Consider the following 57671-nt stretch of genomic DNA (forward strand, 5'->3'; position numbering starts at 1 on the left):
AAAAGCACTCGGCCTGTTCGGAAACTCTCACGTGGATTATGTGCTGGACCGCACGAATACCGTGCCTAATCTCGCGGAAATGACCGGCAAAGCGATCGACATTCTTTCCGCCAATCCGAAAGGATTTACGATGATGGTGGAAGGCGGACGCATCGACCATGCGGGTCATGCGAACGATCTGCCGTCCGTCGTGCAGGAAATGCTTGATTTCGACGCAGCGGTTAAAGTCGCCATGGAATTTGCGAAAAAAGACGGCAACACGTCCGTCGTCGTAACGGCGGATCACGAAACAGGCGGTCTCTCGCTTTCCCGTGACAACATTTACGAGATCAACGTGGATGCGTGGGACGACCAGCAAAAATCGTCCGAACTGATCGGCGGAGAGCTCAAAGACGCCAAAACCGTCGAAAACGTGAAAGCGCTCGTAGCCAAATATACCGGCCATACGGATCTGACCGACGACGAAGCGAAATTCATTCTCGCCGGAGACGGCTCTTCGTACAAACAAGAAGGCGCATTTAACGCCGTAATGTCCAAGCGCTACCTTGTAGGCTGGTCCGGACACGGTCATTCCGCCGTCGACGTGGGCGTATGGGCTTACGGTCCTATCGCCGAGAAGGTCAAGGGCCAGATCGACAACACCGAGATCGCGCGCGCCGTGGCTTCCGTGGCGGGTATCGATCTGAAAGCGGCGACAGACAAGCTGCAAAGCGAATATGCATACCCGAAATTCAAAGTGACCCGCGAAGGCGCGGTACTTTATCCGGCCAGAGCGCTGGCTGAAACGCTGGGCGCCGAAGTGAAATGGAACGGGGATGCACGCGAAGTCGTTCTGAGCGCGGGCGGCAGCAACCTTTCCGTAAACATCGATACGCAGGTAGCGGCCTTGAACGGCCAGCCAAGCGGCTTCAAAGCGAACATCGATAACAATGTCCTCTACCTCCCGCTGGAAGCATTCAACAAGCTTACGGGCAAAAACTTGACATGGGACGCGCTCTCCGAGCGGATCAAGCTGAAATAATCGGCCGGGCGGAGCAGTACCGGCATCATCCGACGGACAGGGGCATGAAGCTCCTGTCCGTTTTCAATGGAGGCTGATACATGATGATTAAGCTTACAGGCGTTAAAAAACAATTCCGGCTGCCCGGCGAAGGGAAACTCCCCATTTTATCCGTTCCGGAATGGGAAGTGGAGGAAGGCGCGCAGCTTGCGTTAACCGGCCCCAGCGGAAGCGGCAAAAGCACGCTGCTCCATCTGCTCTGCGGCGTACTCGCCCCGGACGAAGGGCAGATAATTGTCGACGAAGTGCCTCTTCATGCCCAATCTCAGGCTCAGCGCGACCGCTTCCGTTCCGAGAAGGTCGGAATCATCTTTCAGGATTTTCACCTGATGGCCTCGCTGACGGCCAGGCAGAACGCGGAGCTGGCCCTGCCCGTGAAAATGCCTAAACCACGCAAGCGGGAACTCACAGCGGAATGGTTCGAACGCGTCGGGCTGGCCGACCGGATGAATCATCTGCCCGGTCAGCTGTCCCGCGGACAGCAGCAGAGGGTGGCGATGATCCGGGCCCTGATCCGCAGTCCGAAAATCGTGCTGGCCGATGAGCCGACGGGAAGCCTGGACCGGGAAACGGCCGAGGACGTGATGCGGCTTCTCCTCGAGCTAACCGCATCCGCGAATGCGACGCTGCTGGTCGTGACTCATGATCTGGAGCTGGCGGCCGGGTTTCGGACAAGGACGCATATCGGGGAGCTTAACGAGTGGTACACGCCGAAGGATGCGATCCGTCCGGCAGGCGGGCCTGGTCGTGACCGTATTTTGCCGGGAGATATGGCTGAACCCTCGGGGACGTCCGGCTGGAAAGGGGAAAAGCTGGGATGAGTGTTTTCCGGGTTATCTGGCGCAATGCGCTTCATCGTAAGACGTTATCGGTCTTAACGATGCTTTCGGTCGCCTTGACGGCCGCTTTGCTGCTCTTCGTGCTGATGTGGAACGAAGGCGTGGAGAAAGGCGCCGAGAAAGGATACGGTCCTTTTGAGATTACGATGGGCGCGGAGGGGAGCAAGACGCAGCTTGCGATGAGCACCTACTATCACATCGGGGCGCCGACCGGGAATATTCCGAACGCCTTATACGAGCAGGTGAGGAATGAACCCGAGGCGGAGGAAGTTTTCGCCATAACGACGGGAGATAATCTGAACGGTTATCCCATAGTCGGCGTAGACGCCCGGTATTTCGCCGTCCGGTACGGAGATAAACAGCTCGCGTCAGGAAGTTTGTACGGCGGTCTCGGCGAAGCGGTTATCGGCTCGCATGCCGCCCGTACGCTCGGCTTGAAAGTGGGGGATACGTTCAAGGGCGGGCACGGTCTTGTCCATTCCGCCGAAGCGGCGGGAGAGCATGCGGAGGAGCACCATGAGGAAGAGAGCGGCTCAGGCTCACATGCGGACGCAAGCCTTGAGGGCGCACACGGCGATCCTAACGGGCATGACGAGCATGACGAGCATGAAACATTCTCGTACAAAGTCGTCGGCATCCTGCCGCCTCTGCACTCTCCCGACGATCGTGCCGTGTTCACGACACTGGACTACGCCTGGGCGGTCCACGGGGAAGCGGCGCAGCACGACCGCGAAGTGACGGCGCTTATGGTGAAGCCGAAATCGCTTCTCGGCGCCCAGGCGCTCAAAAACAAATACGACGCAATGACGGGCCTTCAGGCCATTTATACCGGCAAGGCCGTAGCGGATGTCGTCAATGTGGTGGACAAAGGCACCCAGGTCGTGCAGATCGTTACGTACCTTTGCGTCCTTCTGGCCGCTTTGACCCTGCTGCTGTCTTTGCTGGCGGCGGCAAGCGAACGCCGCAAAGATGTCGCGCTGCTGCGCCTGATCGGCAAACCGGGACGCTATGTGTGGACGGCGCTTGTCGGCGAAGGGGTTTTTCTGACCGCGGGAGGTCTGCTTGTCGGCCTTCTGCTCGGCCATAGCGCCGGAGCGGCCGGAAGCTCTCTGCTGTTTGACTTTGCGGGAATCCAGATCGATCCATGGTCGCTTGCCCCCGGCGAGCTGCTGCTTGCGGGAGGAGCCGTCCTGCTCGGCATAGCCGCTTCGGCGATTCCGGCCTGGCAGGTTTACCGGGTGGACCCCCTGTATCTGTTCCGTTCCTGACCGGCTGCGGCAGCGCCGCCGCGCTGTCCGAAAGACCGGACAGCTATTCCATTCCCTTATGTAGGAGGAGATCCATAATGAATTATACCCGCACGGTTTTGACGATTGTCGCCGCCGCGCTCCTGACATCCGCCTGCGGCAAAGAAGAAGCGCCGAACCCTGCCGCGCAGTCGTTCGGCTCCGCATCGGCCGCGCAGACGCCGGCTGACGCCGCCGCGTCCCCGTCCGCGGGAGCGACTCCCGCGGGAAGCGCCGCGCCGGAGGGGACGCCCGCCCCGGCCGGCACAGGCGTCCCGGGCGGCCTACCGCCGGCTGCCGGCGATGCGGGCGGAGCGTCCGCCCCGACCGCATCGCCCGGAACGGCCCCGCGGCAGAGCCCTGCGGCGCCGGACGCGGCAGCCGCTGGCGGCTCCGTGCAGCCGTCGGCGGCTCCTTCCGGCGGCACGGCCGCCGGGACCGCTCCTGCGGCAAGCGCGCCGCCGCAGAAGAATGCGTCCGCCGGGACCGGTCCCGCGGACAAGACTCCGGCCGCCGCGAAGCCGGCGGCGGCCCCGGCCAAATCTTCGTCCAACGTGCTGAAGTGGACGGAGTTCTTCGACGACGAGAAGCAGGCGACGCCGTCGAATAAATTCTGGGATCTCAACGGCAAAAGCGTAGAGATCCGGGGATTTATGGGCGAAGTCCTGTCCTTCGACAAGCACTGGTTTCTGCTCATTCCCGCGCCCGGGGCGGAATGCCCTTTTGACAACGGGGACGAGACTTACTGGAACAAGATTATGATCGTATTCGTGCCGAAGGAGACGAAGCTGCGCTACACGTCGGGTCCCCTTAAAATCAAGGGCAGACTCGACGTGGGCATTAAAATCGACGAGTCCGGCTACAAAACGATGTTCCGGCTCTACGACGCCTCTTTTGAATCGTTAAAAGAATAGCTTATCCGCAATTCCGCCCGAGGATTGGCTCTAGCCAGCATTTCCCGTTTGCGATAAACTGGAAATAAAAAGCGTGTCGATACCGGGCGGAATTGCCCGCGGACGCGGAGGGGCGGACCGGAGGGCTTCCAAGATGCGGAAACGGCGATAAGGAACCCTCGCCGCAAATCCGGCAATCCGCAGATCCGCAGATCCGCTATCCGTCAAGGTGTCGTCCGAATACAGGGGGATCGCAGATGTCGAACAAACCGTTATCTATGGGAATCATTCTTGTCGGGGTGGCTCTAGTTCTGCTGCTCGGAAAAATCGGCGTTTTCACGTTCATCGGAGCGCTTTTGTGGCCGCTTGTGCTGCTCGTGCTGCCCGGCCTTGTTCTGCACGCCCTCGTCTTCAACCGGACGTTGCCGTCCGCGGCGGTTTTTCCGGGCGGTGTTCTCGTTACGTACGGCATCCTCTTTTTCCTGTGCAGCCTGTTCGGCTGGGGGCTCATGTCCATTCTGTGGCCGGGATTCATTTTCGGGATCGCGGTCGGGCTCTATGAACTCGTATATTTCGAAAAAGGCCGGGATAACGGGCTGCGGATGATTGCCATCGGACTCGCGCTCGTCTCCGTAGTGCTGCTGCTCTTCAACCTGGTGTTTACGGTGAGCATCTACGTGTTTATCGTGCTTCTGCTGGTGGCCGGAGCCGTACTGATCGTATCGGGCAAAAGAATTTGGTAGCGTGTAAAAAGAGCGGAAATCGGAGGAGAAAACCTCTTTTATTGCCGAAAAATCTTGCTTTTAGAAGTTCTATCGCGTATAATCGGAACGTTGTAGCGTCGGAATGCATCCGGCGCTTATTTTGAAACAAAGCCCGGTCGGGTGCTTTACGGTTCTCGCAGCCGTCCCGGCAGACCGCCCGGTTTACAAAGCTGTCACAGCTGTCCCAGACAGGCATGTTCCCCGGAACGGCCGAAGCTCAGGCTTACGGCTTTCCGCGTCACATACGGTACCACAACGTTTTTGCCAGGCATCATGGCTTTGCCCATTCAATAAAAGCGCGCTGCGCCCAAGGAGAGAGGACCTACCTTTATGTTTCCCAGAGAGAAAATCCGCAACATCGCGATCATTGCCCACGTTGACCACGGTAAAACCACGCTAGTCGATAAGCTGCTCCAGCAATCCGGTACATTCCGCGAGAACGAAGCCGTTCAGGAACGCGCCATGGATTCCGGCGATTTGGAACGGGAACGCGGCATCACCATTCTTGCCAAAAATACGGCCATTAACTATAAAGACCACTTGATCAACATCATGGATACTCCCGGACACGCCGATTTCGGTGGCGAAGTGGAACGGATTATGAAAATGGTTGACGGTGTACTTCTGGTCGTCGACGCTTTCGAAGGAACGATGCCTCAGACGAAGTTCGTGCTCCGCAAAGCACTGGAGCAGAACCTGACTCCGGTTGTCGTCGTGAACAAAATCGACCGTCCGAACGCTCGCCCGCTCGAAGTTATCGACGAAGTGCTGGACCTGTTCATCGAACTCGGCGCCAATGACGACCAACTGGAATTCCCGGTCGTTTACGCATCTGCCCTGCAGGGCACGTCCAGCCTCGATCCGGAGAAGCAAGGCGAGAACATGCTGGATCTGTACGAGACGATCGTCAGCCATATCCCGCATCCGACCGAAAGCGTGGACGAGCCTCTTCAATTCCTCGTTACCCTGATGGACTTCAACGAATATCTCGGAAGAATCGGGATCGGCCGTGTGAACCGCGGTATTATCAAGCAGGGACAATCCGTAGCGGTTATGACCCGCGAAGGCGGCATGAAGCAGGCGCGCATCGAGAAGCTGTTCGGTTTCCAAGGCTTGAAGCGCGTGGAAATCGAGGAGGCCGGCGCCGGCGACATTATCGCGATCTCCGGTATCAAGGACATCAACATCGGCGAGACGATTGCCGATCCGGCTAACCCCGAAGCACTGCCGGTTCTGAAAATCGACGAGCCTACTCTGCAAATGACGTTCATCGTCAACAACAGTCCTTTCGCGGGCCGCGAAGGCAAATGGGTGACATCCCGCAAGCTTCGCGAACGTCTGTTCAACGAGCTGGAAACGGACGTTTCCCTGCGCGTGGAAGAAACCGACAGCCCGGATATGTTTATCGTATCGGGACGCGGCGAGCTTCACCTCGGTATTCTTATCGAGAATATGCGCCGTGAAGGCTTCGAGCTTCAAGTTTCCAAGCCGGAAGTCATTATCCGTCAAATCGACGGCCAGAAAATGGAGCCGATCGAACGTCTTCTGATCGACGTACCGGAAGACAGCATGGGCGCCGTAATGGAAAGCCTCGGAACGCGCAAAGCCGAAATGGTGAACATGGTGAACCACGGCAACGGCAACGTTCGCCTGGAATTCCTGATCCCGGCCCGCGGCCTGATCGGTTACCGGACGAACTTCCTGACGCTGACACGCGGTTACGGCATCATGAACCATGCTTTCGACAGCTACGGCCCTTATGCCGGCGCGGGTGTCGGCGGCCGTCACGAAGGCGTGCTCGTTTCCATGGAGAACGGTGTGGCCACCACTTACGGCCTGATGTCGATCGAAGACCGCGGTACGCTCTTCGTAACGCCGGCTACCGAAGTGTACGAAGGCATGATCGTTGGCGAGCATACGCGCGATAACGATATCGTCGTTAATATTTGTAAAGAAAAGCAGCTTAACAACATCCGTTCCGCAGGGAAAGACGATACCGTTAAGCTGAAAGTTCCGAGAATCTACTCTCTGGAGCAGGCACTTGAATATTTGAACGACGACGAGTATTGCGAAATCACTCCGAAGTCGATCCGTCTTCGCAAGAAGATTTTGAACAAGAACGAGCGTGAGCGCGCGGAGAAGCAGCGCAAAACCGCTGACGCCAACGCGTAAGCTTAACTGAATCCATCTTTTCACCTACGAAGGGAAATAAGCGGGAATTTGTGTTCCTTCGCCTTATTTCCCTTCTTTTTAACTATACAAAGGGGGTTGCAGCGTAATGTACCAATGGTTCGCCGAAAATTTTTGGCTGACATGCCTCATTATCTTCATCATGATGTCCTTCGTGTATAACAAGGTGTTCCGTACACGCAGACTGCCGGTTTTGAAAGCGCTGATCGTTTACGTCCTGCTTGCGCTGGGTTCGTTTATGCTTACGTTTTTCCAGGTGCTCGGACCGCAAATTCCGATTGTCCCTTCTCTCGCCGTAGCGATTTTACTTATGCTGATTCTGCGGATCCGTTATTTTGTCGAGGGAAGACGCAAGAAGAAGGACTCCGGACAAACGGGTCAGTAACGACGACAAGGTTGTACCAAATTTGATTTCAAACCGGGGGGCCGAATTCTATGACGCTTCAGGATGCTTTGTTCAACTGGCTGCAGATCCGCATTGTGGCCGATGCAAGACCTCTTGACGAGGCGGCAGGGAAAACGGCCGACTTCTTCGAAGAGATTTTGCGGGAAGATCATGGTGTAAGCGAATTTGAAAAGACAGAGGCGGATGAGTACCGGCTCCGGATCGACTATGTGCGGCAGGGGGAGAAGCATTCCGTCTTTTTCGACCGTGAACATGCCGGGCGCCTGCTTGCCGATATCGGTTCCAACCCCAAATATAACGAATAACTAGCGCACTTTTTCACGCCCGGATAGACAAGGCTGACATATCTTCCTTGTGGAGACGAATACAATGGTTGTATCTGTCGCTAAAGGAGTGTGAATCCGTGTCTGACCGCTGCTGTACATAGCGTGAAGCTTTTTCCGTATGATATAATGAAATCAGGCGGGCCTTGGTTCGCTAACAGCACTTATTTAAAATGATGCAGGAGGCGCTGCAGGCATGGCGGAAGAAATTACAGCTCTCACGGAACAATTGATTGCGGAATTTCACAAGGAAAAGCTCGTCCTGCTGCATACGATCGACTCGGAAACGGGAGCGCCTACGGCCAATGCCATTTCGTGGGTATATGCACCGGACCCGGGAAGAATACGCTTTGCTGTTGACAAGCGCTCTCGTCTGATTGCTAACCTGGAGAAAAACCCGTCGGCTACCGTGACGATGATTGCCGCGGGGACTGTACACGCTATTTACGCGGAAGCCGCGCCGGCGGCCGAAGTTCTTGAAGGGGTTCCCTTCAAGCTGGCCTGCTATGATCTGAATATCCGTGTCGTTCGCGACGCGATGTTCTACGGCGCCCGTATTTCCGTAGACCCTGAATTCGAGAAAACTTATGACAAACGTGCAGCCGACAAGCTGGACGGACAAGTATTTGAAGCGATGAAAAAAGCCTAGGCACCTTTGTGCCCGGGCTTTTTGTCACTTTGGCGCTTTGTCTGAAAATGCCGTTTTCTGCGGAATCGGGGTATGCGGGCGAACGACGGAGAAGGAACGAGAACTGGCGTAACCGCCGTAACCGCGTACCCATCCGCGAAAAGGATGTAAACCTGTAGCTTTTCCCCAGGGGCCGTATCGTGGTAACCCCGTTAACATTACAGATTCGGGAGGGAATTTCGGGAATGAAAAAAATTTTCGTGCTCGATACCAACGTACTGCTGCAGGATCCGAACGCGATGTTTTCTTTTGAAGATAACGAGGTCATCATCCCGGCCGTCGTGCTGGAAGAGATCGATTCCAAGAAGCGCAACGCCGACGAAATCGGACGCAATGCCCGGATGGTTTCCAGATTGCTGGACGCGATGCGCGTACGGGGGCGGCTGCATGACGGAATTACGCTCGACGGCGGAGGCAGCTTGAAAGTAGAGCTGAATCACAAGAGCTTCAATAAAATGCAGGAAGTCTTCGCCGAGGTGACGAACGATAACCGGATTATAGCGGTGGCGCTTAATTACCGGACGGAGGAACAGACGAAATCCGAGCCGCGGCCCGTCATCCTGGTCAGTAAGGATACGCTCGTCCGTATCAAGGCGGATGTGCTCGGTCTGACCGCACAGGACTACTTGAGCGACCGTGTCGTATCCGATCACGAAATGTATGCGGGCTGCACGACGCTTCATGTCCATCCGTCCGTCATCGACGAGTTTTACTCGTTCCGGTTTCTGAGCGTGCCTACGCTGAATCTGGGCTATAGGCTCAATCCGCATGAATTCGTCATTCTCCGGGATGAGCTGGGCACCTCGAAATCGGCGCTGCTCAAAACTTCGTCCGACGGCAAAAAGCTGGAACCGCTCTTCTTGTCGAATGACCCGGTGTGGGGAATAGCCGCACGCAACGCTCAGCAGCGGATGGCATTGGAGCTGCTTCTGAACGACGACATTTCCTTCGTTACCCTTTCGGGCAAGGCAGGCACCGGCAAAACGCTGCTGACGCTGGCGGCGGGACTGCTCAAAGTGGAAGACGAGCGTAAATACAAAAAATTGACGATCGCGCGTCCTGTCGTTCCGATGGGGAAAGATATCGGCTACCTGCCGGGTGAGAAGGACGAGAAGCTCCGGCCTTGGATGCAGCCGATCTACGATAACCTGGAATTTCTCTTCGATACGAAAAAAGCGGGCGATATCGAGAAAATACTCGCCGGTCTCGGCAGTATTCAGGTCGAAGCTCTGACTTATATCCGCGGACGCTCGATTCCGGGACAGTTCATTATTATCGATGAAGCGCAGAATCTTTCGAAGCACGAAGTGAAAACGATCGTATCCCGGGTAGGCGAAGGCAGCAAAATCGTTCTGCTGGGTGATCCCGGTCAGATCGATCATCCTTACCTGGACGCGGCCAGCAACGGTTTGACCTATGCGGTCGAGAGGTTCAAGCAGGAAGAAATCAGCGGACACGTCACGCTGGAAAAAGGCGAGCGCTCCCACCTCGCCCAACTGGCGGCCGATTTGCTGTAGCGCACGAAAAAGCGGCGGGCATATAGCCCCGCTGCTTTTTGTTATGCCTGCCGGAGGTTTCCGGTCCAGCATTCATTAGTTACGAGATGATAAAATGCACCGTGCAGCCGTAAGCGCGGGCGGTCCGGTCCATCAATTCGTCATGCTGCCGGTCAACCACGAAGTGAAGTCCGTCCGCTTCGTGAAACCGGGCGATCACGTATTCGTCCATCTGCCGCCGGGCCAGCTCCGGTTCCGCTTCGGATGCGGTTTTCATGGGCGAATCGGGATCTTCTACGGCACCCGTTTGGAGACGGAAGACGGCGATGCCGGGTTCGTACAAGTACACGTGTCCGGCGCCGCTTTCAAACCCATAGTCCGAAAAATAACCGGTCCGTTCCGCATGGGGAGGAAGCAACACGAGATTCATCGGCTCGGCTTCATAACCGTGCCGGCTGACCAGCTCCTTCGCTTGGTGGAGCTCTTCTTCGCGGTTAAAAACAAATACTTCCTGATCCTGATCGAACAGCTCGACCGTCTCTTTGAGTTCCAGGTCAAACGGGGCGGAGTCTGCCGACGGTCCGTCTTGGCGGAAATCCACGATAAGGGCAGGCTTAAGCTGCATAATCCATTCCTCGCTTTCGTATCCGGCGCATTCACGTGAACCCGAAGAAGACCCTTTTTCCCGCGCACCTCATCATCCTTACGGACCCTAAACCATTGACCTTTCAAAAGCGACAGATCACGCCAGACGGAATCGGTCTACCAGTTTAGTCCCAGTTTGATGGCCAAAAGTCCGTCTTCCAGGGTAATCTGTTCCACGGAAACGAAGGAGAAGAGCTTCTTCGGATAAATGCGCAGATTAAATTCCTTTTCCAGTGACTTACCCGTTGTATCCGGCAATTTAAACCCGTTAAACACTAATTCCTGCACACGGAAGGCGATGACCGGCTGGTCTCCGTCTTTTTCCATTTCGTAGGTGCCCTTTATGGAGACGTCCATATCGTCCTTGGTGCCGAAGGCCATGACGCCGTCCGGCTTGAACTGAAACGTTAGATCGTCGAACTTGCTGTCTTTGCTGCGAAGAAACGCGTTAAGCTGATGGTCGGTCATTTGAAATTTGCCGCCGCCCGTTTCCAGGGTCAAATGACTGTCTTTGCCCCCGGGTGTCAGCAGTTCCGGAAAATAATCCATCACACCGGCCAGCGACCGGAAGTATGTACGGAACAATGGCAGTCCTTCCTGTTCCCAGCGTCCGTTGAGTTCCTGGATTAGAGCGAGAATAAGTTCGCTCCTACCGCTTGCGTCCAGTTCCCGGTTCAGCTCGGACTGAAGAGCGAGAATCCGCTCCTTTTGCTTAAGATAGTTTTCTTTGGTTTTCTGCAAATCGGTTCGCTGATTCGCCAATTTCGTTTTCATGGCGCCCAGCTCGCGGTAGGCGTCCTGATGAGCCGTCAGCGAACGATGATCATGATCGAGAATGATGTCCAGATACTCGTATGTTTTGAGGAGATCCGGGAGCGAACGGACCGACAGCAGGACGGACCAGAGCGATTCTCGCTCGCCGGCATAATAGGAGCGGATGACCTTGCCCGCTCGTTTTTTCGCATCTTTAACGACGATTTCCTGGGCGGCGATCTTTTTCTCTGTATCGGTCAGCTGACCGCCGAGCTTCATGTCCTCCTCCGCGAGGCGGGCGATTTCACGGTCGATTTCATGGACCGTCAGCCCTTTCTGCAGAAGAGCTTCGGTTTCTTTCTTTTCCGCTTCCGTTCTGATTTCCGCATGAACCGGAACAAAAAGGAGGCTTGTCCCGAACAGAAGGGTGCAGAAGGTGAGGGTGAATTTTTTCAAAATCATGTGGTGACCCCTTTAATTCCGAAATTATCCCATTCTATGAGAACGGGTTCAAAAAAATACTTACCTCCCGCAGGCGGAAAGTAAGCAGCATGCTCTATTGTTTGCCGGCGCTGCCAAGACGCTTGAGAACTTCATCGATAGACTTGGTTTGCCGGGGCAGCGGCTTCCGGAATTCCGGTGCTTGGTTAACGGCATCGAAAGACTGCTGGAAGGAGAAGGTCTGGGCGGATGCGGACGATTTATTCCCTCCGGGGCCGGTAAATTTAAATTCCATGTCGATCTTTCGTAAAAAACCTTCCTTGTCGACAAGGACCGTCCATTTACCCGGGGCGGACAATTTAAACGAACTTGCCGAACGCCCGAATTCGGCGGCCTGCGCATCGGAAATAAGCCCGTTTGATTTCAGCGCTTCCAGGAAACGGGGGAGCTTCTCCTGCACCTTCTTATTCCAGGCGCCGGCGTTCATGCGGGTTACGGAGGCTGTATACGACCGGGCGGCCGAACCGTCTGTCAGCTTGACTTCCCCGTCATGCTCAAACCAGGCTTCGTCGGCCCCTTCCTGCAGAAGCTTGGACAAATCGGAAGAAAGCCGGGAGAGATGCTCCAGCGCGGGAGAAGCCCCGGTTTTCGGTACCGTGCCCGTCTTATCCCCTGCGGAAGCCGGAGAGTCCGGAGGCAGCCCCAGCCGTGTTACGAAATATTCGTTATCCGGGTTAAGAAGTGGCATATGGAAAAACAATTTGTTATCTTGGAAAAGAAGAGGGACCGTCAGTTCGGCGGAGCCGCTCCGTGAAGCTGCCTTGAGATCGGATTCCCAACGGATTGGATTTAAGGAAGCGGCGCCTTTCCATTCCAGCTTGCTGTCTTTGAGAAACGAAAACAGCTGCCCGGGGAGTGTGGACGAATCCCCTGCCGGAAGCCCGTCCAGGTGAAGATCGGCCTGGCCCGCGAAAGCGAAAGCGTTCATCTCCGCCTGCTTGTGCAGGGCGCCTTTGACGGCAGCCTTGGCAGCTTCGCGGTCCGAACAGCCGGATATGAGAACGGCGGGAACGGCAATGGCTATAGAAAGTGAAATGAGTGCTTTGAACATGCTGGGAATCCCCTTCCTTTTCTACCTTTTCTATTATATCTATTCAGGTTCTATTTGTCTTTATCCCTACAATTTTCCTGGAGGCGAGAAAATGAACGGATTTAACGGTCATAGGGGCATTCCTTCGGGAACCGGAGAAACTGCGGCGGATGCCGGTCATCCGGAAATCGTCGCGATTTTGAAAAGAAAAATAGAAGAAGAGGGACCTCTTCCTTTTCGGGATTATATGAGGATTTGTCTGTATCACCCGGAGTTTGGATATTACCGGCGCGAGGAACCCAAAATCGGACGCGACGGCGATTTTTACACGAGCTCCAATCTGGGAAGCGTGATGGGAGAGATCATCGCCGGCGAGCTGCTGGCTTTTGCCGAGACCGCGCCGTCCGGCAGCCCCGTCGAATTCGTCGAATTCGGCGGAGGGACGGGCCGGCTGGCCCGGCAGGCGCTGGATGCGCTGCGCAGCCGCAGCCCGGGGCAGTACGCGTCCGTTTCGATCACGGCGATCGAATCGAGCGCGTACCACCGCGCCCTGCAGCGGGAGACGCTGCGGGAGCATGCGGACCGCCTCCGGTTCCTGACGGAGGCGGAGTGGCTGGCCGAGCCGGCCGGTGGCGGCGTATTCGCCGTCGCCAACGAGCTGGCGGACGCGATGCCGGTGCACCGCGTCCGCCAGCTCGTTGGCGACGGCCGGCTCGAGCTCGGTGCGGTCGGATGGGACGACCGCACGGGTTTTACCGAGCGGTGGCTGCCGCTCGGAGAAGACCACCCGGCCGCGCTGCATCTCGGCCGCGAGGGGATCCGCCTGGCCCACGGGCAGCAGGCGGAAGTGAATCTTGGCGCGGGGGAGTGGATCGCCCGCGCCGCGCGGCGCATCCGCAGCGGACGGCTGCTGCTGGTGGATTACGGCGATACCGCCGGAGAGCTCTATGCGTCCCACCGGATGAACGGGACGCTGATGTGCTACCGGCGGCATATCGCCGATGACAACCCTTACGCCGCCGCGGGGCGTAAGGATATAACCGCGCACGTCGATTTCACGGCGTGCATGCGCGCGGCCCGGGCGGCGGGATGGACCGTCGCCCGTTACGAGACGCAGCGCGAGTTCCTCGTGCGCGGCGGCATCCTCGGCCGGCTCGTGGAGCATGCCGGCCGGGATCCGTTCAGCCCGGAAGCGAAGGCGAACCGGGCGATCCGGCAGCTGCTCGTCAGCGACGGGATGAGCGAGCTGTTCAAGGTGCTGACGCTTGAACGCGAATAAAGCTGAATCCGCGATTATAAGCGCGCGGAATACTTATTTTAAGGAGAAAATACCGGTTTAGCAGAGAGCGGACGTAAGTGTCCCCAAGTCCAACGAAAAAAAGGTGATCCGCGAGTTCAATCGCGAATCACCTTTTTTGCTCAAGCGCCGTATGTAATTAGAGAGGCATTTTGAACACGGACCAGTACGTGAATCCGGTAAACGAAATAACCATATAGCCCCAGAACAATACGATGTAAGTACGTTCCGACAGCTTCAGATAGCCAAGTAGTACGAATACGACGGTTTGAAAAAAGAACAGCATGGACATGGGATACATTTCTCCCGCCAGACTCATCAGGGCGATCACCAGAGTCCAGAAACCCAGAACTCGGAACATGCGATCCATGAAAACTTCCCCCTCTCCTACCACGATGCGAAATAATCTAATCTTCATTATACCCAGCATACCCTGTAGTGTAAACATCCAATCGTCTCCCTTTGTTAAAAAGTTGTGACAAGCATTGCCAATTCCGGGCGAAGCTTCCGCGGTTGTCTCTTAACCGGTCTTCTTTTTAGGTATGAGTGTCATAAAAATTGGAAATACCAAATAGTATCAAATAGATTCTATGAAATCTGCCAGGGACATAGAGATAGTACGAGCGGAACCGTTCACGGATAAATCTCCTGCCCGGCTTATGAACGGTCCGGCCGATTGGGCATGGAAGTCGAATGCGCGGTAGGACGTGATCTATTTTGGACAATAGGTTAGGAGGATTGTAAAACATGACGGCAATCAGGCAGGATGCTTGGAGCGACGAAGATGATTTGATGCTCGCGGAGGTAACGCTGCGCCATATCCGGGAAGGCAGTACTCAACTGGCCGCGTTTGAAGAAGTGGGGGAGCGTATCGGGCGGACGGCCGCGGCATGCGGGTTCCGGTGGAACAGCTTCGTACGCAAGAAATACGAGGCCGCCATTTCCATTGCGAAATCCCAGCGGCAGAAAAGAGCGCAGCTGAAAAAGCATGCGGCCGTTTCTACTATTTCCGGGGGAACCTCGCTAGCCGTTCTGGACGTTCTGGACCCGTCGGGCCGTGAAGTGACGGAAGAGGCGCTTTCCATTGATGCGGTAATCCGGTTCCTGCGGCAGTGGAAGCAGACTTATCAGGATCTGATGCGCCATATCAAGCAGATGGAGCGCTCTTTGAACGACAAGGAAGAGGAGCTTTCCAAATACCGCAGAGAGAACGAGCAGCTCAACAAGCAGGTCAATGAAGTTGAAACCGATTACCGGGTTGTCAACGATGATTATAAGGCACTTATCCAAATTATGGACCGTGCCCGGAAAATGGCCTTTTTAGTAGAAGAAGAGGAAGAGAGCAAGCCGAGGTTCAAGATGGACGCAAACGGTAATTTAGAGAGAATAGATTAAAGATCTTCCTGGGAATCCTTCCGGTATACTGCCGGGGGGATTTATTTTTTTTGAAGCGTCAAGAAGGATTACGCCGCCCTTGCGGTGAATGGCTGAAAAATGGCGAATGAAGCAAGGAATAAGGGGCCGAATGCAAAATAAGATAAAGGAGTGGGAGCCATGCTGATAGAAGTCGTCGGAGGCGGCTCGCTGGGACTGCTGTTTGCGGCCAAACTGGCGGCAGCCGGCTGCCGGGTAAAGCTGGTTACGAGAAGCAGGGAACAGGCGGAAGCCGTAAACAAGAAAGGAATCCGTGTGGAGGGCTGGACGGAGTTAACGGCTGAAGTCCCCGCACTCGCTTTTCCGGATGCCGTGAGCGGTATGAATTCCGCGGATCGATCCGAAGCAAAGTTTATTCTCCTGGCAGTAAAACAAACGGCTTTTACGGAAGAGTTGGCGTCTTATCTGATTTCTTCCATGGAGAAAGGCGCGGGGCTTGTTTCGCTTCAGAACGGGATCGGCCACTGGGAGAAGCTGGACAGCGAGAAAGCCCGTCCCTTCAAGATCCAGGCGGTGACCACGGAGGGGGCGAGACGTTTGTCGCATTCGGAAGTGGCGCATACGGGCCGCGGCTGGACACGGATCGGCCATATTCATGCCAAGGATACGGAACCGCATACAGAGAAGGTTCCGCAAATAAATTTGAAAACGGTTCAAGATTGTTTAAAGCAAGCAGGATTTGACGTTTTTGTGTCGAAGAGTATAGAGCGCCATATATGGAGCAAGCTTTTGATCAATGCGGTGATTAATCCGCTGACGGCTCTGCTCCGGATTCCTAACGGGAAGCTGCCTGAGACTCCGGACTCACTGCTGCTGATGAGGAAGCTCTTCGAGGAAGGAAGGGACTTGGCGCTTACACAGCACGTAACGGTTGAAGAATCTTTATGGGACGAAATCCTGGAAGTTTGCCGGAAGACGGCTGTCAACCGATCTTCGATGCTGCAGGATATCGCGGCGGGCAGGATGACGGAAATTGAGGCGATCACGGGTGGTCTGCTCGCAAAAGCGGAGCTGGCCGGGATGTCCATGCCCACTCATGAAACCGTATACCGGCTGATTAAAGCTGCGGAGCAAAGTGGGTGACGATGGGATTGGATTCATTCATAGACGGATTATCCAGCATATATGCGGTTCTTGCTATGCTCCCTTTTCTTTCCTTTGTGCTTATATGGATAATCGTATATATTGTAACCAAAGAAAAGAAAAAATCCACCCGGATTACTATGGATCTCACGACCTTCCTGCTGCTCGGATCCGTCGCGTCGCTGTGGAATTCTTTGTTCTCCAGCTCGTTCGGATTATGGTTTCTTCTGCTGGTCATTCTTATCGTTTTCGGGCTTATAGGCGGATACCAGAACGACCGGAAAGGGAAGATGGAACTGGGGAAATCGCTGCGCATCGTATGGCGGCTCAGTTTTATGGGACTTTCTCTTCTGTATGTCATGTTTATGGTGGTTCGCATGGGGACGGCTGTTCTCGGATAGCGGTCTCCCTTTTACCGACATGAATTGACCGCAGTTCAACTAATTGACGAATTAACGCTCTAAAGCAGTGCTGGCGCAGGTTAGGCGCGGTTCGGAAGTCTCAAATACTCGAACCTATGTAGAAAATTACAAGTAGATTTTATTGACCTTTGGTTGTATAATAGGTAATTAGTAACAGTTTAGCCTTTACAGCATTTTAACATTTTTGCAAGAGAAAGTTCCTTTTTACAAAAAAGATTCTGGACTTCCTGACAAACTGTGTTATAAAATGTAACATGTAAGGGCGAAAGGTCGATATTGTCGCTTTAGCTCGGAGAAGTGCCTCGATTAGGGGAAGCGGTGTCATTGGAAAATTCGAAATTTTCCGTCAAACACCTTTAACCATAAGATTTATTATTAAAGGGAGGAATAATTACCGTATGAAAGCTAAAAAGTGGGTTTCCACAGCGGTTGCACTGACGCTAGTCGGCAGTATCGCAGCAGGTTGTGGCAGTGACGACAAGGCAGCAACGGGGGACAAAGGCGGTACAGACAAAGCAAATGCCGCTAAGCAAGAACTTCGCATTAACTTCAATGCCGAGCCACCGGTTCTAGACAGCTCCAAAGGTACTACAAATGCAGCATTTACGATGCTGAACGCACTGAATGAAGGCCTCTACCGTCTCGATAAAGACGGCAAACCGCAGCCTGGACTCGCAGCTGCCAAACCGGAAATTTCCAAAGACGGTCTCGTTTACACCATTAAGCTCCGTGACGCGAAATGGGCAGACGGTCAACCGGTTAAAGCAAGCGATTTCGTTTATTCCTTCCAACGCACTCTCGATCCGAGCACTAAAGCGCAATACAACTTCATGACTGCCTGGATTAAAGGCGGAAATGACATCATCAAAGCAAAGCCTGAAGAACTTGAAGCTAAGAAAAAAGCTCTAGGCGTTAAAGCGATTGATGAGAAAACACTCGAAATTACACTGGAAAAGCCGGTTACCTTCTTCGAAGATCTCCTTGCTTTCCCGATTTTCTTCCCGCAACGTGAAGATTTGGTTACCAAAAACGGTGAAAAATACGGCGGCGACGCTGACAAAATTATCGGTGCCGGTCCGTTCGTTCTGAAACAATGGAACCACGACCAAAACCTCGTATTCGAGAAAAACCCGAACTACTGGGATGCTGCCAACGTAAAACTGGAGAAACTGACGGTTAACATCGTAACGGACTCCAACAGCTCCTTGAACCTGTATGAAACCGAAGAAACAGACGTAACGAACCTGAGCAGCGACCAGTTCAAAGCGAAATCCCAAACGGACAAAGAAAACATCAAAGTGAAGAACGAATTGACTTCGATGTACTTCATGTACAACCAGAAGAACAAAGTTCTGGCCAACAAAAACATCCGTAAAGCTCTGACGCTTGCGGTCGACCGTGACGCTTACGTACTGACGCTGGCCAACAACGGTACTGCAGCGGCAAGAGGTCTTGTAGCCGACGGTACTCAGGACGGCAACAAGAACGAATTCCGTAAAACAGCCGGCGACACGCTTCCGAAAGCAGATCCGGCCAAAGCGAAAGAATACCTGGCAGCAGGTCTGAAAGAACTCGGCATCGACAAACTTCCTGAACTGAAGCTCCTCGGCGACGAGCAGGGCTCCGGTAAGAAATCCATCGAATTCCTGATGGGCGAGTGGGAGAAAAACCTCGGTTACAAAGCAGTCGGCGAGCCTGTTCCGCACAAACTTCGTGTAGAACGTCAAAACAAAGGCGACTACGATATCGTACTTGCACTTTGGGGCGCTGATTACAACGATCCGATGACTTTCCTCGACATGTGGGTAACGGGCAGCGAGTTCAACAACGTTTATTACAGCAACCCTGCCTATGACGAGAAAATCAAAGCCGCTGACAAAGAAGCAGATCCTGCTAAACGTTCTCAGCTGCTAGTAGACGCTGAGAAAATCCTTATGGAAGATATGGCTGTAGGTCCTGTCTATTCCCGTAAAGTTCCTTACCTCGTTCGCAACACGGTACAAGGTCTTGTACTGCCGAACTACGGCATGGAGTGGGATGTTAAAGGGGTAACAATTACGGAAGCGAAGAAGTAATTCTTCACCTTCCGCAGCTAGCTTAATAAGCAGCTAAAGTCAGAAGGGGACGCACCTCGCGGGACGTCCCCTTCCGGCTTCATTTTTCCAAAAGGAGGACCCTATGTGTTCAGATATATCCTACAGCGGCTGTTCTATGCCATCATTACACTTTGGCTCGTCATCACGGTCACCTTCGTTCTGATGAAGCTGCTTCCGGGCGATCCGTTCGGAGAAGCTGTACTGAAGATGTCCAAAGAAAATTATCAGATTCTGCTGGCGCAATACGGGCTCGATAAGCCGCAATGGCAGCAGTACCTGCTTTACCTGAAACATGTGATACAAGGTGATTTGGGGGTATCCTTCCAATTCCCGGCTCGTGATGTAACAAGTATGATCAGTTCCGGTTTCAAACCGTCTTTCGAACTAGGCATTTACTCCATTTGTGTCGCACTCGTATTCGGTTTGCTGCTCGGTATTATCGCCGCGCTTAACCATAACAAATGGCAGGATCGCACGGCTATCTTTATCGCGGTTGTCGGCGTGTCCATTCCGTCGTTCGTTCTTGGACCGCTTCTTGCTTACTATGTCGGAAACAAGCTGGGCTGGCTGCCCGCCGCATTGTGGAAAGGTCCTTCCTACAAAGTATTACCGACTCTGGCCCTCTCGTTCGGTACCCTTGCCAACGTGGCCAGAATGATGCGTACGTCCATGCTGGATGTATTGAATCAGGATTATATCAAAACTGCGAAAGCAAAAGGTTTGGCGAGTCACACGGTTGTATGGCGTCACACGATTCGTAATGCCATCATGCCGGTTGTCACCATTATCGGACCGGTTTTTGCGGGATTGATTACCGGTACACTTGTTGTGGAACAGGTTTTCTCCGTTCCGGGATTAGGTAAGCAATTGGTTAATGCGATCTACTCTAATGACTATACCGTTATTTCCGGTATGACCATTTTCTACTCTGCGATTCTAATTATCGTAATTCTTATTACCGACATCCTCTACGGTTACATTGACCCGAGAATTCGTCTGGGGAAAGGCGGGAAGTAAACTATGCAAAATCCAGGACAATCGACAGTAAACGCATCCGGTAAATTTGCGCCCTTGATCAAGGACGAACATTTACAGGAGCAAATCGTCCGCCCGTCGCTGACCTACTGGAAGGATGCTTGGCGTCGACTCAAGAAAAATCGACTGGCTATGGCCGGCTTGTTTATACTCATTCTTCTTACTCTCGTTTCGATCGTGGCTCCATTCTTGTCGCAGTTTGAGTATAGTGCGACGAATCCGTCCATCGCCAACCAGAAGCCGAATTCCGTACACTGGTTCGGAACCGACGATCTGGGCCGCGATTTGTGGACACGCGTATGGTGGGGAACCCGTATCTCCTTGTTTATCGGGATTGTGGCGGCTGTCATTGACTTGATCGTCGGTGTTATCTACGGCGGTATTTCCGGTTACTATGGCGGCAAAGTCGATTCCGTTATGCAGCGTTTTATCGAAATTATTTATTCCATTCCGTTCCTGCTGATCGCCATTCTGCTTATGATGGTGCTTAAGCCGGGCATTACGTCCATCATCATCGCTTATTCGATTACAGGCTGGGTACCGATGGCGCGGCTTGTCCGCGGTCAAGTTCTTCAGCTCAAGGAACAGGAGTACGTTCTGGCTTCCCGCACATTGGGCGCCAATACGGGCCGGATTATTATGCGCCACCTGATTCCGAATGCGCTTGGTATTATCGTGGTCCAAATCACGTTCGTAGTTCCTTCGGCGATATTCGCGGAAGCCTTCCTGGGCTTCATCGGTATCGGTATCCGTCCGCCGCTCGCGTCGCTCGGATCCCTTCTGTCGGACGGAGCGGCTTCCATGCGGTATTATCCGTTCCGCCTGCTGTTCCCGACAGCTGTATTCAGTCTTATTCTGCTAAGCTTCAACGTGCTCGGTGACGGTCTTCGTGACGCGCTCGATCCGAAGATGCGTAAGTAAAGGGAGGGAGTACCTTGAGTAAGCCCAAAGAAAATATTTTGGAAGTAAAGGATTTGAAGGTCTCCTTTAACACCTACGCAGGTGAAGTTCAGGCGGTTCGCGGTGTCACATTCGATCTTAGAAAAGGCGAAGTGCTTGCAATCGTAGGGGAGTCCGGCTGCGGTAAATCCGTAACCTCCCAAACGCTCATGCGTCTGATTCCTTCACCTCCCGGCGTTATCAAAGGAGGCTCCATCCTTTTTGACGGTAAAAAAGGCAAGGTGGATATCACCAAGCTTTCCAATAAACAAATGGAATCCGTTCGCGGTTCCGAAATGGGTATGATTTTCCAGGATCCGATGACATCGCTCAATCCGACCATGACCGTGGGCAGACAGATTAGCGAAAGCTTGATTAAGCACCAGGGCATGACCAAGGAGCAGGCGCGTCAGCGTTCGATGGAACTGCTTCGTCTGGTCGGTCTCTCCAACGTGGAAGGCCGTATCAAGCAGTACCCGCATGAATTTTCGGGCGGTATGCGTCAGCGGGTTATGATTGCCATCGCCCTGGCCTGCAACCCGAAACTGCTCATCGCGGATGAGCCTACAACGGCTCTCGACGTTACCGTACAGGCCCAAATCATCGATTTGATGAGAGAACTGTCCATCAAAACGGGTTCCTCCATCATCCTGATTACGCATGACCTTGGCGTCGTTGCCGAAATGGCTGAACGCGTGGTCGTGATGTACGCGGGTAAAATCGTGGAAAAAGGGACCGTAGACGAAATTTTCTACGATCCGAGACATCCTTACACATGGGGACTTCTGAAATCCGTTCCCCGTCTCGATACGCGGGCGGACGAAGAGCTTATCCCGATTCCGGGAACGCCGCCGGACTTGTTCGCTCCGCCGAAAGGCTGTGCGTTCGCGGCACGCTGTCCATACGCCATGAAAGTGTGCGTGGAAGAAGATCCGGAACATACCCAGCTTTCGGCCGAGCACAGCGCAGCCTGCTGGCTGCTCCATCCGGATGCGCCTAAAGTCGAGCGTCCCGTTGAAGTAGGAGGGAAGCAGCATGTCTGATCAAACGATCTTATCCATCCGTAATATGAAGAAGCACTTCGACCTCGGCCAGGGGAAAATCCTGAAAGCGGTCGATAACTTCTCGATTGATATCAAACGCGGTGAAACTTTCGGTCTGGTCGGTGAATCCGGCTGCGGTAAATCCACGGCAGGACGTACGATCATCCGCCTCTACGAGGCGACGGACGGCGAAGTTATTTTTAACGGCGAGAACGTTCATAAACTGAGCGGCCGCAAAATGCGCGATTTTCACCGAAACATGCAGATGGTGTTTCAGGATCCGTACGCCTCGCTTAACCCGAGAATGACGGTCGGCAACATCATCGCGGAAGGTCTCGACATTCACGGTGTCGCTTCCGGCAGCAAACGCCGCGAACGCGTAGTCGAACTGCTGGATGCGGTAGGTCTTAACGCCGAGCACGCCGGCCGCTTCCCGCACGAATTTTCCGGCGGTCAGCGTCAGCGTATCGGGATTGCCCGCGCGCTTGCAATCGAACCGCAGTTCATTATTGCGGACGAGCCGATTTCCGCACTCGACGTATCCGTACAGGCACAGGTCGTCAACCTGTTCAAGAAGCTGCAAAAAGACCGGGGCCTGACTTACCTGTTTATCGCGCATGACCTTGCGATGGTGAAGCACATCTCCGATCGTATCGGTGTTATGTACCTGGGGAATCTGGTGGAAGTCACCACTTCCAAAGAGCTTTATGCAAACCCGCTTCACCCGTACACCGAATCTCTGCTTTCCGCGATTCCGATTCCGGATCCGGAAATCGAGCGCAAGCGTGAACGCATTATCCTGAAAGGCGAAGTTCCGAGCCCGTTGAACCCGCCTAGCGGCTGTCCTTTCCGGACCCGCTGCCCTAAAGCTATGGATCAATGCGCGGTAACGATGCCTCCGATGAAAGAAGTGGAGCCGGGGCATTTCGTGTCCTGCCACTTGTACTAATCATTAATCGTTTCATCATAGAACCGCCCGTCCGCACTCCGGTCCTGGAGTTGCGAGACGGGCGGTTTTTTTTATCGTGTTGCCACATATATCTACGGTAGGCGTAACGCGTTAACCCGATACGGACGGGGCGCTTTGTACCGGATTCTCTTGAGACTCTTTCGGAGCGCTCTCATCCTCGGCAGCCTGTTTGGGAAGCTTGAGGGTGTAGAAGACGGCCACAACAAGCATAAGCGCGCCCAGTACAATGTAAATCCAGTCCAGCGAAATCAATCGCGGGTAGAGCAGGGCGATAAGTCCGAGCGCAAGAGACTGTGCCCCCATCATCAGCGGATCGATCCACGCGTTTACCCTCCCCATCATTTTGCTGTCCACAATTTGCGGCATCCAGCCGCCGAAAGCTATATTGGCAGGTGCTATGAAAATTCCCGTAAGGAAGAAGCCGACCAGAAACAGCCAGATGTCATTGACGTAATTGATTCCGATCACCATAAGTCCGCTGGAGACGACGCTGCCTATGATCATGACGTGCGGCTTTATTTTTTTGGCCAAAATGGTCCCGAGAGCGCTGCCGACCAGCACCCCGATGCCCAGGCAAACGGATAAGAGCGAAGCGAATTTCTCATACTCATCGGCCGCGAGTTTGTATTTCAGCGAGAACAGGGGAAGGACGGTAAAGCCGCCGTTAACAAATCCGAAGAGGATAAAGCCGGTAATGATCGACAGCAAGAGAGGCTTCCTCCAGATATATCTCATGCCTTCGGAAAAATCTCTCCAAACGGTTTTAACGCTCATGTCCCGCCATTTTCCGGGTCCGTTAGGCTGCTGTACCTTCTCTTCAAAGCTGCATGAACGAATAAGGAGGGCCGAAAGAATAAACCCCAATCCGTCGATTACGACGGCGCCCTCTACTCCGATCCAGTGATACGCCAAAGCCCCAAGGGCCGTTCCGAAAAGCATGAACACGCCGAACACCGTCTGGTTCAAACCGGCAGCCTGCATAAACTGCTCCTTGGATAAGATGCCCTGCAGAAGGCCGGTTTCGGCGGGGGCGAAAAATTTCGCGACCGCGCTGCGAAGGAACAGAATCAGGAACGTGAGCGGCAATATTTCCAGAAAAAGCGAGAGGAAGAGCAGGACGGTCAGTCCGATTCGGATGTAATTGGAATATAAGCAAATGGACTTCCGGTTCATCCGGTCGGCCGCGACCCCGACGATAAAGAACACGAACAAGGTCGGTAGGGAATACATCATCTCCGCCAGCGTCATATAGAAGGGCTGGGAGCTGAAGCGGTCGAGCAGGAAGAAGGCAAACGCCATATTTCCGATCATGGTGCCGAGCTGTGAGAAAAAGCTGGCGGTAAACAGTTTGACAAACATACGGTTTTGGAACACGTTCATAAGTATCGATCCTTTCTTTTTTCGCGCGCTGCGTTCTTTATATAGAATAGAAGATTATGGAAAATAAAGATAGAGGCGCGCGAATGAACCTCTGCTGTAGCCTGAGGCGGGAAGGGATCTAGGTCTGCAGACCGAGAGAAGGAACGGCTTTTTTGGTACCCGATATAAAAAAATTAGCAACTTCCATTTTGACGTCAAGGTCAATGCCGTGTACAATCAATTAAGAGTAAAAATCCGACAGTGGTTACGGGGGAGGCGGCTGCAGAGAGATGCCGTGGAAAGCTTATCAATGGAAGAAGAGCCAACCTTTAACCGAGGATTACATCCATCATTTCGACCGTGTGTCGGCATTGTTTGATTATAATCCATGGGACAAAGGAAGTTTGCACCGCCGCGCCGAAGCTGTCCGCCAAACGGAAGCGAACCGGGCGGACCGGAAGCGTCTGGCCGAGGTGCTGCTTGAATATAATCGCCGTATAGGCAACCGGGAGACGGCGCTGAGTGCGGCTGCCGGTCTGGCCGAGGAGAATTCGCTTACCGTAGTGGGAGGCCAGCAGGCCGGCTTGTTCGGAGGGCCGCTGCTTGTCATCTACAAAGCGATTACCGTTCTTATCGCCGCGAGGCAAGCTCAGGCGGAGCTGGGTACGCCGGTCGTACCGGTATTCTGGATCGCCGGAGAGGATCACGACTTCGATGAGGTCGACCACATTCAGGTGCAGCGTCCGGAATTGGACGTACATAAACTAGCGATCCGCCGTCCGTGGAATCTGCGGACATCCGTCAGCCGCTGGCAGGCGGATGAAGAGACGTGGGAAGATGCGCTCCGCCGGCTGGATGAGTCGCTGCCGGACAGCCCGCACAAGACGGAGCTGCTGAGCCGCCTGCGTTCGTCCATGAACGGCCTGGCTACGCTCAGCGACACGTTCGCCGGCTGGATGGCCGCGCTGTTCGGCGACAGCGGGCTAGTCCTCCTCGACGCGGACGATCCCGCATTGCGCAAGCTCGAGGCGCCGATGTTCACGCGCCTCATCGGCGCTAACCAGCTTCTTGCGGCCGCCCTGATGCGCGGCCGCACGGAGCTTGAGGCGCTCGGCTATACGCCTCAAGTGGACGTGACGGACGAACAGTCGCATCTGTTCGTCATCGAGCCGAGCGGCGAGCGAGTCCTGCTGCAGCGCAGCGGGGAGGGCTTCGCCGATAAGAAAGACCTGCGCGCCTACAGCAGGGAAGACTTGCTGGCCCTCGCGGAGAGGGAGCCGGAACGCCTCAGCAACGGCGTTCTTTCCCGCCCGCTCATGCAGGAGTTCCTGCTTCCGGTGCTGGGCACCGTGCTCGGTCCCGCGGAGGTGGCCTACTGGGCGATGACGCGGGAAGCGTTCGCGCTGCACGGCATGACGATGCCGATTGTCCTGCCGCGGCTGGAGTTCACGCTCGTCGAAGATGCCGTAACGAAATGGATGGACCGGTACGACCTGTCCATGGATGACGTGAAGGCGGGTATTGACGAGCGCAGGGAAGCGTGGCTCCGCGCGCAGAGTCCTTTTCCGGTTGGGGAACGGTTTGAAGAAGCGCGCGTGCGCGTGAAAGAGGTATACACCCCTCTCGTGGATTCGCTTGCCGCTATCGAAGCGGGACTGCCGGAGCTGGGGCACACCAACCTCGATAAGATTCTTCACCAGATCGATTTCCTGGAACGCAAGGCGGAGCAGGCGCTTGCCCGACGGCATGACACGGCCTTATCCCAGTGGAAGCGTATCGAGCTGGCTCTGATGCCGCTGGGCAAACCGCAGGAGCGGGTATATAACGTATGCGCCTATTTGAACCGATTCGGGGATAAATGGCTCCAAGAGCTGCTGGAGGCGGATTTGCCGATGGACGGGGGCCACTACCTGGTTTATATTTAACTAGACAGCCTATATAGAAGAAGATTTTAGCAATCGAGGAGGAATAGTTGAATGAACGCAGTAGAACGCAGCATCGTAGCGGATCAATCCCTGGCGCCCGAAGGGCATTTGAAAATCGATTGGGTTCAGGCGCATATGCCGGTATTAAACCGTATCCGCGAGCAGTTCGAGAAAGAACAGCCGTTCCGCGGACTTAAAGTAGCCATTTCTCTTCATTTGGAAGCGAAAACCGCCTATCTGGCGAAAGTCGTTCAAGCGGGCGGAGCGGAAGTGACGATTACGGGAAGCAACCCGCTGTCCACGCAGGACGACGTCTGCGCGGCTTTGGCGGAAGACGGCATTACCGTGTTCGCCAAGTATAATCCCGACCCGCAGGAATACAAAGAGCTCATGATTAAAACGCTCGAAACGAAGCCGGATCTGATTATTGACGACGGCGGCGATCTGGTGACTATTCTTCACTCGGAGCGCAGAGACTTGCTGGCAGGCGTGCGCGGCGGAGCGGAAGAAACGACGACCGGCATTCTGCGGCTGAAGGCGCTTGACAAGGAAGGCCGTCTGGAGTTCCCGATGGTGGCCGTAAACGATGCGTTCTGCAAGTATTTGTTCGACAACCGCTACGGAACCGGACAATCCGTATTCGACGGAATCAACCGTACGACCAACCTGGTGGTCGCCGGCAAAACCGTTGTCGTGGTCGGCTACGGCTGGTGCGGCAAAGGCGTTGCGATGCGTGCCAAAGGTCTGGGCGCTCAAGTCGTCGTTACGGAGATCGACGCGATTAAAGCGGTTGAGGCTTACATGGACGGATTTACCGTTCTTCCGATGTCCGAAGCGGCTAAAATCGGCGATTATTTCGTAACGGTGACGGGCAACCGCGACGTGATCCGCGGCGAGCATTTCGAAGTGATGAAGGACGGCGCGATTTTGTCCAATGCGGGGCACTTCGATGTGGAGGTCAATAAGCCCGAACTGGCAGCCCAGTCTTCTTCCGTGCGTACGGTACGCCGTAACATCGAAGAATACCAGCTGAAAGACGGACGTAAAATTTATCTCCTGGCGGAAGGACGTCTGGTTAACCTGGCGGCGGGAGACGGCCATCCGGCAGAGATTATGGATATGACCTTCGCGCTTCAAGCCTTGTCGCTCAAGTACGTGAACGACCGTTACGAAGATATCGGTAAAACCGTCGTAAATGTTCCTTATGAGCTTGATGAGCAGGTAGCGCGCTACAAGCTGGAGTCACTCGGTATTTCCATCGACCGGCTTTCCGATGAGCAGAAGGCTTATCTGCAAAGCTGGCAGGAGCACTAATCTATCGGATCACTACAAATCGCTTCTTGTTTCCGGTGTATCACCGGAAGCGGGAGGCGTTTTTTTTGTTGGCTGTATTTGCGGATGCAGATGGCTGCAAGGCGCGGAAAATTTTCCGATCTGATTTGCAACTTCCCCGATAAGAATGCGTCAAAAAGAATGAATAGAAAAATATGGAATAACCATAGGGGGTCTTATGAAATACAGCCATCCGGTAAGGGGAAGGAAGCAGGAAAGGGACGGAGCCGGCAAACGGGACAGTTTTAGTATAGCAAAGCGGGGATTGATCGTCGCGCTGCTTATAGGTGCAAGCTTGACGGGTTGCAGTGCCGCCGATAAGGGGACTTCAACGGCCGATCAGAAATCGGGAGCCGCTGCAACTACGTCTGCGAACACGGAAATGATGAAGAAAGAGGGCGCCGCAAAGCAAGTCGATGGTAATAACAGTGCCTCCCCAGCACCTGCCGCTGTTAATCCGTCCGCAACTCCGGCGGCCGCAGACGGATTTGACCGCAAGGTGATCTATAAGGGGAATCTCGCAGCCGAAGTGGAGGACTACGCCAAAGCGCAGAAGGCACTGCGCGAGCTGGTTACAGCGAGCGGCGCGTATATCCTGCAGTTTACCGAAGACAACACCGCCTCCGAAATAGGGGGCACATTTACGATCAAAGTCGCAGCGGGAGGTTTTGCTTCGCTTCTCGACGGCATCGAGAAAATCAGCCCCACCCGGCAAAGAAATATAACGGGTCAGGACGTAACGGAGGAGTACGTGGACCTGACTTCCCGGCTTAAAGCGAAGGAGGTCGTGGAAGCCAGGCTGCTGGCGTTTATGGAGAAGGCGACGAAGTCCGACGAGTTGCTCGCTTTTTCCGCTGAGCTTGGCAAAGTCCAGGAAGAGATTGAACGGATCAAAGGCCGGATGCGTTTCCTGGATCAGAATGTAGAATATTCCACTGTAGAATTGAAGCTGTATCAACCGAAGGAAGGGGCTCTTTTAAAAGGGGCCGGAACGCCTTTCGGCAAGCAGATTGGAAGTACATTTACCAAAAGCATTGACTTTATTTTTACGATTTTAAAAGGACTCGTCATTTTTGTAACGGCATTGCTTCCTGTCGCGGCCATTGCTCTGGTTATCGGACTGCCGATTTATTTCGGGGTCCGGTCGAGAAACAGACGCATAATGAAGCAAGTCGAAGCGCAGAAGCTTGCGCAAGCTTCCGAATCGCGGCAGCCCGACTCGTTTCATGAAAAAGGTAAGGCGTTGGAAGACAATACGGACCCGGTTCAGCAGGAAGAATCCACAGTTCCGGAAAAAGAGAAATAATCAAATTACCCACAGTCTGGTGCTCTGCGCCGGGCTTTTTTTATTTTTTTAGCCGACTTATCCACAAAATGAGAAAAATTAATTTTGAACGATTTATGCTTATGAGAAGGATTTTACGTGTAAATGAAGAAGTAAACATACTGAAGTGGAGAAAAGTGGCGCAAAGTGGGGCGAAAGGGGTGAGGGTCAATGTTTATGGGTGAATACCAGCATAACATTGACGAGAAGGGCCGGCTTATTATTCCGGCTAAGTTTCGCGAAGCCCTCGGATTATCCTTTGTCGTCACCCGCGGTTTGGACCAATGTTTGTTTGTGTACCCTAAGTCTGAATGGAGCGTTCTGGAACAGAAGCTGAAAGCACTGCCGCTTATGAAAGCCGATGCGCGCGCTTTTACGCGATTTTTCTTTTCCGGGGCCACGGAAAGCGAGCTGGACAAGCAGGGAAGGGTCAATATTCCGAACAACCTGGTGGAGCATGCCAAACTCGAGAAAGACTGCGTTGTGCTCGGCGTTTCCAATCGAGTCGAGATTTGGAGCAAGTCGGTTTGGGAAAGCTATTTTGAGCAGTCGGAACAGTCTTTTAACGAAATTGCCGAGAAGCTGGTTGATTTCGATTTTGACTTATAACATCACGAGTAAGCTCTGCGAGTTACTTAGGGAGGGAAATGGGTTTGTTTCATCACATCACCGTTTTAAAAGAAGAAGCAGTTGACGGTCTACACATACAACCTGACGGCGTATACGTGGATTGTACGCTGGGAGGGGCGGGACACAGTTCCTTAATCGCCTCCAGACTGGGTCCGGAAGGACTTCTGATAGCCCTGGATCAGGACGATGCGGCGCTTGCGAATGCCGAACACATACTCGCGCCCTACCGGGACCGGGTAAAAATGGTCAAAACGAACTTTCGACGAATTGAAGAAGTGCTCCGGGATGAGCCGAGAGCGTTCCGTGACGGAGTCCCGCAGGTAAACGGAATTTTGTTTGACCTTGGAGTTTCCTCGCCTCAGCTCGATGAGGCGGAACGAGGGTTCAGCTACCACCAGGAAGCCGAATTGGATATGCGCATGGACCGCAGTACGGAGCTTACCGCCAAAATCATCGTGAACGAATGGCCGGAAGAGGAAATCGCCCGCATCTTGTTCGTATACGGGGAGGAGAAGTTTTCCCGCCGTATAGCAGGCGCGATTGTAAGAGCAAGGGCTAACGGTCCGATCGAAACGACGAGCCAGCTGGTCGAGCTGATTAAGGAAGGCATCCCCGCAGCCGCGCGGAGAACAGGCGGACATCCCGCCAAAAGAAGCTTCCAGGCTTTGCGGATTGCCGTTAACGACGAACTCGGGGCTTTCGAGGACGCGCTGCATCAATCGGTGCGGTGCCTGGCTCCGGGCGGGCGGATTTCCGTCATCACGTTCCATTCGCTCGAGGATCGTATATGCAAACAAATTTTTAGCAGCTATGTGGGACGGTGCACCTGCCCTCCGGATTTCCCCATGTGCGTATGCGGAAACACCGGTGTGGTGAAGCTTGTGAACCGGAAGCCGATTACAGCAGGTTCTGCTGAACTCGAACACAATACTAGAGCCAGATCAGCCAAATTACGAATCGCAGAAAAGCTGTAATCAGGAGGAACTTATGCCCGGATATATCCAAGGAAATTTAGCCGAAAAGTCGACAGCGACCAGTCAACGCGTGACCGTTCGGGAAACGAAGAAAGTGATTGTCAAAAACAAGCCGCTGCCTGTCGGAGAGAAGCTCATGTATTTGCTTTTGGTTATAGTCTGCGTGCTCGTTGCGACCGGAATCGTATGGCGCTACACAACCATCTATCAGATCAACAGCGAGATTAAGACGACCAAGACCACGATTACAATGCTCAAAGCGGAAAACGATGCCAACCAGCAGGAAGTTCAGAAGCTGAAAGACCCGGAAAGACTCGAAGCCATTGCGAAGGAAAAAGGGCTTAAGCCTGCCGGTGACGATCAGGTTAGACAAGTGACCCCCGGTTCGGGTCAAGCCTCCATAGATAAGAAAAGTTCCGTCGCCGCGGGTCGCTAGCGGGCAGGCAATTTCGATTTGAGGTGGGGACGTACATGGTTAAGAAAATGAAAATGCGCTCACTACTAATTGGAGGGTTTTTTACCCTTCTTTTTATTGTTTTTTTAGGCCGGATTTTATGGATCCAGGGAGTCAGCGCGAGCAAACTTCTTAATGAAGCGGAGAAAAGGTGGGAAACCGACCGGGTCGTACCGGCCGAGAGGGGCAAAATTCTCGACCGGGAAGGCCGGATTCTGGCGGAAGAGGTTCCGGCCTACTCGGTTTCGCTGAATCCGAAAGTGATCTATCAGATAGGGCTTGCGGACGATATTACGGCCGGACTGACGGAGATTCTGAAAGACAACTCGGATTCTCCCAACCTGTCCGATAAAATCAAAGGCTTGGCCACGAAAAAGAGAGCGGTAGACCCCGCGGCTGCCCAATCAAGTACAACGAATGCGTCCGGGGACGATAAGAAAGACAACAAAAAAGACGCGAAAAAAGAACCGAAGCCCGAGGATGCTTATCTAGTGAATGTCGAGGTCAATAACGAAGGCAAAAACATCGACAAAGCGAAGGCAGATCAGGTGCAGCAGCTCATCAAGACGCTCCAGCAGAAACTGAATGACAAAGATAAAAAGAAATACGGGACGCAGGCCGATGTGGGCATTTATCTTACGACCGGGAAAAAGCGTTATTACCCGGGCAATTCTTTGGCCGCTCACATTCTCGGGTATACAAACCGTGAAGGTAAAGCAAGCATGGGAATTGAAGCGCAGCTGGACGACCAGCTCAAAGGAACCCCGGGCTCGCTCAGCTATAACAGCGATAAAAACGGCGTCGAGCTCGTTCAGAGTAAATCCGTTTATGTGCCACCCGTTAACGGGAATTACGTCAAGCTGACGATTGACAAAAACATTCAATACTATATTGAGAACGCCCTCTCCAAAGTTATGGATCAATGGCACCCGAAAGGCTTGATGGCGATTGCGGCCGACCCGAAGACGATGGAAATTTTGGGGATGGCCAGCTACCCGAATTACAACCCGAATGAATTTTGGAAGGGCGGGGACCAGATTAATCACAACGTCCAGTCCCAGTACGAGCCGGGTTCCACGTTTAAGCTGGTTACACTGGCGGCTGCCGTGGAGGAGGGGGTTTTTAATCCCGGTGCAACTTTTAAATCGGGTTCCGTCCAAGTTCCCGGTCGAAAACCGGTTTTTGATCATAACAGAATCGGATGGGGGCCTATTACGTACTTAGAGGGACTGAAAAGATCCAGTAACGTGGCTTTTGTCAACTTGGGTTATAAAATGCTCGGTGTCGAGCGTTTGAAGGATTATATCGACCGGTTCGGTTTCGGTAAAAAAACAAATATCGATTTGTACGGCGAGGTTGCCGGACAGACGAACCTTGCCTATGAAGTCGACTATGCGGCTGCTACATATGGACAGGCGCTGACGGCAACGGCCATTCAGGAAGCGGCCGCGTACGGAGCAATCGCAAACGGCGGCAAGCTAATGTGGCCGCATGTCGTGAAGGAAATCATCGACCCGAAGACCCAGCAGCCTGTTCAGAAAATAGAACCTAAAGTCGTAGGACAGCCGGTTAGCGCCGCGACGGCCAAAAAAGTCGGCGAATATCTGGAGCAGGTCGTAGCGGATCAAGTGAAGGGGACCGGTAAAGACGCCTATATCGAAGGCTATCGGATTGCGGGCAAAACAGGTACCGCCAATAAAGTTATACCGGGGCAAAAAGGATATGCCGCCAACAAGTGGGTCATTTCTTTTGCCGGTTTTGCGCCGGTGGAAGACCCGCAGTTCGTTCTCATTATCATCGCCGACGAGCCTGAGCTGGGAAATAACTACCTGCTCGGCCACTATGTGGCGGCTCCGGCTTTCAAAGAAATCATGCAGAACTCCCTTCGTTACCTGCGCATCCCGTCCAGCAAGCAGCAGGCCCAGGTCACGCCGGTTCAGACGTCCACGCAGAAAGCCGTGGATTTCGGCAACATGACGGCGGCTCAGGCAAAAGCTGCGGCGGAACGCGCCGGAGTAGACATTGAAACCGTAGGCCAGGGCGCCAAGGTGGTAGCCCAGTATCCGAAAGCCGGCACCGAGATCGGTCCTTACCAGCGGGTATACCTTGCCATGCAGGCTCCCGCGGAGATCGCGGTACCGGATATGAAAGGCAAGGCGCTGCGGGACGCGCTCGAGCTTTGTACGCTGCTCGGCATCCGCACCGCCAGTACCGGCGAAGGCTACGTCGTCTCCCAGGCTTTGCAGGGCGAAGGAAGCGACCGCGTGCTTACGCTGCAGCTCCAGCCTCTGGGAGGAGAAATCTTAACGCCGCCGGAAGAAAAGCAGGCTGTCCCGGAAAAGTCCGAATAAGTCGGACGTGCCTGTTCTATCCCCTGCTTGTTCGGAATAGTCATGAGAAGAACGGTCATGACTTGTCTGGAAGGGGAGCGAATCCATGCGAGTGTCCAGCTTTACCGTGCGGCGCCGGTTGTTTGCCGCACTCATTTTGGGAACGGTCTTGTTCGCCGCTCTGATCATCCGGCTGGCGTATGTGCAGCTTTGGCTCGGTCCCGGTTTATCGGCCAAAGCGGAGGACTCCTGGCGGCGGGAGATTCCTTTTATGGCCAACCGCGGCGAGATATGGGACCGCAACGGAGAGAAACTGGCGTATAACATCAGCACGCCGTCCATAATGGCCATCCCGGTCCAGCTTAAAGATCCGAATGCAACGGCGGCCAAGCTTGCGGAAGTTTTGCAGGCGCCCGTCGATTCGATTTACAAGCAGATTACGAAGCGGGAACGCATTAACGAGATCAAGCCCGCCGGACGGAAAATTACGCTGGAGAAGGCGCAGGAGATTAAAGCGCTGAACCTGCCCGGTATCGTGGTAGCGGGCGATAACCGCCGCTATTATCCGTTCGGCAGCCTCGCGGCGCATATTCTCGGTTTCACGGGAACGTACAACCAGGGGCTTACGGGTGTGGAGAGCAAGTATAACAACCTGCTCAGCGGCATCAAAGGCAATGTCTCTTATCTGGCAGATGCTGCCAATCGCAAAATGCCGGGTTCCACCGAACAGTATAGTGAGCCGAAAGACGGTCTGAACTTGCAGCTGACGATCGACCAGCACTTGCAGGCGGTGCTTGAACGGGAACTGGACCAGGCGATGGTGAAGTATCAGCCGAAGCACGCCATCGCCATTATGATGGACCCGAACAACGGAGAAATTCTGGCCATGGGAAGCCGGCCTACTTATGAGCCCGGCAATTTTGGGAAATACCCGGTGGAGACGTATAACCGGAATCTTCCGATCTGGATGACGTACGAGCCCGGCTCAACGTTCAAGATCATTACGCTGGCCGCCGCGCTGGAAGAGAAGAAAGTCGATCTGAAGAACGAAAGATTTCATGATCCGGGAGCTATCGAAGTCGGCGGAGCGAGGCTGCGCTGCTGGAAGCGCGGCGGGCACGGGAGCGAATCTTTCCTGGAAGTCGTGGAAAACTCCTGTAACCCCGGTTTTGTCGTTCTGGGACAGCGCCTGGGCAAGGAGACCCTTTTCGACTATATCAAGCGTTTCGGCTTCGGAAGAAAAACCGGAATCGATCTCGGCGGAGAAGAGAACGGAATTATGTTCAAACCTTCGCAAGTGGGTCCGGTCGAGCTTGCGACGACTGCTTTCGGACAGGGGGTATCCGTTACGCCGATTCAGCAGATCACAGCCGTTTCGGCGGCGATTAACGGGGGTAAGTTATTCAAGCCGCATGTCGCCAAATCATGGATAGAGCCCGAAACGGGGCGGGTGGTCGAAACGGTTAAACCGGAGCTGGTGGATACGGTCATCTCGGAAGCGACGTCGAAGCAAGTCCGCGAGGCGCTGGAAAGCGTCGTGGCGAAAGGGACCGGGGGCAATGCTTTCATTGACGGCTACCGGGTCGGGGGCAAGACGGGGACCGCCCAGAAAGTCGTAAACGGCCGTTATTCCCCGAACGAACACATCGTGTCCTTTATCGGATTCGCTCCGGCCGACAATCCCAAGGTGGTTGTCTATGCAGCGGTCGATGATCCGCAGGGGATTCAGTTCGGGGGTTTGATCGCCGCTCCGCTTGTCAAAAACATCATGCAGGATGCGCTCCGGTACATGAAGGTGGAACCGGACAAAAACCAGTTGACCAAAAAATATAAATATGGCGAAACGCCGATTGTAGAAGTGCCCGATCTGGTGGGAGCCACCGTTCAGGATATCTACGAAGATCTGAACTCCGACTTCCTGATTGCCAAGTCCGGCACGGGAAATACGGTGATCAGCCAGGCGCCGAAGCCGGGGACGAGAGTAGACCGGGGTTCAACAATTCGTGTATACTTATCTAATCCGCCGGAAGGCGCTATGGACAAAAAAGAGGGGCGCTGATTGTTTCGGCGCTTCTTTCTTGTCAGGCTTTTGTCCATACTGATAGAAAGAACACATAGAATAGCAAATGAAACGTGCCAATGGTGGGAGGCGATTTGACATGGAGCTGAAGGAATTGGCTTCTCAGCTTTTAATTTGTCAACTCATAGGTGAAGAGACAACAGAAATATCAGGCATCGCTACCGATTCCCGTCAAGTACGCCCCGGTGATTTATTCGTCTGTGTGCCCGGATTCGTGTCCGACGGCCACGACTTCGCTCCGAAAGCGATAGAGCTCGGGGCGGCAGCGCTTGTGACGGAACGGAAACTGGAGCTTGATGTTCCGCAGTTGATCGTAAAGGACGCCAGATACGCGATGTCGGTTTTATCGGCTTGCGTTTACGGATTCCCGAGCCGGAAGATGAAAGTGATCGGCATTACGGGGACGAATGGCAAAACGACGACAAGTTTTCTGGTCGAACATATTTTACGTGACCAGGGCTTCCGGACGGGGCTCATGGGAACGATTTCCGCGAAGATCGGTTCGGAGTTTATTCCTATGGAACGCACGACGATGGAAGCCTCAGATCTGCAGAGGACTTTCAGGCTTATGGCGGACGAAGGAACCGACTATTGTGTCATGGAAGTGTCTTCCCATGCGCTTGATCTGGGCCGGGTCAAAGGAGTCCGTTTCCGCGGAGGCGTTTTTACAAACCTGACTCAGGATCATCTGGATTATCACGAAACGATGGATAAATACGAGGCGGCCAAAGGGCTTCTGTTCTCTCGTATGGGGAACGAGTTTACAGGGGATGCCGGAGATAAACAGTATGCGGTTTTAAACGCGGATGATCCTTCGGCGGAGCGTCTGGCCAAATTGACCTCGGCGGAAGTCATTACATACGGAGTAAACCGGGATTGCGACGTCAAAGCGACCAACATACGCATTACGGCCAAAGGGACGGAATTCGACGTGGTTTCCTTTGCGGGAACGGAGCCGATGCGCATGAAGCTCGTAGGTTTGTTTAACGTTTATAATGCGCTGGCAGCCATTTCCGTATCCCTTGCCGAAGGGCTCCCCTTGTCCCGAATCCGGGAAAGCCTCGGCAGCATGCCGGGAGTGGACGGACGCATGGAGATTGTCGATGAAGGCCAGGAATTTCTCGTCCTGGTGGATTACGCCCATACGCCGGACGGTCTCCGGAACGCGCTCAGTTCGATACGGGAATTCGCCCAGGGCCGGGTTAAATGCGTGTTCGGATGCGGCGGAGACCGCGACCGGACGAAGCGACCCCTCATGGGGAAAGTGACGGGGGAGCTGAGCGACGATGTGTACGTGACCTCGGACAATCCGCGGACGGAAGATCCCGGCGCGATCCTGCTCGACATCGTTCCCGGGCTGATCGAAGCGGGCGTCGACGAGAACCGTTATAAGCTTCTTGTCGACAGACCGGAAGCGATCCAAAAGGCTATTGAAGAGGCAGGCCCTCAGGATGTAGTATTGATAGCGGGAAAAGGACATGAAACCTACCAGGATATCGCCGGAGTCAAGCACGATTTCGATGACAGGCTGATAGCCCGTGCCGCATTAAGGAGGTTACAGTCATGAGAAAACTTCCATTAACGACTATAGCCGAGCTGGCCGGTGCGAAGCTGCTGATGCCGCCGGGATCGGATAACGGCGCCGACGGAATCTTAATTGACGCGGTATCCACGGATACGCGTACGATCGCGCCCGGAAGCTTGTTCGTTCCTCTCGTCGGAGAACGCTTTGACGGGCACGAATTCGCGCCGGATGCCGCCGCCAAAGGCGCTTCGGCCGCTTTGTGGCAGGAAAGCCGGCAGGAAGGCCGTCCGGAAGGACTGCCGCTTCTACTGGTCGACGATACGCTGGCCGCCCTGCAGCAGCTTGCGCACGCGTACCGGAAATCATTGGACGTTAAAGTGGTCGGCATTACGGGCAGCAACGGGAAAACGACCACGAAGGATATGATGGGGGCCGTTCTCGGCACGGTTTACAACGTACACAGAACTAAAGGCAACTTGAACAATCACATCGGTCTTCCGCTTACGCTGCTCCAGCTTGACGATACGACGGAAGTGGCCGTGGTCGAAATGGGGATGAGCGGCCGTGGGGAAATCGAGCTGCTCTCCGAGATTGCCGAGCCGGATATCGCGGTCATTACGATGATCGGAGACGCTCATCTGCTGCAGCTCGGCTCCCGCGAAGAGATTGCCCGCGCCAAGACGGAAATTCTCAGCGGTCTGAAAGACGGCGGCACCTACGTGTTCCATGGGGATGAGCCGCTGCTGCCGCTTGTGCTTCCGGAGATGAAGCAGCCCGCCCGTTTGAGCCAGATCCGCTTCGGGCGCGGCCATACGAACGATTTGTACCCGACTTTTATCCGGATGGACGGGGAAGGCACCCATTTTTCGATCAACCCGCGCGGTTCGGAAAGCGACAAGGATGCGCAAAAGTACTACATCCCGCTTCTTGGCGAGCACAATGTCGACAACGCTTTGGCGGCTATCGCCGTAGGCACCGCGCTGGGAGTTCCCGATGCGGACATACGCCGAGGACTGGCCGGCATGCAGATGACCGGCATGAGAATCGAGAAGCGTCTGACCCCTGGTGGAGTGACCGTGCTCAACGACGCTTACAACGCTTCGCCAAGCTCCATGAAAGCCTCCATCCGGCTCGTCGAGCAGTTGGAGGGATATCCGCGCAAATACGTGGTTCTTGCCGACATGCTGGAGCTGGGCGAGGACGAAATCCGGTATCACCGGGAAATCGGCTCCCTTCTGTCGCCGGACGCTTTGACGGGCGTATATGCCTACGGGCCGCTCGGCAGACAGATCGCGGAAGCAGCCGGGGAGTCGTTCGGTCCGGAACGCGTCCGCTGGTTCGAGGACAAATCGGAATTAACCGCAGCGCTCCACGCTGCACTGAAATCGGGGGATCTCGTTCTGATCAAAGGGTCCCGGGGGATGAAGCTGGAAGAGGTGGCGGAGGCGCTTTTGGCAAAATAGGCGTTTTCGCCGCAACCTGGCGGCGCCAGCCGCCGTCAGAGAAGCATAGAAGCAAACTCATCCGGCATGGACGGTAGCTGCTGAACCGGCAGGCTTAACCCGCTTGCCGTCTCTATACCCGAATCGAAACACGGAGCAGCTTTCCGGCAGGAGAGCTTGTAGGAGGATATCAAACGTGGAGTTAAAAGTGATCTTATTCACGATGGGAGTCGCATTTCTGCTCGCTCTCATCATGGGCCCTCTGTTCATTCCGCTACTTCGGAGACTGAAGTTCGGACAGACCATCCGTACGGAAGGTCCGCAAAGTCATCAGAAAAAACAAGGAACGCCGACCATGGGCGGCATTATCATATTGATCGCGCTCGCGATTGCGGCGCTCCGGTTCGCCGACAGCAACACCGAGCTTTGGATTCTGCTGATCGCGTCGCTCGGATACGGGCTCGTTGGTTTTCTCGATGACTATATCAAAATTGTGTTCAAGCGCTCTCTCGGCCTCACAGCCAAGCAGAAGCTTATCGGCCAACTGGTCGTATCCGCCGTAGTCTGCGTGCTGCTTGTTACGTCCAATCACAGCACGACTTTGTTCGTGCCGGTGCTGGATGTTTCCTTCGATACGGGCTGGTTGTATTTCCCGCTGATGACGATTCTCATGCTTGGCGCATCCAACGCGGTTAACTTTACGGACGGCCTTGACGGGCTGCTTGCAGGCACGAGCGCGATCGCGTTCGGCGCTTTTACGATCATCGCGATGAACAATACTCAACCGGAAGCGGCTATCTTTTCTGCAGCTATGGTGGGCGGCGTTCTCGGATTTCTTGTGTTCAATGCGCATCCGGCGAAAGTATTCATGGGCGATACCGGCTCGCTGGGAATCGGCGGAGGTCTGGTAGCCGTGGCGATCATGACCAAAGCGGAGCTTCTGCTTGCGGTTATCGGCGGCGTTTTTCTGATTGAGATCTTATCGGTTGTCATCCAGGTTATTTCGTTTAAAACAACAGGCAAACGCGTCTTTAGAATGAGCCCGATTCACCATCACTTTGAACTGGTCGGCTGGTCCGAGTGGCGGGTTGTCACCACTTTCTGGGCAGCGGGTCTTGTTTTGGCGGCACTGGGACTATACATGAATGAGGTGTTGTAGCAAATGAAGCATCCGAGTGAGTACCGGGGGAAGAAAGTGGTCGTACTCGGCCTGGCCCGCAGCGGGGTTGCGGCGGCCAAGTTTTTTCATGAAATGGGAGCGGACGTAACGGTCAATGACCGGAAAACGCGTGAAACGAGTCCCGAGGCCGACGAATTGGAAGCCTTGGGAATTTCTGTTGTCTGCGGGGGGCATCCGCCTGAACTTGTGGGAGACGACACGGCTCTGATCGTCAAAAATCCCGGCATCCCTTACGGGGCGCCGCCAGTCGTCCAGGCTGCGGTGCGCGGAATCGAAGTGGTGACGGAAGTGGAAGTGGCGTACCATATCTGTGCGGCTCCGATGATCGGGATTACGGGAAGCAACGGCAAAACCACGACGACGACGCTCATCGGCCTGATGCTCGAAGAGGGCAAGCTGAACCCGATCGTTGCGGGCAACATCGGCCGGGCTTTGACGGAGGCGGCGGCGGAAGCGAATCCGTCCGATTGGATGGTCGTAGAGCTGAGCAGCTTTCAGCTTAAAGGCACGAGGGAGTTCAGGCCGAAAATCGCCTGCCTGCTCAACGTGTACGAAACTCATCTGGATTATCACGGCTCCATGGATGACTATGTGGCCTCGAAAGCCAAGCTGTTTGCGAATCAGAAGCAGGATGATATTGCGGTGCTGAACGCCGATGACGAGGTATGCAGGAAGCTGGCCGGTGAAGTATCTTCGGAAGTCCTTTTGTTTTCCAGGCAGCGGGAGCTGGACAAAGGGGTTTATCTCTCCGGGGACGGCGTGCTGACTTACCGGGATGCAGAGGGCGGTACATACCCGATTTTACCTGCCAAAGAGCTGGGCATTCGCGGTTCTCATAATATCGAGAACGCCCTTGCGGCATCCGCGGTCGCTCTGAGCGCAGGCGTGCCGGTCGAGGCGATCGCAGACGTGCTGCGGACATTCCGCGGCGTGGAACACCGTCTCGAATTCGTGGGAGAGTTCGGCGGCGCGGCTTATTACAACGATTCGAAAGCGACGAACCCGGCCGCCACGACGAAGTCTGTCGAATCGTTCGAACAGAGTGTCATTCTGATCGCAGGCGGCTTGGACCGCGGTTCGGACTACAAAGAAATGCTTCCGCTGCTTGCTTCACGCGTGAAAGCCGTCGTAACGCTCGGCGAGACGAGGGAGAAAATAAACCGCGTTGCCCGTGAAGCCGGATTGGCCGCCATCGAAACGGTCGATACTGCTAACAGCACGGAAGCAATCGGCGAGGCCGTTCGGGCTGCGAGCAAGCTGGCAGGGGAAGGGGACATCGTTCTGCTCTCTCCGGCATGCGCCAGCTGGGATATGTTTGCTTCTTACGAAGAACGGGGACGCATGTTTAAGGAGTCCGTGCATAATCTGTAAGGAACGGGTAGTCAAGCCTCCTTCGTCCGCTTCCGGATTGCGGCAGCGTCAGTCAGCTTAGTTTTCAGGCTATAGGCACCCGATATTCTTATTCGTAAGAGGTGTCCCTATGGCTAAAGCGCGTTCCGCTCCGGATGTATGGATTCTGGTTTCGACCCTGCTCATTTTGACGATCGGCGTAATTATGGTGTACAGTGCCAGCGGAGTGTTGGCCTTCCGTGAATTTGGCGACTGGTTTTATTATTTGAAAAGGCAGCTGCTTTTCGCGGTGCTCGGTATCGTGGCTATGTTTTTTACGATGAACACCGACTACTGGGTGTGGAAAAAGTACGCGAAAATCGGCCTGCTCATTTGTTTCGGCCTTCTGCTGGCGGTTCTGATCCCGGGGATAGGCGTGGTTCGCGGCGGCGCCCGGAGCTGGCTCGGAATCGGGTCGTTCGGGATTCAGCCTTCCGAATTTATGAAAATCGGCATGATTGTTTTTCTGGCCAAGCTTTTGTCCGAGAGGCAGTCCCAGATCACACTGTTTACGAAGGGGCTGCTGCCTCCTCTGGGGCTCGTGGGACTGGCCTTCGGCTTGATCATGCTTCAGCCGGATCTTGGCACCGGAGCGGTTCTGGTCGGCGCTTCCCTGCTTGTGATCTATACGGCGGGGGCCCGCATTCTTCATTTATCCTATCTTGCCATGGCCGGCGTCGCAGGCTTCGTCGGTCTGATTATTGCCGCCCCATACCGGCTGCAGCGGATTACGGCCTTTATGGACCCGTGGTCCGACCCGCTGGGAGCGGGCTATCAGTCCATTCAGTCGCTTTATGCGATCGGACCGGGCGGGCTGGCCGGGCTGGGGCTCGGAATGAGCAGGCAGAAGTACAGCTATCTGCCCGAGCCCCAGACGGATTTTATCTTCTCGATCATCGCCGAGGAGCTCGGTTTTATCGGCGGTGCGGCCGTTCTGATCCTGTTCACGATTCTCGTATGGAGAGGCATGCGCACCGCCATTACGGCACCCGACACGTTCGGCAGCCTGGTTGCCGTCGGTATTGTGGGAATGATCGCCGTTCAGGTGATCATCAACATCGGCGTCGTGATCGGAATGTTTCCGGTTACGGGGATTACGCTTCCGCTTATAAGCGCCGGAGGTTCGTCCCTTACCCTGATGCTGACGTCGATCGGCGTGCTGCTCAACATATCCCGCTATTCGAGGTGAAACGAATGCGTATCGTATTCAGCGGGGGAGGAACCGGCGGTCATGTTTACCCGGCTTTGGCCATTGGGGAACAATGTCTGCAGGACCACCCCGATTCGAAATTTTTATACATCGGCACAAGCTCCGGCCTGGAGCGTGACATTGTCGCGCGTTCCGGGCTGGATATGCCTTTTGAAGCCGTAGAAATTACAGGGTTCCGGCGCAAGCTGGCGTCTCTGGACAATGTCAAAACCGTACTGCGCTTTCTGCGCGGTGTGGGCCGTGCCAAAAGCCTTCTCAGGGAGTTTAAGCCTGACGCGGTGGTAGGCACGGGGGGGTATGTATGCGGCCCGGTCCTGTATGCGGCCGCCAAGCTGGGCATTCCTACGCTCGTGCATGAGCAGAATGCCATCGCGGGACTTACGAACCGTTTTCTGAGCCGCTACGTGTCGACGGTAGCCGTAAGCTTCCGGGGAACGGAAGGAATCTTCCCCCAGGCCAAAAAAGTCGTCTACACGGGAAATCCGCGCGCGACTTCTATGGTAAATGCGGATGCGGCCCGCGGGTTCTCCTCACTCGGATTAACGCCTGACGCGAGACTCGTTGTCGTTGTGGGAGGGAGCCGGGGAGCCAAAGCCATTAACGAAGCGATGGTCGAACTGGCTCCGCTCGTACATGAACTGCCCGGTGTGCAGTTTGTATTCGGTACGGGCCAGCCCTATTTCGAATCAACCGCGCAGCGGATTCGGGAGGCGGCAGGTTCGGTTCCGGCTAACCTTCAAGTCCTTCCGTATATTCATAACATGCCGGAGGTTTTGGCCGCGTCCAAGCTTGTCGTGAACCGTGCCGGAGCGTCTACTATGGCGGAGATTACCGCCCTTGGAATTCCTTCCATCTTAATTCCGTCGCCGAACGTGACGAATAATCATCAGGAGCACAATGCCCGCTCCCTTTCCGACGAGGGAGGCTCCGTCACGCTGCTTGAGAAAGATTTAAGCGGCAGGGTCCTTTTCGATCAGATTAACAAAATCATGGAAGATTCCGTCCGCTGGGAACATATGGCGAAGCAGTCGGCAAGGATGGGCCAGCGGGATTCCGCCGCACTTGTCGTCCGGGAGCTGGAACGGATTGTATCCGCCGGACAACGGAAGCGCTAAAAGGCCGCAGAATCAAGCTTTTACAGGGAACTAGATGGGCCATTGTCACACTCTATCCGATTTAACATAAACTACACTATAACCGTGGCAGACACCTAAGGCAAAGCCGCCCGTACCGACTCCCGCTCTTGCCGGTAACGAATAACCGGGAACCGAAGAATGCCGGGAAAGGGGCTTTTCAACCTTGAGTTCTGTGAAGGAGGTTTTCCCATGCACCAGTTAATTACAGACTTGCAAGCGGCTCAGGTGGGTGAGGTCCTGAAGAACGAGGAGCTGGCACCGTACACAACCTGGAAAATCGGCGGTCCTGCCGATCTGCTCGTTATTCCGCAGGATAAACAGAAGCTGGTTGAGACGATCCGGCTGCTCGGGCAGCACAAGGTTCCCTGGACTGTCGTCGGGCGCGGATCCAACCTGCTTGTGGGGGATAAGGGGATCCGGGGTGTTGTCATCAAATTAAGCCGGGCTCTGGAAACGCTGCGTTTCGACGGCAGCACCGTCTACGCGGGAGGAGCCTACTCGTTTATCAAATTATCCGTCATGACCGGCAAGGAAGGATTAACGGGGCTCGAATTTGCCGGAGGTATTCCGGGATCGGTGGGAGGCGCCGTTTACATGAACGCGGGGGCTCATGGTTCTGATGTGTCACGCATTCTTAAACAGGCTGAAGTGCTGCTGGACACAGGGGAATTGATTATCATGCAGAACAGCGACCTGCAGTATGCTTACCGGCATTCGGTGCTGCATACGCTGCCGGGCATCGTAACGGAAGCGGTCTTCGAACTGCAGCCGGGCGACCGGAAGGAGATCGCGGGCGCCATGGCGGCGTACAAGGACCGCCGGCTCAGAACGCAGCCGCTGCAGCTCGCCTGCGCAGGCAGCGTGTTCCGCAATCCGCCGGGCAATCATGCCGCCAAGCTGATCGAAGAAGCGGGCCTGAAAGGCACGCGGGTAGGCGGGGCGGAGATTTCTCCGCTGCATGCCAATTTCATTGTGAATACCGGAAATGCATCGGCCGAGGATGTTCTGGCCCTCATTGCTTTGGCGCAGAAGACCGTACGGGAGAAATCCGGTGTGGAGCTGCAGCCTGAGGTACTGGTGGTGGGCGAGAGGTAATTCGGAGGTGAGACATTGGAGAAGTTGGTAATCGAAGGTGGCATTCCCCTCTCGGGAGCCGTTCGGATCCAAGGTGCCAAAAATGCGGCGCTTCCTATCCTTGCAGCCAGCATAATGGCGTCTGGAACCCACACGCTGCGCAATGTCCCGAAGCTGCTCGACATTGAAGTCATGCTCGGCATCCTCCGTTCCCTGGGGTGCAGCGCCGAGCACAAAGAGGACGCGGTTGTGCTCGACACAACCGGTTTGAACAGCACGCACGTTCCGGAAGAACTGATGAAGCAGATGCGTTCGTCTATTTTTCTGATGGGTCCGCTGCTTTCGCGCTTCGGAACCGTCCAGGTCTATCAGCCCGGCGGCTGTGCGATCGGTGAACGCAAGATCGATCTGCATCTGAGAGGGCTGCAGGCGCTCGGAGTTACGATCGAGGAAACCGGCAGTACGATTATTTGTACCGCCGAGGATCTGAAGGGCGCCGATATAACGCTTGATTTTCCAAGCGTGGGGGCCACCGAGAACATCATGATGGCTGCCGTTCTAGCCGACGGGATCACAACCATCTCCAACGCCGCACGGGAGCCTGAAATCCAGGACCTCCAAAACTTCCTGAACGCGATGGGAGCGGACATAATCGGAGCGGGGACCGATACTATCACTATACGTGGCGTCCGCTCTTTACATGCCTGCACGTACCGGATCATTCCGGACCGTATCGTTGCCGGTACCTTTATGGTGGCGGCGGCCGCAACGAAGGGCAGCGTAACGCTGGAAGGAGTGTGTCCCCAGCATCTGAATGCCGCCATTCATGTGCTGAGACGCGCAGGTGTTCAAATTACGGTGCACGATGATATAATAAATGTGCACGCTCCAACAAGACCGAGGGCGGTCGAGCGTATCGTTACCGCACCTCATCCGTCTTTTCCGACAGACTTGCAGTCGCAAGTTATGGTGCTCCTTTCCCTAGCAGATGGAATCAGTATAATGAAAGAAACCATTTTCGAGAGCCGATTCAAGCATGTGGATGAACTCACCCGGATGGGAGCGGACATCCGCGTGGATTTCAACTCGGCATTTATACGCGGTGTACCGAGGCTCTACGGGGCTACGGTCGAGGCTACCGATCTCCGTGCCGGCGCTGCGCTTGTCATAGCGGGGTTGGCCGCACACGGCACTACCGTCGTGGAACAAATCCACCATGTCGACAGAGGGTACGACCGGATCGAAGAAATGCTCACCCGGCTGGGTGCGCGCATTCGCCGGCAGGCTCCCGTACCGGATCAAGCGCCGGTCACCGGTGAATAATGCAGTGCCTCTAGTCCCTTCCTGCTTACAGGAGGGGATAAGAGGGTTTTACACGCTCACAAGGTTATGCACAAGGAATCGGGGGTGTCAGGCTTGCCAGAAGAGAATAAAGTTCCGGTGCTGCCGAACCCTAAACCGAGAAGGACGCGCACCAACCGGAAGCTGCTTACGCTCTTGTTCCTGTTTTTCGTAACGATTCTCGCCGTTCTCTTTTTTCGCTCGTCCTTGAGCCGGATCAGTGAAATCAAGATCGAAGGCAACGAACTGCTTTCTTCCGAAGAAATCGGACAAGCCGCCGCCGTCCGGAAGGGCGATCATTTTTTTGCGGCCCGTTCGGAGAGCGTTCGCGAGAGGGTTGCGGCCCTCCGTATGGTTCAGTCCGTTGAAGTTTCCAAGCATTTTCCGGGCCAAATCAGCATCGTGGTGCACGAGTATCCGCGCGTTGCGTTCCAGTTCGGGGCGGACGGCGTGAAGCAGGCGGTGCTAGCCGACGGGTCCACCGTTCCCGTTGTCAAAGAAGACTTGCCGGTGGACAAGCCCATTTTGACCGGATGGACAGAGAACGATCCCAACCGCATCGCTCTTTGCAAAGCGTTGGCAGCCATTCCGGCCGGGTATTTATCGGACATTTCGGAGATACGCCCGGACCCGTCGGAAGCCTACAAGGACAAGATCAAGATGTACACCCGCACCAGGTTCGAAGTCGTGACGACAGTCGGCTATCTGCCGAACAAAATTATGAATTTGTCCGCTTACATCACAAGCATGCAGGGAAGCGAAGTGAATTCCGGCGTTCTGGTGCTGCTGGAAACAGACGATCATTTGCCGCTGGATACGAGCGCCGCCGGAAACAAAGGCAAAGCCGGCACCGCCTCAACCAAAAAGCCCGATCCGACTCCGAAACCGGACGGCAGTGTGAAACCGACTCCCACTCCCCAAAAGGATACCACTCGCAAGTCCGATACGGGGGGTAAGGAAGGCAAAACGGACACACCGGGTACATCGAAGGGATCGCCTGCTCCTAACTAGGAGGGAATTCCGCCGGACAGGCCTCTTTATTTAAAGGAAGGGATTGGTAACAGGCGCCATTGCGTCCTGTAATCTATGAGACTTTCAAGGGAGGAATCGATAGGGGAGCTGCCAGCTTTTCGAATGGCCGAAAGGCTGGATGAAAGGCGCTTGATTCACGAATTTTTCAGGGTTTTCTCAGGAAAATATTACTACCCACCCTATTAAATTAGTGTTAGAATTGATTTTATGGTATTCTATTTTTACCGGTTTAAAACCAAAAAAAGAGAAAATACAGCGTTCACAAAAAAAATGCTGAAATAAAGAGGGAAACCAGCCGTTATGTTGAATAAGTAGAAAGCAGACGGGCTGTGCCCTGATTTCATTTAACAGGAGGTGCCAAAGCTTGAGCAACAATGACATCATTGTTAGTTTAGACATCGGTACATCCAAAGTTCGTGCTATTATTGGGGAAGTCGTAAACGGAACCATTAATATAATAGGGGTAGGATCAGCCGACTCGGAAGGCATCCGCAAAGGTGCCATCGTTGATATCGACCAGACCGTTCAATCGATCCGATCCGCGATCGATCATGCCGAACGTATGGTGGGCATACAAATTTCTGATGTTTACGTCGGGATTACGGGAAACCACATCGCGCTTCAGGACAGCCACGGTGTTGTGGCCGTATCCAATGAAGACCGCGAAATCGGCGAAGAAGACATCGAACGGGTTATACAAGCGGCTAGAGTCATAGCGCTGCCTCCTGAGCGCGAAATTATCGGAGTAGTACCTAACCAATACTTAGTGGACGGCCAGGAAGGCATACACGAACCAAGAGGAATGATCGGGGTCAGACTTGAAGTCGAATCCACGATTATTACCGGAGCCAAAACAGGCATACATAACCTGCTTCGCGTTGTTGAGAAATCCGGACTTAAGGTGGCAGGACTCATATTGATGTCTCTGGCTTCCGGACAGCTTGCGCTTTCCAAAGACGAGAAGTCGATAGGAACCGTATTGGTCGATATCGGAGCAGGTTCGACAACGATTGCCGTTTTCGATCAAGGAAATCTTGTCGCAACATCCACGCTGCCTATCGGCGGCGATTTCATTACCAACGACATATCAATCGGGCTCCGCACCCAAATGGATATTGCGGAAAAAATCAAGCTTAAATACGGCTGCGCGACGATTCAAGATTCCGCGCCGGATCAGGTGTTTAAAGTTAACCGGATCGGCAGTCAAGTGGATAAGGAATTCTCCCAGGTCGATCTGGCGAATATTATTGAACCCCGTGTTCAGGAAATTTTCCATCTGATTCGCGCAGAAGCCAGCCGGTTAGGATACAGTGATCCCGCCGGAGGTTATGTCCTCACGGGAGGTACCGTGTCCCTGCCGGGGACTCTTGTCATTGCACAGGAAGAGCTGGCTGCTCCCGTACGTATCGCAGTGCCCGATTACATCGGGGTCCGCGACCCGGCTTATACGAGCGGAGTAGGGATCATCCAGTTTGTTTGCAAATTTTTGCGTAACCGCCCGGTTACGGCGCCCAAGAAGCAAACGGCCAACAAACCTGCCAGTGTCAAAACACCCCAGACTGAAGCGAGCCCTGGCTGGTTCGATAAAGTCAAAAATTTCCTTAAGGAATTTATCTAACGGGACGAGCTCTGCTGTTTCTGAATGCATCTTTCCCGGTTATGGATACAAGTGTCCCAGTCACTGGCTCTGCAGCCTGCAACCAGGGGATACGCGCACAACACGCTTCAGAACCATGTTCGGGCCATGTGCGAACTCTTACGATTACCGTGCCGACAGGCGCGTTACCCATTTTGAGCTTACAGCTCACGGAAAGTTAAGTTAGGGGGACATTGACTGCTATGTTTGAATTTGATCTGGATATGGAACAATTGGCCCAGATAAAAGTCATCGGTGTGGGCGGCGGCGGCAGTAATGCAGTTAACCGGATGATCGAGAATGGAGTGCAGGGTGTCGAGTTCATTACGGTGAACACCGATGCACAGGCACTTCATCAGGCCAAGTCGGAGCACAAGCTCCAAATTGGTGATAAATTAACGCGCGGCTTGGGAGCCGGCGCCAACCCCGATGTGGGGAAGAAAGCCGCTGAAGAATCACGCGATTTAATTATGAACACGCTCAAAGGCGCGGACATGGTCTTCGTAACCGCAGGTATGGGCGGGGGAACCGGTACGGGCGCTGCTCCGGTTATCGCGGAAATCGCGAAAGAGTGCGGCGCGCTGACGGTGGGCGTCGTAACCCGACCGTTCACATTCGAAGGGCGCAAACGCGCCGCTCAGGCTGAACAGGGCATCGCGGCGCTCAAAGAAAAAGTGGACACGCTGATCGTTATTCCAAACGACCGTCTCCTTGAGATTGTAGACAAGAAGACACCTATGCTGGAAGCGTTCCGCGAAGCGGATAACGTTCTTCGTCAAGGGGTACAGGGGATTTCCGACCTGATCGCCGTACCGGGTCTTATCAACCTGGACTTTGCCGATGTGAAAACCATTATGACCGAGCGTGGTTCGGCTCTTATGGGAATCGGTGTCGCGACAGGTGAGAACCGTGCCGCGGAAGCCGCCAAGAAAGCTATTATGAGCCCGCTGCTTGAAACCTCCATCGAGGGTGCTCGCGGGGTATTAATGAATATTACGGGCGGTACAAATCTTAGCCTGTATGAAGTAAATGAAGCTGCAGACATTGTTGCCTCGGCCTCTGATATTGAAGTAAACATGATTTTCGGTGCTGTCATAAACGAGAATTATAAAGAAGAGATTATGGTAACCGTTATCGCAACCGGATTCCAGGACAAGCCGCAACAACAGCAGCCTCCGCAACCGCAAAACCGCCGTCAAGGCGGCATGCAGCAGCAACAGCAGCAGGAGGCACCTGCCGAAACCCAGCAGCGTGCGAACAATCTGCGGCCGTTCGGCGGTCAACCGGGAGACCTGGAAGTACCGACGTTCCTGCGCAACCGCGGACGCAACAATCTCGACAAATAATTCCGCTAGCGGAATGGTATAGGCGGAGAGCAGCATGACGGGCTCTCCCGGAAAAGCCGTCACAACCGACTTGAGGTCGGTTGTGACGGCTTTTTTCTTTTCCCCACTATGCGACAAAAATAGTTGGCGGACTCCGGCACGTTTAGACAGACTTTGAATTCGTCTTTTAATATACTAATCTCATCCGCTTGGGGGTGAGGAAAATTGGTCGTATACGCGGATCTGATTTTCCTGTTGAATGTCGTCATGGATACCGCCGTTTTACTAGTGACCGCACGGACGCGACGATTATCCTTCAAACCTTGGAAACTGCTGACGTCCTCTGCGCTGGGCGGATCTTATGTACTGCTCATGTTCGTACCTTCCTTGTCGTTCTTATTTACTTTTGCGGCAAAGATCATCATGTCTCTCTGTATGGTATGGATTGCTTTCGGCTATGGCAGCTTACAGCGCTTTTTGCGCAACACGGGCACCTTCTATGTAGTCAACTTTGTAGCGGCGGGGGGCGTTTTCGGCCTGAACTACGTGTTTCAAACATCGGGCGATGTGATGAACGGGCTTCTGTTCAGCCAAACGGGTGCGGCGAGGTTCAATATCCGGATCGAGACTTGGGCAGTCATCGTGTTAGGAGCGGGTTCTCTGGTGCTGCACAGACTGGTGATGGCGGGAGTAAAGAAGAAGGAAGAGCTGGCCGTCCATCTGGCGGAAGTAAGTGTGATCGTGGATGGCGTGGATTTCCGGTGTACAGGCTTGATCGATACGGGCAACCAGCTCTACGATCCGCTGACGCGGACCCCGGTGATGGTCATGGAGGCTTCGCAGCTGGCGAGTATGCTGCCGGAATCGTGGTTGAGACGAATCCGCGCAGCCGAGGTGGAACAGATTATCACGGCGATAGGGACGGAAGAAGACTTCATATGGCAGGATCGTCTGCGGCTGGTGCCTTACCGGGGAGTAAACCGGAATACGCAGTTCATGCTGGCGATTAAACCCGACAAGGTGGTCATCACGTACAGCAGCGGTCAAGTGGAAACGACGAAAGTACTTGTAGGACTGGACGGAGGTCAACTCTCCGGTGACGGGGCATATCATGCCATTATTCATCCGACGCTGGTTGCTGCCGGCTAAAGAAAGGTTATGAGTGGGAGGAAGCGGTTATGCGGGTCAAATGGAAATTGCAGATGCTAATTTTTTATTACAAGATTCTTATCTTTTTCGGTCTGAAAGGTGAAGAAATTTATTACATAGGAGGAAGCGAAGCACTGCCTCCTCCGCTGACGCGGGAAGAAGAAGAATATTTGCTTGGAAAACTGCCCTCCGGGGACGCGGCTATCCGTGCCATGCTGATTGAACGCAACCTCCGGCTGGTTGTCTATATAGCCCGCAAATTTGAAAATACGGGCATTAACATCGAGGATCTGGTCTCCATAGGGGCGATCGGTCTTATTAAAGCGGTGAATACGTTCGACCCCGAGAAAAAAATCAAGCTGGCGACTTATGCGTCACGCTGCATCGAGAATGAAATTCTGATGTATCTCCGCCGCAACAGCAAAATACGGACAGAAGTGTCGTTCGACGAACCGCTCAATATCGATTGGGACGGAAACGAGCTGTTATTGTCCGATGTGCTGGGCACCGAGAACGATACCATTTACCGCAACATTGAAGAGCAGGTGGACCGCAAGCTGCTGCATAAAGCGCTCGATAAGCTGACGGACCGGGAGCGAACGATCATGGAGCTTCGTTTCGGTCTCCAGGACGGTGAGGAGAAAACGCAGAAGGACGTTGCGGATCAGCTCGGTATTTCCCAGTCCTATATTTCCCGGCTGGAAAAGAGGATCATCAAACGGCTGCGCAAGGAGTTTAATAAAATGGTTTAAGCAAAAGCCTATCACCTGTGTGGTAGGCTTTTTGGTATGACTTTTCCATACGATTTTAAGGAGGTACCGGATAATTCTTCCGAACGGGAGACATATCTGCCTTCTTTTAAAAAAAATATCGAAAACTGAAAGCGAATACGGTCCAACAGCGGCAGGAGAGAGCAAGCATCCGGGCACTTGTCAAGGGGGGGGACACGCTCTTCGCAGCGCATAAAAACACGGGTCGCGGAGATAATTAACAGTAATGTTTCTCCTTGGGAGGTAAATCACCGTGACCCGAAATAAAGTCGAAATATGTGGTGTCGATACCGCCAAACTTCCTGTTCTGACGAATGTGGAAATGCGTGAGCTGTTCACCAATCTGCAGACGAAGAACGACCGATCCGCAAGAGAGAAACTGGTCAATGGCAACCTGAGACTGGTACTCAGCGTGATTCAGCGTTTCAACAACCGCGGCGAGTTTGTCGACGACCTTTTTCAAGTGGGCTGCATCGGCCTGATGAAAGCGATCGATAACTTCGATCTGGGCCAGAACGTGAAGTTTTCAACGTATGCGGTGCCGATGATCATCGGAGAAATACGCAGATACTTGCGGGATAACAATCCGATCCGTGTCTCCCGTTCTTTGCGGGATATCGCTTACAAAGCGCTTCAGGTCCGCGACAGTTTAACGAACAAGAACTCCCGCGAGCCTACGATTTACGAAATTTCCGAAGTGCTGAACGTGCCCAAAGAAGATGTCGTGTTTGCGCTTGACGCGATTCAAGACCCCGTTTCCCTGTTTGAGCCGATTTACCACGACGGCGGGGACCCGATCTATGTGATGGATCAGATCAGTGATGAACGCAACAAAGACATGTCGTGGATTGAAGGAATCGCGTTGAGAGAAGCGATGAGAAAGCTCGGCTCCCGCGAAAAAATGATTTTGTCGATGCGCTTTTTCGAAGGTAAAACCCAGATGGAAGTCGCCGATGAAATCGGAATTTCGCAGGCGCAGGTTTCAAGGCTGGAGAAATCGGCGATCACTCAGATGCAGAAACATGTCAAAAGCTGATCGATCTCACGCCTGCCCGATTTACCTGCACGTACATCTATCGAAAGCCCGGATTCCGGGCTTTTTATTATGCCTGTTTTTCCGGCTGAACCCCGAGAGGCGCTTTTCTTGGTTTTGCAGGACATTTTGGCCGTGTCCCTCATATACTAGAACAAACGGGCGAATAACCTGAAAGCGTGGGGTAAGCAGATGAAAATATCCGACTTTCAAACGAAAGACGTTATTAATATTGTCGATGGTAAAAAACTAGGCCAGATCAGCGATTTGGAGCTTGAACTCCGCCAAGGCCGGATCGATTCCATTGTCGTTCCGAACAGCAGCAAGTTTTTCGGCTTGTTTGGGGGAGGAACGGATCTTATCATTCCTTGGAAAAATATCGTCAAAATCGGAGCCGATGTCGTTCTGGTCAAACTGGATGAAGCGAAAACCTACCGGGCCGTCGAGGAGAGCGATTCCGTTGATTACAACCGCAGCTCCCGCGGGTAATAGAAGGAGATATGAGGATGGCCGTACTTCCGGGCGTTTCGTTATAAAGCAGCCGCTATAAACGGAGGCGCCCCTTTTTCATACCTGCCGCACCGCCAATTTTTGTCGTCTTATGACCGATATGGTAAACTTGAACAAGCAGAGAAGGCCGTTGTAGGCCGGGGATACGGAGGGGACAGGCAGTGGAACCGTTTGTACACAAGAAATCGAATTCCGGGGAACCGGAGCTTTTTGTGCTGGAAAGGCTTCAGGAACGTTTTCCTTTCGTTCAGGCCGGATTTACATCGCGTCACGGAGGAGTGAGTTCGGCTCCTTTCGATTCGCTTAATCTGGGCCTGCACGTAAACGATGCGGACGAAGATGTCGTCGAGAACCGGAGGAGACTTGCCGCAGCGCTCGGAGTGCCTTTTGAAGCGCTCACGTTCGGCGAACAGGTGCACGGCAAAGAGGTAGCGGTCATCGAAAAGGAGCAGATGGGAAGTGGACGCGTATCGCGTGCCGATGCGATTCAGGACAAGGACGCGTTTATTACCGCCAGAAAAGGGATCATGCTCTGCGCCTTGTACGCGGACTGCGTTCCACTTTATCTGATCGATCCGGTAAACCGGGTCGTAGGAATCGCCCACGCCGGCTGGAAAGGAACGGTCCAGAATATCGGAGCGGCTGCGCTTGCTTCGATGACCCGCTCCTTCGGAAGCAGGCCAGAAGACGTGTATGCCGTAATCGGCCCTTCCATAGGCGGCTGTTGTTACGAAGTGGATGATTATGTCGCGGACCGCGTTTACGAGAGCTATTTGGATACCGGCATTTCCAAAAAACAGACGGAAACTGTCGTTATCCCCCGTAAAGAAGGCAAATATCAGTTGAATTTGCAGGAATGCAACCGACAATTTCTTGAGAAAGCAGGAATTTTGTCGTCGCATATAGAAGTAACAGAGTTATGTACGAGTTGTTCGACCGATCTGTTCTTTTCCCATCGTAAAGAAGGGGGTTCGACCGGGCGTATGGCAGCCTGGATTGGTCTCAGAAACGACTGATCCGGTCCCGACAACTTACAGACAGCATGGAGGGAGTGAACCGCTGCTGATGAATTTGCAGGCGCGTATTGAAGATGTGCATCACCGCATTGAGGCGGCTTGCCGGCGGTCCGGCCGCAACCCTGAAGACATAAACGTGATCGCGGTTACGAAATATGTATCTCTGGAAGCCACGCGCGAAGCTCTTGACCATGGGTTAACACAGGTGGGAGAGAACCGCTGGCAGGATGCCAAAGAAAAATGGGAAGCGCTCGGAGACCGGGGAGACTGGCATTTTATCGGGCATTTGCAAACGAACAAGGTGAAGGACATTATAGGGAAATTCGCGTATATCCATTCTCTGGATCGTGCTTCGCTCGCCAAAGAGCTGGAGAAAGAGGCCGCCAAACGGGATCTTTCCGTGAAGTGTTTTATACAAGTGAACGTATCCGGCGAGGAATCCAAATACGGACTGCCCCCGCAAGAGCTGGAATCCTTCGCGAAGGATTTGAAGCAATACCCCCATCTTCAGATCGTCGGCTTGATGACGATGGCCCCGCTGGAGGCCGAAGCGGAAGCGACCCGGCCCGTATTCAGGAAGCTGCGCGAGCTGAGGGACACGCTTAACGCCGAGCGGATTCTGCCGGAACCTTTGCGGCATTTGTCCATGGGGATGTCGGGAGATTTTGAAGTGGCGATCGAAGAAGGCGCGACTTGGGTGCGTTTAGGCACCGTACTTGTCGGAAAGTCTTAAATCAATACCATCTATTCCACAGAGGAGGAGCGTCGGATGGGCGTTATGAATAAATTCATGAATTTTATCGGACTGCAGGAAGAAGAAGAGGTTGTAGAACGGGAAAGAATTGTAGAAACTCCGGAAGAACCTGAAACCCCGGTGCAGGAACAACGTACGAAACAGAGTAAAAATAACATTGTGAGCATTCATTCGCAGAAAAACAGCCGCGTTGTGCTTCACGAGCCTCATTCTTTCGACGATTCTCAGGAGATTGCGGATCATCTGCGTTCCCGCAGGACTGTCGTCGTAAATTTGCAGCGGGTTCGTCCCGAACAAGCGGTACGGATTTTCGATTTCCTGAACGGGACCGTTTACGCGCTGAACGGATCGATCTCCAAGATCGGACCGAATATTTTCCTGTGCGCCCCGGATTCCGTAGAAATTCAGGGATCGATCTCGGATTTTTTGCATGAAGCTTAGCATTGGACAAAAAGGTTGAGGTGAAAGCGGTTGGTCATGAACATTTACGGGTTGATCGATACATTGGCCCAAATTTACTTCTATATGATTTTCGGTTACGTGCTGCTTTCCTGGTTCCCGAATGCCCGCGAGAGCTTTATCGGCGAACTGCTGGCGAAACTCGTGGAGCCATATCTGAGCGCATTCCGCCGCTTTATCCCGCCGATCGGCCCGCTTGATATTTCTCCGATCGTTGCCATGGGCGTATTCTGGCTCGTCGTCGCAGGCCTCAAAGTCGTGGTCGGCTACATTTTGAGGATATTCTAGTGGCTAAAGAAATCTACGGGCATTTCCATCCCGATGAGCATGCTTTCGTGGACCGGGCCCAGGAGTGGGTCGAGAACGCCGCCCATCACAAAGTGAAGCGGACGGACTTTCTCGATCCCCGGCAAGCTTTTATTCTGCGTACACTGGTTAACCGCAACCCCGACGTGAACTGCAGATTAGATGGCGGGTACCCGGATGCGGAACGCCAGAGAGCGATTCTAGGGCCGGATTACCTGGATCTTCCGGGCGAAGATATGGGGCTGAGAGTCCTATCCGTAGAATCCGGTGACAGCAAGTTCCAGGCGCTTAGTCACGGCGATTATATGGGAGCGATTCTGGCGCTCGGCATGAAAAGGGACAAGGTAGGGGATATTAACGTATCCGAACAGGGCTGCCATTTCGTCGTGGCGGAAGAAGCGGCCGATTATCTTCATCTCAATCTCAGCCAAGTGCACCGCGTACATGTGACGACCGAAATTTTGCCGATCGATAAGTTGAGACCGTCCGCCGTCAAACTGGAGGAGATGTCGCTGTCCGTAGCTTCTCTCCGTCTGGATGGAATTGTAAGCGATGTATTCCGATTAAGCCGGGCCAAAGTTCTCATCCCGATCGGATCCGGCAAGTGCAAAGTGAACTGGAAGCCCGAAGAGAATCCGAGCGTCCCCCTGCAGGAAGGCGACGTCGTTTCTTTGCAGGGCTTTGGGCGTTTTCGTGTCCTGGAAATAGAAGGAGTGACGAAGAAAGGCAGAACCCGCATGAAAGTGGGCAAATACGTTTAACCTATTTTTAAGTGCGAGGAATAAAGGATTTTTCGCTTTTCTGTCGAAATTCTATTTCTTAACTGAACCGTACAAACTCTCCATCGGTTAACATTCTAGGAGGTGCACCATGCCCTTAACACCACTCGATATACATAATAAAGAATTTGCGCGCTCTTTCCGCGGCTATGACGAAGATGACGTGAACGAATTTCTGGACCAGGTCATCAAGGACTACGAGGCCGTTATCCGTGAAAACAAAGAGCTCCAAAACCAAATTCTGGCGCTGCAGGAACGGCTGGATCACTTCTCCAATATTGAAGAAACGTTGAGCAAAACGATTATTGTCGCGCAGGAAGCCGCCGACGAAGTGAAGAACAACGCCAAGAAGGAAGCGCAGCTTGTACTCAAGGAAGCGGAAAAGAACGCCGACCGGATTATCAACGAATCGTTGACGCGTTCCCGTAAAGTTTCGATGGAAACCGAAGAGCTTAAGAAGCAGGCGAGCATTTACCGCACACGTTTCCGCACGCTGCTTGAAGCGCAGCTGGAGCTCCTTCAGGATGAAGGCTGGAAGACGCTCGATCACGACAAGGTGCTTGAACTCGAGAAGTAACCGGCTTCCAAGCGGGTTTCATTGACTACCAGACCCGGATTCGATATACTTCGGGTAACTGAATCTTTCGTAAAGCGATGACTGGGCCAAGTATTCCGTACAGCAGTGTCAGCGAGTTAGGGTGGGTGTGAGCCTAATCTCTGCAGCGGACGAAAATCCCCCAGGAGCGTCTCTTGAAAAGCGAAGTAGGGAGCATCGGGTAATTCCGTTATCGATTCGTCGAGTGAGACTGACAACCGGTCGTCATTTCTTTCATGCGGGAGGATTTCTGTTTGAGGGGATGGCAGCGGGCCGGAACGGTCTAACAAGGGTGGTACCGCGAGCTTAACTTCTCGTCCCTTTTGGGATGGAGAAGTTTTTTGCATTTTAGAGAGCAAGAGGGAATTGTCCCGGAAGGGATCAGCGTACTAAGACTAGGGAGTGAATC

Annotated in this window: 53 protein-coding genes and 1 other annotated feature (1 of these 54 running past the window's edge); of the genes, 48 read left to right on the forward strand and 5 right to left on the reverse strand. The window is 54.0% G+C overall.

Going from position 1 to position 57671, the window contains the following annotated elements:
- The 10 genes from ACI48J_RS08390 to ACI48J_RS08435 all read left to right on the forward strand — a co-directional run.
- Window positions 1–1021, forward strand: partial view of an alkaline phosphatase gene (locus ACI48J_RS08390; protein WP_405082444.1) — the 3' portion only. 713 nt of this gene lie to the left of the window's left edge; only the last 1021 of its 1734 coding nucleotides appear in the window; its start codon lies beyond the left edge, outside the window; its stop codon occupies window positions 1019–1021.
- Between the two features lie 80 nt (window positions 1022–1101).
- Entirely contained in the window at window positions 1102–1881 is a 780-nt protein-coding gene (locus tag ACI48J_RS08395) for an ABC transporter ATP-binding protein (protein WP_326050055.1), read from the forward strand.
- On the forward strand, window positions 1878–3167 hold the full coding sequence (locus ACI48J_RS08400) for an FtsX-like permease family protein (RefSeq protein ID WP_405082445.1): 1290 nt from the start codon (window positions 1878–1880) through the stop codon (window positions 3165–3167). The genes ACI48J_RS08395 and ACI48J_RS08400 overlap by 4 nt, the downstream gene beginning before the upstream one ends.
- Window positions 3168–3244: 77 nt before the next feature.
- Window positions 3245–4099: a hypothetical protein gene (locus tag ACI48J_RS08405; protein WP_405082446.1), complete on the forward strand. Its 855-nt coding sequence runs from the start codon at window positions 3245–3247 to the stop codon at window positions 4097–4099.
- 236 nt (window positions 4100–4335) lie between these two features.
- Window positions 4336–4821: a hypothetical protein gene (locus ACI48J_RS08410; protein WP_326056345.1), complete on the forward strand. Its 486-nt coding sequence runs from the start codon at window positions 4336–4338 to the stop codon at window positions 4819–4821.
- Window positions 4822–5172: 351 nt separating this feature from the next.
- Window positions 5173–7014: a translational GTPase TypA gene (typA, locus tag ACI48J_RS08415; protein ID WP_326056344.1), complete on the forward strand. Its 1842-nt coding sequence runs from the start codon at window positions 5173–5175 to the stop codon at window positions 7012–7014.
- Between the two features lie 106 nt (window positions 7015–7120).
- Entirely contained in the window at window positions 7121–7417 is a 297-nt protein-coding gene (locus ACI48J_RS08420) for a YlaH-like family protein (protein ID WP_009671349.1), read from the forward strand.
- 50 nt (window positions 7418–7467) lie between these two features.
- Window positions 7468–7743, forward strand: coding sequence for a hypothetical protein (locus ACI48J_RS08425; protein ID WP_326056342.1), 276 nt, complete (start codon window positions 7468–7470; stop codon window positions 7741–7743).
- Between the two features lie 214 nt (window positions 7744–7957).
- The gene (locus ACI48J_RS08430) at window positions 7958–8410 is read left to right on the forward strand and encodes a pyridoxamine 5'-phosphate oxidase family protein (protein ID WP_326056339.1); all 453 of its coding nucleotides are present in this window, start codon (window positions 7958–7960) and stop codon (window positions 8408–8410) included.
- Between the two features lie 224 nt (window positions 8411–8634).
- Window positions 8635–9966 carry a PhoH family protein gene (locus ACI48J_RS08435; protein ID WP_405082447.1) on the forward strand — a complete coding sequence of 444 codons (1332 nt, stop codon included), beginning with the start codon at window positions 8635–8637 and terminating at the stop codon, window positions 9964–9966.
- Between the two features lie 79 nt (window positions 9967–10045).
- Here ACI48J_RS08435 and ACI48J_RS08440 read toward each other — a convergent pair whose 3' ends face one another.
- From ACI48J_RS08440 to ACI48J_RS08450, 3 genes are all read right to left on the reverse strand, one after another.
- Window positions 10046–10570: a hypothetical protein gene (locus ACI48J_RS08440; RefSeq protein ID WP_405082448.1), complete on the reverse strand. Its 525-nt coding sequence runs from the start codon at window positions 10568–10570 to the stop codon at window positions 10046–10048.
- Between the two features lie 137 nt (window positions 10571–10707).
- Window positions 10708–11805 (reverse strand): coiled-coil domain-containing protein, encoded by a 1098-nt coding sequence (locus ACI48J_RS08445; RefSeq protein ID WP_405082449.1) that lies wholly within the window; start codon window positions 11803–11805, stop codon window positions 10708–10710.
- A gap of 94 nt (window positions 11806–11899) precedes the next feature.
- Window positions 11900–12895, reverse strand: a complete 996-nt coding sequence (locus ACI48J_RS08450) for a hypothetical protein (RefSeq protein WP_405082450.1) — start codon at window positions 12893–12895, stop codon at window positions 11900–11902.
- 91 nt (window positions 12896–12986) lie between these two features.
- On the opposite strand from ACI48J_RS08450, the gene ACI48J_RS08455 reads away from it, so the two are divergent.
- Window positions 12987–14153 carry a class I SAM-dependent methyltransferase gene (locus tag ACI48J_RS08455; RefSeq protein WP_405082451.1) on the forward strand — a complete coding sequence of 389 codons (1167 nt, stop codon included), beginning with the start codon at window positions 12987–12989 and terminating at the stop codon, window positions 14151–14153.
- Window positions 14154–14310: 157 nt separating this feature from the next.
- Here ACI48J_RS08455 and ACI48J_RS08460 read toward each other — a convergent pair whose 3' ends face one another.
- On the reverse strand, window positions 14311–14541 hold the full coding sequence (locus ACI48J_RS08460) for a DUF2626 domain-containing protein (RefSeq protein WP_009671348.1): 231 nt from the start codon (window positions 14539–14541) through the stop codon (window positions 14311–14313).
- Window positions 14542–14918: 377 nt separating this feature from the next.
- Here ACI48J_RS08460 and ACI48J_RS08465 point away from each other — a divergent pair, with 377 nt between their 5' ends.
- The 8 genes from ACI48J_RS08465 (at window position 14919) to ACI48J_RS08500 (ending at window position 23172) form a co-directional block, all read left to right on the forward strand.
- Window positions 14919–15566 carry an RsfA family transcriptional regulator gene (locus tag ACI48J_RS08465; protein WP_326052815.1) on the forward strand — a complete coding sequence of 216 codons (648 nt, stop codon included), beginning with the start codon at window positions 14919–14921 and terminating at the stop codon, window positions 15564–15566.
- A gap of 159 nt (window positions 15567–15725) precedes the next feature.
- Window positions 15726–16688: a ketopantoate reductase family protein gene (locus tag ACI48J_RS08470; RefSeq protein WP_405082452.1), complete on the forward strand. Its 963-nt coding sequence runs from the start codon at window positions 15726–15728 to the stop codon at window positions 16686–16688.
- 2 nt (window positions 16689–16690) lie between these two features.
- The gene (locus tag ACI48J_RS08475) at window positions 16691–17089 is read left to right on the forward strand and encodes a DUF3397 domain-containing protein (protein WP_326052885.1); all 399 of its coding nucleotides are present in this window, start codon (window positions 16691–16693) and stop codon (window positions 17087–17089) included.
- A 419-nt stretch (window positions 17090–17508) separates the two neighbouring features.
- Window positions 17509–19185, forward strand: a complete 1677-nt coding sequence (locus ACI48J_RS08480; protein WP_405082453.1) for a peptide ABC transporter substrate-binding protein — start codon at window positions 17509–17511, stop codon at window positions 19183–19185.
- Window positions 19186–19290: 105 nt separating this feature from the next.
- Window positions 19291–20223: an ABC transporter permease gene (locus ACI48J_RS08485; RefSeq protein ID WP_103993601.1), complete on the forward strand. Its 933-nt coding sequence runs from the start codon at window positions 19291–19293 to the stop codon at window positions 20221–20223.
- Window positions 20224–20226: 3 nt separating this feature from the next.
- Window positions 20227–21162, forward strand: coding sequence for an ABC transporter permease (locus ACI48J_RS08490; RefSeq protein WP_326052818.1), 936 nt, complete (start codon window positions 20227–20229; stop codon window positions 21160–21162).
- 14 nt (window positions 21163–21176) lie between these two features.
- On the forward strand, window positions 21177–22223 hold the full coding sequence (locus ACI48J_RS08495; protein ID WP_326052819.1) for an ABC transporter ATP-binding protein: 1047 nt from the start codon (window positions 21177–21179) through the stop codon (window positions 22221–22223).
- On the forward strand, window positions 22216–23172 hold the full coding sequence (locus tag ACI48J_RS08500) for an oligopeptide/dipeptide ABC transporter ATP-binding protein (RefSeq protein ID WP_326052820.1): 957 nt from the start codon (window positions 22216–22218) through the stop codon (window positions 23170–23172). The genes ACI48J_RS08495 and ACI48J_RS08500 overlap by 8 nt, the downstream gene beginning before the upstream one ends.
- 111 nt (window positions 23173–23283) lie before the next feature.
- On the opposite strand, the gene ACI48J_RS08505 is transcribed toward ACI48J_RS08500, so the two are convergent.
- On the reverse strand, window positions 23284–24573 hold the full coding sequence (locus ACI48J_RS08505) for an MFS transporter (RefSeq protein WP_405082454.1): 1290 nt from the start codon (window positions 24571–24573) through the stop codon (window positions 23284–23286).
- Between the two features lie 269 nt (window positions 24574–24842).
- On the opposite strand from ACI48J_RS08505, the gene bshC reads away from it, so the two are divergent.
- The 29 genes from bshC to ACI48J_RS08650 all read left to right on the forward strand — a co-directional run bounded on the left by bshC (window position 24843) and on the right by ACI48J_RS08650 (window position 57244).
- Complete coding sequence (bshC, locus tag ACI48J_RS08510) at window positions 24843–26477, forward strand: bacillithiol biosynthesis cysteine-adding enzyme BshC (RefSeq protein WP_405082455.1); 1635 nt, start codon at window positions 24843–24845, stop codon at window positions 26475–26477.
- A gap of 51 nt (window positions 26478–26528) precedes the next feature.
- A complete protein-coding gene (locus ACI48J_RS08515; protein ID WP_405082456.1) occupies window positions 26529–27791 on the forward strand; it encodes an adenosylhomocysteinase in 1263 nt (420 codons plus the stop codon).
- 196 nt (window positions 27792–27987) lie between these two features.
- Entirely contained in the window at window positions 27988–29115 is a 1128-nt protein-coding gene (locus tag ACI48J_RS08520; RefSeq protein WP_405082457.1) for a DUF4349 domain-containing protein, read from the forward strand.
- 189 nt (window positions 29116–29304) lie between these two features.
- Window positions 29305–29742: a division/cell wall cluster transcriptional repressor MraZ gene (gene mraZ / locus ACI48J_RS08525; protein WP_326052825.1), complete on the forward strand. Its 438-nt coding sequence runs from the start codon at window positions 29305–29307 to the stop codon at window positions 29740–29742.
- 44 nt (window positions 29743–29786) lie between these two features.
- Window positions 29787–30737, forward strand: a complete 951-nt coding sequence (gene rsmH, locus ACI48J_RS08530) for a 16S rRNA (cytosine(1402)-N(4))-methyltransferase RsmH (RefSeq protein ID WP_405082458.1) — start codon at window positions 29787–29789, stop codon at window positions 30735–30737.
- Between the two features lie 13 nt (window positions 30738–30750).
- The gene (gene ftsL, locus ACI48J_RS08535; protein WP_009671837.1) at window positions 30751–31173 is read left to right on the forward strand and encodes a cell division protein FtsL; all 423 of its coding nucleotides are present in this window, start codon (window positions 30751–30753) and stop codon (window positions 31171–31173) included.
- A gap of 35 nt (window positions 31174–31208) precedes the next feature.
- A complete protein-coding gene (locus ACI48J_RS08540) occupies window positions 31209–33542 on the forward strand; it encodes a penicillin-binding transpeptidase domain-containing protein (RefSeq protein WP_405082459.1) in 2334 nt (777 codons plus the stop codon).
- Between the two features lie 85 nt (window positions 33543–33627).
- A complete protein-coding gene (locus ACI48J_RS08545; protein ID WP_405082460.1) occupies window positions 33628–35580 on the forward strand; it encodes a stage V sporulation protein D in 1953 nt (650 codons plus the stop codon).
- 100 nt (window positions 35581–35680) lie between these two features.
- Window positions 35681–37168, forward strand: coding sequence for a UDP-N-acetylmuramoyl-L-alanyl-D-glutamate--2,6-diaminopimelate ligase (locus tag ACI48J_RS08550; protein WP_405082461.1), 1488 nt, complete (start codon window positions 35681–35683; stop codon window positions 37166–37168).
- Complete coding sequence (gene murF, locus ACI48J_RS08555; RefSeq protein WP_405082462.1) at window positions 37165–38589, forward strand: UDP-N-acetylmuramoyl-tripeptide--D-alanyl-D-alanine ligase; 1425 nt, start codon at window positions 37165–37167, stop codon at window positions 38587–38589. The genes ACI48J_RS08550 and murF overlap by 4 nt, the downstream gene beginning before the upstream one ends.
- Window positions 38590–38764: 175 nt before the next feature.
- Window positions 38765–39727, forward strand: a complete 963-nt coding sequence (gene mraY / locus ACI48J_RS08560; RefSeq protein WP_009671823.1) for a phospho-N-acetylmuramoyl-pentapeptide-transferase — start codon at window positions 38765–38767, stop codon at window positions 39725–39727.
- 3 nt (window positions 39728–39730) lie between these two features.
- A complete protein-coding gene (murD, locus tag ACI48J_RS08565) occupies window positions 39731–41119 on the forward strand; it encodes a UDP-N-acetylmuramoyl-L-alanine--D-glutamate ligase (protein ID WP_405082463.1) in 1389 nt (462 codons plus the stop codon).
- A gap of 109 nt (window positions 41120–41228) precedes the next feature.
- The gene (spoVE, locus tag ACI48J_RS08570) at window positions 41229–42326 is read left to right on the forward strand and encodes a stage V sporulation protein E (RefSeq protein WP_326052834.1); all 1098 of its coding nucleotides are present in this window, start codon (window positions 41229–41231) and stop codon (window positions 42324–42326) included.
- Window positions 42327–42331: 5 nt separating this feature from the next.
- Window positions 42332–43462, forward strand: a complete 1131-nt coding sequence (gene murG / locus ACI48J_RS08575) for an undecaprenyldiphospho-muramoylpentapeptide beta-N-acetylglucosaminyltransferase (RefSeq protein WP_326052835.1) — start codon at window positions 42332–42334, stop codon at window positions 43460–43462.
- A 210-nt stretch (window positions 43463–43672) separates the two neighbouring features.
- Window positions 43673–44578 carry a UDP-N-acetylmuramate dehydrogenase gene (murB, locus tag ACI48J_RS08580; protein ID WP_326052836.1) on the forward strand — a complete coding sequence of 302 codons (906 nt, stop codon included), beginning with the start codon at window positions 43673–43675 and terminating at the stop codon, window positions 44576–44578.
- Window positions 44579–44593: 15 nt separating this feature from the next.
- Window positions 44594–45880 (forward strand): UDP-N-acetylglucosamine 1-carboxyvinyltransferase, encoded by a 1287-nt coding sequence (gene murA, locus ACI48J_RS08585; protein WP_009671778.1) that lies wholly within the window; start codon window positions 44594–44596, stop codon window positions 45878–45880.
- A gap of 84 nt (window positions 45881–45964) precedes the next feature.
- The gene (locus ACI48J_RS08590) at window positions 45965–46909 is read left to right on the forward strand and encodes a cell division protein FtsQ/DivIB (protein WP_405082464.1); all 945 of its coding nucleotides are present in this window, start codon (window positions 45965–45967) and stop codon (window positions 46907–46909) included.
- Between the two features lie 385 nt (window positions 46910–47294).
- Window positions 47295–48548, forward strand: a complete 1254-nt coding sequence (gene ftsA, locus ACI48J_RS08595) for a cell division protein FtsA (protein WP_009671845.1) — start codon at window positions 47295–47297, stop codon at window positions 48546–48548.
- 221 nt (window positions 48549–48769) lie between these two features.
- Window positions 48770–49912 carry a cell division protein FtsZ gene (gene ftsZ, locus ACI48J_RS08600; protein WP_405082465.1) on the forward strand — a complete coding sequence of 381 codons (1143 nt, stop codon included), beginning with the start codon at window positions 48770–48772 and terminating at the stop codon, window positions 49910–49912.
- 204 nt (window positions 49913–50116) lie between these two features.
- Window positions 50117–51040, forward strand: coding sequence for a sigma-E processing peptidase SpoIIGA (gene spoIIGA, locus ACI48J_RS08605; protein WP_405082466.1), 924 nt, complete (start codon window positions 50117–50119; stop codon window positions 51038–51040).
- 29 nt (window positions 51041–51069) lie between these two features.
- Window positions 51070–51792: an RNA polymerase sporulation sigma factor SigE gene (gene sigE / locus ACI48J_RS08610; protein WP_217557866.1), complete on the forward strand. Its 723-nt coding sequence runs from the start codon at window positions 51070–51072 to the stop codon at window positions 51790–51792.
- Between the two features lie 271 nt (window positions 51793–52063).
- Window positions 52064–52846 (forward strand): RNA polymerase sporulation sigma factor SigG, encoded by a 783-nt coding sequence (gene sigG / locus ACI48J_RS08615; RefSeq protein ID WP_009671832.1) that lies wholly within the window; start codon window positions 52064–52066, stop codon window positions 52844–52846.
- A gap of 189 nt (window positions 52847–53035) precedes the next feature.
- Window positions 53036–53332, forward strand: a complete 297-nt coding sequence (locus ACI48J_RS08620) for a YlmC/YmxH family sporulation protein (protein WP_103993626.1) — start codon at window positions 53036–53038, stop codon at window positions 53330–53332.
- A 182-nt stretch (window positions 53333–53514) separates the two neighbouring features.
- Window positions 53515–54369, forward strand: coding sequence for a peptidoglycan editing factor PgeF (pgeF, locus tag ACI48J_RS08625; RefSeq protein ID WP_405082467.1), 855 nt, complete (start codon window positions 53515–53517; stop codon window positions 54367–54369).
- 49 nt (window positions 54370–54418) lie between these two features.
- Window positions 54419–55102: a YggS family pyridoxal phosphate-dependent enzyme gene (locus ACI48J_RS08630; RefSeq protein WP_405082468.1), complete on the forward strand. Its 684-nt coding sequence runs from the start codon at window positions 54419–54421 to the stop codon at window positions 55100–55102.
- Window positions 55103–55138: 36 nt separating this feature from the next.
- Window positions 55139–55564 (forward strand): cell division protein SepF, encoded by a 426-nt coding sequence (locus ACI48J_RS08635; RefSeq protein ID WP_009671786.1) that lies wholly within the window; start codon window positions 55139–55141, stop codon window positions 55562–55564.
- A gap of 30 nt (window positions 55565–55594) precedes the next feature.
- Complete coding sequence (locus tag ACI48J_RS08640; protein ID WP_009671841.1) at window positions 55595–55870, forward strand: YggT family protein; 276 nt, start codon at window positions 55595–55597, stop codon at window positions 55868–55870.
- Window positions 55870–56649: an RNA-binding protein gene (locus ACI48J_RS08645; RefSeq protein ID WP_405082469.1), complete on the forward strand. Its 780-nt coding sequence runs from the start codon at window positions 55870–55872 to the stop codon at window positions 56647–56649. The genes ACI48J_RS08640 and ACI48J_RS08645 overlap by 1 nt, the downstream gene beginning before the upstream one ends.
- A gap of 109 nt (window positions 56650–56758) precedes the next feature.
- Entirely contained in the window at window positions 56759–57244 is a 486-nt protein-coding gene (locus tag ACI48J_RS08650) for a DivIVA domain-containing protein (protein WP_009671797.1), read from the forward strand.
- A 68-nt stretch (window positions 57245–57312) separates the two neighbouring features.
- Window positions 57313–57587 (forward strand) — a binding site (T-box leader).
- Window positions 57588–57671: the final 84 nt, after the last annotated feature.

The organism is Paenibacillus chitinolyticus (assembly GCF_045038035.1).
GTDB lineage: Bacteria > Bacillota > Bacilli > Paenibacillales > NBRC-103111 > Paenibacillus_F > Paenibacillus_F chitinolyticus_A.

Bases quoted from the DNA above. Each gene is read 5' to 3' on its own strand.
- ACI48J_RS08395 (WP_326050055.1), top strand. From the start codon at position 1,102: ATGATGATTAAGCTTACAGGCGTTAAAAAACAATTCCGGCTGCCCGGC.
- ACI48J_RS08400 (WP_405082445.1), top strand. From the start codon at position 1,878: ATGAGTGTTTTCCGGGTTATCTGGCGCAATGCGCTTCATCGTAAGACG.
- ACI48J_RS08405 (WP_405082446.1), top strand. From the start codon at position 3,245: ATGAATTATACCCGCACGGTTTTGACGATTGTCGCCGCCGCGCTCCTG.
- ACI48J_RS08410 (WP_326056345.1), top strand. From the start codon at position 4,336: ATGTCGAACAAACCGTTATCTATGGGAATCATTCTTGTCGGGGTGGCT.
- typA (WP_326056344.1), top strand. From the start codon at position 5,173: ATGTTTCCCAGAGAGAAAATCCGCAACATCGCGATCATTGCCCACGTT.
- ACI48J_RS08420 (WP_009671349.1), top strand. From the start codon at position 7,121: ATGTACCAATGGTTCGCCGAAAATTTTTGGCTGACATGCCTCATTATC.
- ACI48J_RS08425 (WP_326056342.1), top strand. From the start codon at position 7,468: ATGACGCTTCAGGATGCTTTGTTCAACTGGCTGCAGATCCGCATTGTG.
- ACI48J_RS08430 (WP_326056339.1), top strand. From the start codon at position 7,958: ATGGCGGAAGAAATTACAGCTCTCACGGAACAATTGATTGCGGAATTT.
- ACI48J_RS08435 (WP_405082447.1), top strand. From the start codon at position 8,635: ATGAAAAAAATTTTCGTGCTCGATACCAACGTACTGCTGCAGGATCCG.
- ACI48J_RS08440 (WP_405082448.1), bottom strand. From the start codon at position 10,570: ATGCAGCTTAAGCCTGCCCTTATCGTGGATTTCCGCCAAGACGGACCG.
- ACI48J_RS08445 (WP_405082449.1), bottom strand. From the start codon at position 11,805: ATGATTTTGAAAAAATTCACCCTCACCTTCTGCACCCTTCTGTTCGGG.
- ACI48J_RS08450 (WP_405082450.1), bottom strand. From the start codon at position 12,895: ATGTTCAAAGCACTCATTTCACTTTCTATAGCCATTGCCGTTCCCGCC.
- ACI48J_RS08455 (WP_405082451.1), top strand. From the start codon at position 12,987: ATGAACGGATTTAACGGTCATAGGGGCATTCCTTCGGGAACCGGAGAA.
- ACI48J_RS08460 (WP_009671348.1), bottom strand. From the start codon at position 14,541: ATGGATCGCATGTTCCGAGTTCTGGGTTTCTGGACTCTGGTGATCGCC.
- ACI48J_RS08465 (WP_326052815.1), top strand. From the start codon at position 14,919: ATGACGGCAATCAGGCAGGATGCTTGGAGCGACGAAGATGATTTGATG.
- ACI48J_RS08470 (WP_405082452.1), top strand. From the start codon at position 15,726: ATGCTGATAGAAGTCGTCGGAGGCGGCTCGCTGGGACTGCTGTTTGCG.
- ACI48J_RS08475 (WP_326052885.1), top strand. From the start codon at position 16,691: ATGGGATTGGATTCATTCATAGACGGATTATCCAGCATATATGCGGTT.
- ACI48J_RS08480 (WP_405082453.1), top strand. From the start codon at position 17,509: ATGAAAGCTAAAAAGTGGGTTTCCACAGCGGTTGCACTGACGCTAGTC.
- ACI48J_RS08490 (WP_326052818.1), top strand. From the start codon at position 20,227: ATGCAAAATCCAGGACAATCGACAGTAAACGCATCCGGTAAATTTGCG.
- ACI48J_RS08500 (WP_326052820.1), top strand. From the start codon at position 22,216: ATGTCTGATCAAACGATCTTATCCATCCGTAATATGAAGAAGCACTTC.
- ACI48J_RS08505 (WP_405082454.1), bottom strand. From the start codon at position 24,573: ATGAACGTGTTCCAAAACCGTATGTTTGTCAAACTGTTTACCGCCAGC.
- bshC (WP_405082455.1), top strand. From the start codon at position 24,843: ATGCCGTGGAAAGCTTATCAATGGAAGAAGAGCCAACCTTTAACCGAG.
- ACI48J_RS08515 (WP_405082456.1), top strand. From the start codon at position 26,529: ATGAACGCAGTAGAACGCAGCATCGTAGCGGATCAATCCCTGGCGCCC.
- ACI48J_RS08520 (WP_405082457.1), top strand. From the start codon at position 27,988: ATGAAATACAGCCATCCGGTAAGGGGAAGGAAGCAGGAAAGGGACGGA.
- mraZ (WP_326052825.1), top strand. From the start codon at position 29,305: ATGTTTATGGGTGAATACCAGCATAACATTGACGAGAAGGGCCGGCTT.
- ftsL (WP_009671837.1), top strand. From the start codon at position 30,751: ATGCCCGGATATATCCAAGGAAATTTAGCCGAAAAGTCGACAGCGACC.
- ACI48J_RS08540 (WP_405082459.1), top strand. From the start codon at position 31,209: ATGGTTAAGAAAATGAAAATGCGCTCACTACTAATTGGAGGGTTTTTT.
- ACI48J_RS08545 (WP_405082460.1), top strand. From the start codon at position 33,628: ATGCGAGTGTCCAGCTTTACCGTGCGGCGCCGGTTGTTTGCCGCACTC.
- ACI48J_RS08550 (WP_405082461.1), top strand. From the start codon at position 35,681: ATGGAGCTGAAGGAATTGGCTTCTCAGCTTTTAATTTGTCAACTCATA.
- murF (WP_405082462.1), top strand. From the start codon at position 37,165: ATGAGAAAACTTCCATTAACGACTATAGCCGAGCTGGCCGGTGCGAAG.
- murD (WP_405082463.1), top strand. From the start codon at position 39,731: ATGAAGCATCCGAGTGAGTACCGGGGGAAGAAAGTGGTCGTACTCGGC.
- spoVE (WP_326052834.1), top strand. From the start codon at position 41,229: ATGGCTAAAGCGCGTTCCGCTCCGGATGTATGGATTCTGGTTTCGACC.
- murG (WP_326052835.1), top strand. From the start codon at position 42,332: ATGCGTATCGTATTCAGCGGGGGAGGAACCGGCGGTCATGTTTACCCG.
- murB (WP_326052836.1), top strand. From the start codon at position 43,673: ATGCACCAGTTAATTACAGACTTGCAAGCGGCTCAGGTGGGTGAGGTC.
- ftsZ (WP_405082465.1), top strand. From the start codon at position 48,770: ATGTTTGAATTTGATCTGGATATGGAACAATTGGCCCAGATAAAAGTC.
- sigE (WP_217557866.1), top strand. From the start codon at position 51,070: ATGCGGGTCAAATGGAAATTGCAGATGCTAATTTTTTATTACAAGATT.
- ACI48J_RS08620 (WP_103993626.1), top strand. From the start codon at position 53,036: ATGAAAATATCCGACTTTCAAACGAAAGACGTTATTAATATTGTCGAT.
- ACI48J_RS08630 (WP_405082468.1), top strand. From the start codon at position 54,419: ATGAATTTGCAGGCGCGTATTGAAGATGTGCATCACCGCATTGAGGCG.
- ACI48J_RS08635 (WP_009671786.1), top strand. From the start codon at position 55,139: ATGGGCGTTATGAATAAATTCATGAATTTTATCGGACTGCAGGAAGAA.
- ACI48J_RS08650 (WP_009671797.1), top strand. From the start codon at position 56,759: ATGCCCTTAACACCACTCGATATACATAATAAAGAATTTGCGCGCTCT.